This is a genomic window from Streptomyces sp. NPDC028419 (genome assembly GCF_055565515.1).
Genome location: NZ_JBVHUE010000005.1, coordinates 1 through 55875, shown reverse-complemented (window position 1 = coordinate 55875; position 55875 = coordinate 1). Strand labels below are relative to the sequence as shown.

Below are 55875 nucleotides of genomic sequence, written 5' to 3'. Positions count from 1 at the left end.
GCCGGCATCACCACGCCGACCATCTGGTGGGTGGAGGGCATCGCCGAGAACATCTCCTTCGGCTACCGGGGCGAGCGCAACGCCGCCGCGATCGCCGAGGCCGGCAAGAAGACGTACAAGCTCAGCGACCTGTTCGACACCGTCTACAACCAGGACGCCGACGCCGACGTCAACTCGAACCGGGTCTACCGCTGGGGCTTCCTCGCGGTCCGCTACATGCTCCAGGCGCACCCGGCCGACGTCGAGACCGTGCTGGGCAAGTACCGCGCGGGCGACTGGAACGGCGCCCGTACCTTCCTGAAGCAGACCATCGGCACCCGTTACGACGCCGGCTTCGACACCTGGCTCACCACGACGTGCGCGACCGACGACTGCGGCGCCCTTCCGGAGGCCCGGACCACCCCGCTCTGCACGAGCGGCGACGCCCGCCAGTTCGAGCAGAACTGCCGCCGCGACCAGCTCGCGGCCACCGCCGGCAACTACAGCCACCACTTCGTGTACCTGCCGGCCGGCGTCAAGCAGCTGACCATCACGAGCAGCGGGGGCGCCGGCAACGCCGACCTCTACTACAACGGGCCCACCTGGGCGACCACCAGCGGCTACCAGGCGAAGTCCACCCGGGCCGGCAACGACGAGACCCTGACGATCAATGATCCGCCGGCCGGCTGGGTCTACTTCAGCCTCGCCGCCGCGCAGGACTTCAGCGGGGTGAGCGTCTCCACGCAGTCCAAGTGACCGACCGCGCCGCACAGCCGTGCGCCGCCCGGCGGCTTCGGGGTCGTCACCGGATCCCCAAGGATCCGATCCCCCTGCGACCCTCCCCCGTGGGGGCCGCAACCGTCGGGCGGCGCACAGCCGTACCGGGGCTCCGCTTCGCAGCAGCGAAGGCGGTGGAGCTCCGGTGGCAATGCCACGATCTTGCGCCACGCACACCAACCATGTCAACAATAGTTATCACCAGCACGCACCTACACTTGCACTGCCGGAAGCGTGGCCGGGAGATCCCCGGGTAACCGGGACTGGAGCGGCTCCAGTCCGGCAGGAAGGTGGCGGCCATGAGCGACTCCGTGGACGAGCGGGCGGCGCTGCTCGCGGAACGCCTGAACTTCCTCTTCGCCCACATCTACCCGCGCGGCGGCGCCCCGCAGTCGAACGAGTCCGTCGCCCTCGCGACCGGACTGGCGACGGCCGACATCGCCGACCTGCGGGCCGGAGTCCCGCTGGACCGGCCGCCGGGCACCTGCCCGTTCGTGAGCAGGCTGGAACACCTGCTGAGGACCCGGGTGACGGAGTCCGGATCGCCGTACCTGCTCGGCGACGTCGCGAAGGCGTGCGGTAAATCCCGGGTGTGGCTCTACAACCTGCTGGCGGGCAAGAGCAAGCCCACCCTGGAGTCGACGATGGCCATCTGCCGGATGTTCCAGGTGGACCCGTCGTTCTTCACCGACGACCCCTTGCAGGCCCTCGCCCGGCACTTCGGCGTGGCCGCCGGTGCCCCGTTCTTCAGCCTGCCGCCCGACGACGTACGGGTCCGGGACACGAATGCGTCGGTGGAACTCCTGGTGGAGCTCCGCGAGGCGGGCGTACCCGCCGTCATCGGCCGCTACCTCGGCAGTCTGCCCGGGCCCGGCCACGGAGCGGCCGGCTGAGCGCCGTCAACCCAGGTCCTGGTCCCGGTCGGGGGACGTCGCCCACCATTCTCCCAGCGCCACCAGGTTGTCGGTGCCCGTGGCCCGGTAGATCCGGCCGAGCAGACTGGTCAGGCTCCGCTCGCTGGTACCGAGCGTGCGCGCGATCTCCGAACGGGTCTTGTTCTCCCGCAACATGCGGATGAAGTCCCGCATCTGCGGTGTCGTCGCCAGCTCTCCCGCCTCCTGGCGCCGCTCCCCCCGCCACGGCCTGGACCGCTCCCACAGCTGCTCGTAGAACGACACGACGATCGCCACGACGACCGGCTGGGTGATGAAGAAGGCCTCCGTGCGCCCCCCGAACTCCGGCGGCGCCGCGATCAGCACGGCCTTCCTGTCCACGACGATCGTCCTGAGGTAGTCGGGGGCCCGCGTGCGGACCGCGGCGCCCGCGTCCGTCATCGCGGCCACCCACTTGACCTCGGCATCGCGGGCCCGCGCCGTGTGCGGATAGATCGTGCGGTACTCCAGCCCCCGGCGGACGATGGCCAGGTCCCGCTCCAGCGAAGCCTCCAGGCTCCACGCCGGCCGGTCGACGGGGTGCGCGCTCCACAGGCACGCCTCCACCCCCGCGACCATCCGCGTGAGCACGTCGTTCGCCTCCCCCTTGTCGGCGAGCCTTTCGATGCCCCCGACGGGCTGGGCACCCGCCTCCGCGGTGAGGTCCGCCAGCACGTCGGGCACCCGGCTGAGCCTCTGGAGCCGGCCCAGCAGCTCACCTATCTCCGCCTGCACGACCGACCGTTCCACCTGAGCCAGGTCCTGCACCACGTACCGGCCCCGGGAGAAGGGCGAATCGGCGATGAGCCCAGCGGCGAGCAGCTCGGACAGGGCGCGTTCCTGGCGGGCGCGCGCGGCGCCGCTGCCGGGGTCCGACAGCGGTCCTCCGTCCGACAGGCGCAGGAAGACCTCCCGCGCCTCGGCCGACAGGTCCAGCCGATCGAGTCGCCCACCCGCGTCCGTTGCTCGCACGAAGCCTCCCCCTCGGGGCTTTCCGATCCGGGAAGTGCGCCGACCGGAAGCCTCTCCTACTTGATCTCCCCCGCGGGGAACGTACAGGCTACCCAGTGTGATGATCCAGGCACGGGCGCACCGCCCCGTCAGCCCTTCCCCGGCTGACCAGACCCGTGTCGCGGACGGACCCGGACGCGCGCGGCCCCCGCACTCGCCGAGAGTCAGTGCCCGCGCGGCCCTCTCGCCCGCTTCCGCCCCCGCCCCCGTGCCCTGCGACTTACGGTTCGGCTCCCGCCCGGACTAGTCCGTCACCGTCGGCGGTCCGGCGCACAGGGGAACGTCCGCGCGTGGTGCGGCCGATCCGTCGCACGCTTCCGCCGACACGCAGGTCATGTGGGGAGAACGATCCATGCAGGCAGTCCGCCGGACCCTGGGTCTCGTCACGGGCACGGTCAGGGAGATCCGCACCCTGCGCAAGCTGCGCAAGCGCTTCTCCGCCCGGCTCGGGCTGTCCGCCCACCCCACCCTGGAAGAAGTCCGCGACGCGGTCGCCCGCAGCTGCGGCACGCCGATCCGGATCGTCCACCTGCCCCTACGGCACCCCTTCACCGGAGGGCTGCTCCACACCCCCACGGAACTGACCCTCGTGGTCGACAAGAACTCGCCGACCGTCCTGCAGCACTTCGTCATCGCCCACGAGCTCGCGCACGCCTTCCTGGGCCACGACCCGCAGACGGTGGGCCACGAACTGGAATCCGTACTCCTCGCCGGGCTCGCTCCGGCACTCGATCCGCGCATCAGCCGCATGATGCTGGCACGGTCCTACTTCGACGGGCCGCACCCGAACCGGTCGCACGGCGGAGCGCTGCCCGAACGGGAGGCGGAGACCCTCGGCCGACTCATCGTCAGCATGATCACCCACACGAGCGCGGGCCCGGGACCGGGAGCCCCCGCCGCATCGGCGCTGCGCCACAGGGGGACGAGCGGTGTCTGAGGGCGCGGCCAACGTGGTCTACCTGATCATCGTCGTGGTGGCGTCGGGCACCACCCTCGGCAAGTACGCGGCCTGGCGCCGCGAACGGTCCACGGCCCTGCGCCTGATCACCACCTGCTCGGCGGTCGGCGTCGCGGCCTTCCTCGTGGCGACACCGCTCGTGTGGCGCGCCCTCGCCCGTCTCACCGGCTCCGCGAACGTGGCCGAGCCGGTGGTCTTCGCCTGCATCCTCGCCTTCTTCGCCCACACGCACGTGATGTCCCTGATGTGGTGGCCCGCCACCCCCACGGCCCGGCCCTCGACGGCGGCGCCCGGGCGGGGTCGGCTCGCGCGACCGTTGGCCGTCTACTGCGCCGCGGCCGTCGCCATGGTGGCCGGATTCGCCGCGGGCGACCTCGACGACGCGCCCCACCCGCTGGACTTCAACATCGCCTACGGCCAGGACCAGGGAGCCCTGGTGATGTTGGCCGCGTTCCAACTCGGGCTCGCGTACGCCTCGGTGTCCACCGCCGTCCGCTTCCGCCGCAACGCGCACTCCACCCACAGCGATCCACGGCTGCGCCGGGCCCTGCGGCACATCTCCCTCGCGACCTGGTTCATCGCCGGGTACGTCGCCTGCGTCATGCCGGCGACGGTCGCGGGCGCCGTGGGCTCGCACGCCCTGGACCCGCTCCACAGCCTCGGACCCGTCTGCGGCACGGTCGGGGCCCTCGTCATCAACTGGGGCTTCTCCGGGGCGGCGATCTCGCTCTGGCGCGCGGACCGGCGCGACTACCTGGCCCTCACCCCCCTGTGGGAGCTGACGCACCGGGCCGATCCGCGCATCGCCCTGGACGAACGCAACCGGGTCACCGACCTGGGCCTCCTCCACGTACGCGACTGGCACCTGGTGACGCGGACGGCGGACATCCTGAGCGCGATCCGGAGCCTCTACCCGTACTTCGACGACGAACCGGTGGTGCGCGTCCACCTCCTGGCCCGCGCGGGGGGTTGGCCCCTGCAGGACGAGCGGGCCGCCGCGGCCGCCGCCCTGGTCCTGCGCGCGGTCGCCCTCACCGAGAGCGGCGCCGAACGGACCGGCGAAAGCGGCCTGGTCCTGCCCGGCGGGAGTCTCGAACCCGCGGCGCAGCGCGCCCACTTGGTGCGCGTCGCGGGCTACCTCGACCATCGAGACGTGCTGGCGGCGGCCGGGCTCGACGAGGCGACGCGGCCGGTCCCGGCGCCGTAACCGCCCCGCCCCGGCGCCGCCTGGGCGCGCAGGGCCAGGGCCACCCTCCACCAGAACCGCGGGGTCTTCAGGTCCGCCGGCCGCCTGCGCATGTTCACCACGTCGAGGAACCGCTCGTGCACCCAGGCGTCCGTCACCGAGGCCCGGGCCATCAGCTCCGACATCCGGCGCGCGAGCGCGTATCCCGCGGGGTAGGGGCCCCGGACGTGCGGCTGGGCGAGGTCGGCGAGCGTGGAGACCTCCCAGGCCGCGTCGACCACCACCTCGACGTGGTCGAAGTACCCGCGGGCGGGGGCGTGGAGGTCCGCTCCCCCGCGCAGGTGGGCCGCGAGGCAGGAGGCGTGGAGCAGGGCGCTGGTCATGCCCTGCCCGTAGACCGGGTTGAAGGACGCCACCGCGTCCCCGACGACGAAGAGCCCGCCGGGCAGCCGCCGCACCTCCCACCACGTGCGGCGGAAGGAGTGGCCCATGCGGTACGTCCGGACCTCGCCGACCCGCTCGCAGGTGTCGGCGACCACTCCGAAGGGCTCGGCCATCTCGCGCATCCGCCGGAGGAACTCCGTGCCGTCGCGCGTCGGACGCCTGTCCGCGTAGGCCGCGATCACGGCCATCCACAGGTCGCCCTCCACCGCCGCCATGGCACCGGTGTCGGCCTGCTCGTCCGTCGGGGACGGCAGCTGATGGGCCACGACCACCCCGGGAAGTTCGTTCCCCCTGCGGAAGAGCGCGGTGGCGTACCCCAGATCGATCTGCATCCGGTCGACCGGCGGGGCCTCCCAGCCCGCCTCGGTCAACCACGCGGAGAGCCGGCTCGACCGGCCCGTCGCGTCCACCACGGCATCCGCCGTGAGCGTCTGTTCCGGCTCCGGTCCCGGTCCCGCGGCGCGCAGCCGGACGGCGGTGATCCGTCCGCCACGGGTGACGAGCCCGACGGCCCTGGCGGTCACCACGCCGACGTGGTCGTCCGCGAGGGTGCGCCGGCGGGCGTGGTCCTCCAGTAACGCGCGGCTCACGCCGATCAGTTCGTTGCCGGGCACGTCGACCTTGCGCACCCGGTCCGCGAACATCCGGATCTCGTCACCCGACCCCAGGACGGCGCCGTCGGCCAGCAGCGCCGCGGAGAGCCCGGGCCACCAGCGGTCCGCTTGGAGCCGACCCATGTCGAGCAGGGCGTGGAGCTGACCGCTCTGCGGCACACCCGCCCGGGCGCCACCCGCGCCCGGTGCGTCGGGTTCGACGATCGTGACCCGATGCCCCTCGCCGCGCACCGCCCGCGCGGCCGCGAGGCCCGCGATGCTTCCCCCCAGGACGACCACGTGCTTCACGCGCTTCCCCTCCATCGGCTCGCCACACCCCGGGAGCAGCCTAGACAATGGCGGGGGTGCGCATCGCGGCGAGGAAGGTCAGGGCTTGGGCGGTGCGGGAGCCCGGGGTGGCGGTGTAGACGAGGAGGCTCTGGTCGGCGGCGCCGCGCACGTCCAGGACCTGGTAGTCCAGGCTGAGTTCACCCGCGAGGGGGTGGCGGAACTCCTTGCGGCCGCGGTGCTGGGCACGGACGCGGTGGCTGGACCACCAGTGGCGGAAGTCCTCGTCCGCCAACGACAGCTCTTCCACGAGGCCGGCCAGGGCTCGGTCCTGTGGGTAGCGGCCGGCGTCCATGCGGAGGTGGGCGACGCACTCCTTCGCCACGGTCTCCCAATCGGCGTAGAGCCCGCGGACGTGCGGGTCGAGGAAGCTCAGCCGCACGTGGTTGCGGTGCGCCGGCGCGACGTTCCCGAAGTCCGTGATGAGCGCGGCCGCGAGGGGGTTCCACGCCAGGACGTCCATGCGCCGCCCCAGGACGAGGGCGGGCACCGCGGTCATGCTGTGCAGCAGGGTCCGGGTGCCGGTGGACACCTGCTGAGCTCCGGCTCCCGGCGTGTGCGACCGCGGGGCGGTGCCGTCGGCTCCGCTCGCGCAGCGCAGCAGGTACGCCTCCTCGTCGGCGTGCAGCCGGAGGGCGCGTGCGAGGGCCAGGAGGATCTCCGGCGAGGCCGTTTTCGCCCTGCCCTGCTCCAACCGCACCACGTAGTCGACGCTGACGCCCGCCATCATGGCGAGCTCCTCGCGCCGCAGGCCCGGCACCCGGCGGTGGCCGGACGTCCGGATCCCGGCCTCTTCGACGCTCATCCGGGCGCGACAGGCGCGCAGGTAGTCACCCAGCTCCGTCACGGGGGTGCTCCGTCCTCTCGTCGTCGACTCCCTCGGGCCTCCTCAGGCTAGGGCCGGGGCGTCGTCGCGGTCGGTCGAGAGGGCCAGGTGTCGCCACGCGGCGGACTCGGCCCGCAGCTCCGCGATCTTGCGGTCCAGCTCCGCGACGCAGTCGCTGCCCAACTGGGCCCGTAGCGGCGGGACATCGGCGTCGGCCAGGACGAGGACGGCCGCGGCGCCCTTCACGGGGTCGCCGGGCTGGGTGTGGTTGAGCCCGGGAACCATGGCGCGTACCGCTCCCGAGGTGGCGGCGTAGTCGTCGATGACGGCGCCCTCGGTGTGCAGGCTGCCCGCATCGAGGAAGTCGGTACGGAAGTAGCCCGGCTCGACGAGCGTCACCCCGATGCCCAGCGGGGCCAGTTCGGCGTGCATCGCCTCGGAGATGCCCTCCACGGCGAACTTGGTCGAGCAGTAGATCCCGAAGCCCGCGGAGCTGCTGAAGCCGCCCAGCGAGCTGAGGTTGAGCACCCGCCCCGAGCGCTGGCGGCGCAGCACGGGCAGCACGGCACGGCTGACGTTGAGCAGCCCGAAGACGTTCGTGTCGTAGACCGCGCGGACGGCCTTGTCCGAGGCCTCCTCCACGGCTCCCAGCAGACCCCGTCCGGCATTGTTGACCAGGACGTCGATCGTGCCGTAGGTCTCGACGGCCACGGACGCCGCCGTACGGGCCCCGGCCTCGTCGGTGACGTCGAGCGCGAGCGGGAGCAGGCGGCCCCCGTACCCGGGCAGTGCGGACGCGACGGCTTCGGGATGGCGGGCGGTGGCGACGACGTCGTCACCGCGGTCGAGGGCCTGGCGTGCGATCTCCAGGCCGAAGCCGCGGGAAGCGCCGGTGATGAACCACGTGGTCATGCGTACTCCTCGGAACCGAGAACGGTGTGTTGCTGGCGGTGCTGTTCATGCTCGGCGCCGGTGAGGAGTTCATCCAGGGAAGGATGTGCATAGGAAGACCTGCGGCCGGTCAGTGGCCCAGGGCTCGTTTGAGGTGGGCCTTGTCCATGGAGGAGCGGCCCTCGATGTTGCGCTGCTTGGCCTCGTTGTAGAGCTGTTCCTTCGTGGGCCCCTTGGCGCCGCTGTGGGAGCGCTGGCCGCCCCGCTTGGCGGACGACATGTCCTGGATCGAGGAGCGGCTCGCGGTCTTCGATTCGCCGGCGCGGGCCCGTTCCTTGTTGACGGTGCGGGCGGCGATCTCTTCCGCGCGCTCGGTGGACTCGCCGCGCTCGCGTGCGGACTCCTTGATGTGTTCGTACTGGCGTTCCCGCTTCGGGGAGGACCCTCGGGGCATGACCGGCTCCCTTCCTCGGCGCCCGGCTCGCTACCGGGCCGTGCGGCGCCTACCCCGCCCGGAACGGCTCATTCGTGCGGCTCGGCTCAGTGCAGGATGCTGACCGCGCGGGCGATCACCAGGAGCGAGGTCAGCAGGGCCGCCACGCTCTCGACGGCCATCATGAGCTTCGCCCGGGAGGACAGCGGCATGGTGTCCGTCGGGCTGAAGGCGGTGGAGTTCGTGACGGACACGTACAGGTAGTCGACGAGCGTGGGCACCCAGTCCGACGCCTTGCTCGCTCCGTCCGCGACCTCGCCGACGGCGTCGTCGTTCTCGTCCTGGGAGAACCGGAAGTCCGCCAAGGGCAGTTCGGAGCGGGGCAGTTGGGTTCTGCTCACCGGGCCGCCCCGGTCGAGTTCCCAATAGCCGAGTCCGAAGACGATGATGTTCGTCAGCCAGACCTGGAGGGCCGCGATCAGCAGCGAGCGGCCGTCCTCGACCTTGGCGTGCACCAGCTGGTCGACGAGCAGGCCGAGGGCCACCAGGTTGCTCGCCGCGATGAGGAACACCAGGGACAGGGACAGCACGCGGAACGTCCTGGTCTGGCGGGTCAGGCGTCTCGGATTGATGGCGATCAGCGGCACCAGGAGGAGCACTTCCAGGGCCGGGAGCACGTACCGGGGAGCGACCAGCAGCTGCTGCGGCAGGGCCAGGTACAAGCCGATCGCCGCCAGGGTCGCCGCGACCGCCGGGAGCCGGGCCTCGCCGCGGCGTTCGTGGCGGGGATGGTGCGTGGGGGCGCTCGCTCGGCTGCGCGTCATCGTGGGGCCGCCTCTCGGTCTCCCGAACGGGGCACGTGCGGATGTCGGCCCGTGATCTCCGTCTACCCGACCCGCGGTGTTCCATGGCTGCCGGCCGGCGCCCGGTCACCCGGTCGGCGGCGACGGGCGATCAGTGCGGGTGTACGGCGAGACCGTAGTCCGGCAGTGCGATGTCCCCCGCCTTGGCGAACTGCGCGGCGAGCAGGTTCCGCATCGGCCACCGGTTCATCGACCGCATCGAGAGGTCGCGCATGCGGATGCCGAGGCGGCTCGACGGCGCGTACCCGGCGGCCCCGCCGGGAGGCAGCTGCTGCGCCTGGTCGACGTACGGGCGCATCACCTCGTCGTAGCGGCGGAAGGCGACGAGGTGGTCCCCCGCGGCCGCGGCCAGTTCACCGGCCAGTACGTACGCGCCGACCAGGGCGAGGCTGGTTCCGAGGCCGGTCAGCGGGGTCGCGCAGTATCCGGCGTCGCCGAGCAGGGCCACGCGGCCGCGCGACCAGCTGTCGAGGTGCACCTGGCCCATGGAATCGAAGAAGAAGTCCGGGGCGGTGCGCATCGACCGCAGCAGGGCGGGGGTCTTCCAACCGACCCCGGCGAAGCGCCGGGCCACGAGATCCTGCTGGGCGGCGACGTCACGGCGGTCGTAGGAGAGCGCCGGCGAGCGGAAGCTGAAGCCCGCCTTGATCTCGCCGGGCAGACGACCGGGGCGGACGGAGACGACCAGGCCGCCGGGCGCGTTGTGCATCAGGAACCAGCCGTCGAGGTCCGTGTGGTTCAGGTCCGGGCCGTCGAAGGCGGTGAACCAGGCCGTGTGGACGCCGATGGGGCGGACGAAGTCCCGCTCCGGGCCGAAGGCCAGCGCGCGCACCACGGAGTGCGGCCCGTCGGCGCCGATGACCAGCGCGAACCGGCGTGGCGCGGCGCGCTCGAAGGTGACGGTGACCCCGTCTCCGCGACCGTTCCCGCCCCCGCCCGCTGCCTGATCGATGCCCGTGATGGTGTCGTCGAAGAGGTACTCCGTGTCCGCCGCCGTGGCCTCGTACAGGAGGCGGGCCAGGTCGCCGCGGAGGATCTCGATCTCGGAGACGATCCCCTCACCGCCGAAGCTGTCGGCGGGGACCTTCGCGGTGCTGCGGCCGGTGGCGTCGACCAAGGCGAGACCGCGTTCGTCCACGCTCTCGGCCCTGGCCCGGTCCATCAGGCCCATCCGCTCGATCACGGTGCGGCCGGCGCCGCGCAGATCCACGGTCTGCCCGCCGGGGCGGGGCGCCGGGGTGCGCTCCACGATGGTGACCGCGAAGCCCGCCTTGCGTAGCCAGTACGCCAGTGCGGGACCCGCGATGCCAGCGCCGGAGATGAGTACCTCGTTGTTCGTCATGCCAGGAATGTACGCCGTACGCGCGGTAGTGCACAAGCGGTAAATCCCCGTCAGGTAAGGTGAGTTGGGCCGCACTGCACTAGTGCGGAGAGGCGGGAGGCCACTCACGGCCGCCGCTCGGCCGGCGTCACAGGCTAGGATGGCGCGCATCGAGGTGCACTAGTGCGGAGGAGTATCGGTGAGCGAACGGGCGGTACCGCGCTACAGCCAGATCGTCGGCGAGCTGCGGCGGCGGATCGAGGCCGGGGAACTGGCGCCCGGCGATCGCGTGCCGTCGACCCGCGAGATCACCCGGCAGTGGGGCGTCGCGATGGCGACCGCGAGCAAGGTGCTCTCCGAACTGCGCCGGGACGGTGCGGTCCGCGTCGTCCCGGGGGTGGGGACCGTCGTGGCGGCCCCGGCCGACCCGCCGCGGGCCGGCCGCCCCACGGCCCCCGCCCGTCCCGCACCCCCCGCGCCCCCCGTGCGCCCTGACGGGACGCCCGACGCCGCCGCCTCGCTCCAGACGGGGCTCACACTGCGCCGGATCGTCGGCGCCGCCGTCGCGATCGCGGGCGCGGAGGGACTGGCAGCGGTCTCGATGCGCCGGGTCGCCTCCGACCTCGGGGTGGCGACCATGTCGCTGTACCGGCACGTGGCGGACAAGGACGACCTGCTCACGCGGATGATGGACGCCGTCATGGCGGAACTCCCGCTGCCCGTCGATCGGCCGGAGGGCTGGCGGGAGGCGATCGAGCTGGCGGCCCGCCAGCTCTGGGACCTCTTCCGCCGCCACCCCTGGCTCGCACCGGCCCTCTCGGTGACGCGCCCGCAGGTGATCGTCTCGGGCCTGTCGTACAGCGAGTGGATGCTCGCGACCCTGCACGCGCACGGGCTCGACCTGCAGTCCGCCTTCACCGCACACCTCACGCTCTTGAACTACGCCCGTGGCATCGCGGCCAACCTGGAGTCGGAGCGGGAGGCGGAGGCCGACAGCGGGCTCGACAGCGAGCAGTGGATGGACACCCAGGAGCCCGCGCTCCTGGCGGCCATGGGCAGCGGCCGCTTCCCCGCACTCGCCCACCTCGCCACGGTCGGGTACGACTTCGACCTCGACGCCCTCTTCGAGTTCGGCCTCCAGCGCCTCCTGGACGGCCTCGCCACCCTCCTCGCCGAGGCGGGCTCGGACACCCTCGGAGGGGACGCGTCGCGAGCGTCGCGACCGACCTAACGGACCACGCGGTAACGGAGCTGGACGACTCCCGAGGGGAAGGTCCGGGTATCGGCGAGTTCGAGGTCGACCCGGCGCTCGGCGCGGGGGAAGAAGGGGACCCCGCCGCCCACCAGCACCGGGTGGATCCGCGCCCGGTACTCGTCGATCAGGCCCGCCTCGGCCACCGCGGCGGCGAGGGCGGCACCGCCGATCGCGATCTCGCCCTCCCCCGGCTCGGCCCGCAACCGCTCGATCTCCTCCACCGGGCCGCCGGAGGCCAGCCGCGCACGGCCGCGCACCGCCGTCAGGGTCGTGGAGAACACCACCTTGGGGAGCGGGTTCCAGAGCCCGGCCCACTCCCTCATGGTGTCGTCCAGCGACGGATCCTGCTCGGCGGTCTCCCAGTACAGCATCGTCTCGTACAGCCGTCGGCCCATCAGGTGGCAACCGACCGCTCGGAACTCGTGCGTGATGAACCGGAAGAGCTCCTCGTCGGGATCCGTCCAGTCGAAGCCGCCGTCCGGCCCGACGATGTATCCGTCGAGCGAGACGCCCATGGAATAGGTCACCTTGCGCACCAGCAGTCCTCCTCGACGACGGGCCCGACCGTACGGCCGCCGGCCCCCGTCCTGGGGGCCGACCCGGCTCACCAGAATTGTCGGAGGTTGAAGCTCCGCAGGGACACGTGACTCGCGGGCTCGGTCGTGCTCCTGGCGTAGAGCAGCGGCATCGCCGTACCCGCCGATCCGTACGCGGCGTTCCACGCGAGCCATTGGTACGCGTCCCAGCCGCGCTCCATGCCGATGCCCACGCCGTCCCTGCTCAGCGTGGTCATGGCCAGCCGGTAGTGGAAGGCGACGTCGTAGCGGGCCTTGACCTCCAGCGGCCGGCGTTGGTGCCGGTCGAACCAGCGCAGCGCCGATGCGCCGCGCTCGCTCGGGTCCTCGGAGTCCGCGTGGATCGCCAGCAGTTCGTCGAGGTCGTACGGATCGTTCCGCATGAACCGCCGCATCGTCCCCTTCGCGGCCTCGACGGCCGCGTCCAGCGTCCCGCCCTCGCTCCACCGCGGTTCAGCGGGCGCGCCCGACCAGTCCGGGCCGAAGACCTCCGTCATGTCCCGCTCGACCGTCTCGCTGAAGGGATCCAGCGGGGTGAAGCGGAACTCCGTGTCCGAGAGGGCGTTGTGGCGCGCCAGCAGCGCCTGCACGTCGTCCGCGTGCTGGTCGAGCGTGCGGAGCAGCTGCTCCGTCCTGCCGTCGCGGGCGTAGCTCATGAAGACGAGGGAGTGCACCGTGCCGGCGGCCCGGCCGGTCGCCGTCTGCTGGGACACGTTGACCGTGCGTGCCTTCGCGTGCGAGTTGTCGAGGAGCGCGGCGACGAAGGCCACCATGCGGCTCGATCCCCCGGGGTCGACGTGCTCGGGCAGCCGGGGGTCGCCCACGCCGGCACGGTGCGCGCACAGCCCGATCTCCACGGCCAGGGCCGGCCTGTCCCGCAACAGCTCCGAGAGGAAGCGCGCGCCGTCCAGGTAGCGGTTCGCCTCCGGGTTGAAGGTCTCGCCCTGCCGGCTGAACCGGAACCCGGCGACCATGGTGGGGACCAGCGCCAGCATGCGCGGGACGGTCAGGGCGCTGCGGTCGGCCCGCGGCAGCCGGTCCAGCAGCTCCCTCGCCTTGATGATCTCCTGGCGCACGGCGACCTGGCCGCTGCACGCGTAGATCGTCGCCGCGATCGCGGCCTCCCAGCGGCTCGGCCGCTTGAGGGCCAGCGGATGGATCTCCGCCATCGCGTCCGGGGAGGGCAGCGGTACGTCGTCGACCGACTCGGCGTCCTGGCGCAGGGCGCACAGCTGCGCCAGCTCGCGCACGGAGATCTTCGCGCCGTTGTAGCGGCTCAGTGCCTGCGACCTCGAGTAGTCCCAGAACACCATCTCTTCTGCCATCACTCGTCTCTTCCTGCTTCTCTTCCTGCTTCTCTTCCTGCTTCTCTTCCGGTACCCCGGCCCGTGCCTCTGTCGGTGTCGCTGTCGCTGCCCGTGTCACTGCCCGTGTCACTGCCCTCGGGGAGGACCGGGCCGGCGGCGCGGCGTACGCCGGCCAGTGCGCCGGCGGCGGCCAGCGCGGCGACGGCCAGCAGCGCCCACGGCCACCGGGGGCCCAGGGCCAGCGCCCCCGTCAGGGCCAGCGGGGCGATCGCGGCGCCGATCCCCCAGGACAGCTGGTGCAGGCCGAGGTGCCGGCCGGGCGTCGCGCCCGGGGCCATCCGGACGGCCACGACGTCACTGGTCGGGGCGTGCATCAGTTCCGCCGCGGTGAACACCAGCACCGCGAGCGCGAGGAGGGGCAGCGCGGCCGACCGCGGCAGCCCGCTCGCCGCACCGAACAGCACGGCTGCCACGGACCACACCAGAGCCGCCCGTTGAAGGGTGCGCAGGTGCTCGCGCCGCTCCAGGTACCGCACCGCCAGCGACTGGCCCGCCATGACCAGCAGGGTGTTCAGCGCGAACACCGCGCCCACGGCCCAGGCGGGTTGGTGGAGGTGCTGGACGACGTAGAGCGGTACGAGCACCGGCAGCGCCGTACAGACGAGCACGAGCACCGTGTTGGCCGCCACCATGGCGAGGTAGGCGCCCGCGGGCCGGGGGCCGGCCGCACGGTTGCCCGGCGCGGCCGGCACCGGATCGGCCGTCGGGCGCCGGTCGGTGGCCGGCAGCAGCGCGATGAGGACGGTGGCGAGGACGTAGCTGGCCGCGTTCGCCGCGAGGACCAGCCGCAGGCCGGTCAGGCCGTGCCCGGCCAGGAAACCGGCCGCGAGCCCGCCGACGGCCATCCCGGCGTTGCGCAGGGTGCGTTCGAGGCCGTACCAACGCATCAGCTCGCCCGGGTGGCAGCGGCGGGCGAGGAAGGCCCTGTTGGCGGGCCAGAACAGGTTGTCGCCCAGCGCCGCGAGGGTGGCCGCGACCAGCAGTGTCGTCGGGGAGCCGGTCGCGAGGTAGACGCAGAAGGCCGTCGCGCGCAGCACGTGGGCCGCCTGGACCAGGGGCAGCGGGCCCCACCGGTCGATCAGCGGACCCGACAGCGGCCCGGCGGCCAGCGCGGCGGCGCCGGCCACCGTCAGCAGCGTTCCGGCGGTGGCCGCCGTCATCCGGTCCTGCCACGTCAGGTAGAGCAGCAGGAAGGGCAGGGCCAGGCCGCTGCCGGTGCTGTCGATCGCCACGGCGGCGAGCAGGCGCCGCTGACCGTCCAGCCGGGGCAGGCCGAGCGCCGCACCGAGCCGGCCCGGCCGCGGCGGCGCGGACGGTGTCGCGCTCACCGCGGGCCGACCTCCGGGGTCCTCACGAGGTGACCTCCGGGAGGCTCACAGCTCCGCCATGGCGTTGCCGAGGTAGTTGGGCAGTCGGGACAGCTGCCCCCAGAGCTCGTCGAGGTCCACGGGGTAGCTCTCCCGGTAGCGCCGCGTCACGGCCTCCACCTCCGCCCAGGTGGTCGGCATCCTGCCGTCGTTGTAGCGGGGCGCCAACTGGTCGTACAGGGTGGTGCCGGGACGCAGGAAGAGCTGGTTGAGGCCGAAGTAGCCGGGCAGGTCCGTCGCCCATTGCAGCAGCTCGCCGTTCTCGCAGGCGGGATCGTCGGGCAGGCCGATGAGGACGAACGCGAAGGGTGTGACCCCCGCGTCCTGGAGCTTGCGCACCGCCGCGTTGGTCACCCCGGGCTTGATCCGCTTGCCGACCGGGGTGTCGGCGATGCCCGGGGACTCGGCGCCGAGCCACATGCCCTTGCAGCCGGCCCGCGCCCACTCCTCCACGTCCGTGCGCAGCACGACCTCGGCCCGGCTCTGACCCGTCCAGCCGATGTCCTGCCCGGTCAGGCCGCGGCACAGGTCCCGGTAGTAGGTGGGGTGGAGCCCGAAGACGTAGTCGAGGAAGAAGATGAAGTCCACGTCGCGTTCGCGCATCGCGGCGATCTCCGCGAGGGTGCGCTCCACGGGCTGCGGGCGCATGCGGGTGCCGAACGGCAGGTGGCAGAAGGTACAGCCGTAGGTGCAGCCGCGCACCCCGAGCACGATGCCGCACGAGCCGCGGCGCACCTGGCCGTCCGTGAACACCTCGGCGGTGTAGGAGCTCATGTCGAACAGGTCGTACGCCGGCAGCGGCCACTGCTCGGGGGCGAGCTGCGGGTAGCTGTCCACCAGCGGCATCACGGGCAGGGAGGGTCGGCCCGCGATCAGGTCGCGCACCGCCTGGATGGCGGCGGAGTCGGTCTCGCCGCGGGCGACGAGGTCGACGCCCAACTCGCGGCGCGTGGCGTCCGGGAGTTGGGTGGCGTGCGGCCCGCAGGCGAGCAGGGTCGCCCGCGGCCACTGCCGACGCGCCTGCTCCGCCATCTCCTTGACCGGGTCCAGCACGAGCGGGTAGCACTGCGCGCGGTCGGCGATGGCGGTGATCACGACCACGACGTCGGGGGCGTCGTCGGTGTCCGGCGGGGAATCGGTGAGGCGGTTGTCCCAGACGGACACGCGCACGCCCTCGGCGCGCAGCACCGCGCAGGCGTTGGCCACGTCGAGCGGCAACTGAAGGAATTCACGGTCGAATTCGTCGTCGGGGATGGCGAAGAGGACATGGGTCACGAGGGGCTCCCGGGCAGGTTCATGGGCGCGTGGGGGCAGGGGCGGACGGCGCGGGGGTCCCCACGGGCGTGGAGGTACGGGACGTACGGTCGGGGAACCGCGCCGGACCGGGATGCGGGAGGCCGAGCGCACCCGGGCCGCCCCGGCACGGCGACCTTACGAAGACCGCCGGGCGCTGCCACAGCCCCTACGACCCCTACGACCCCCTATCGCGCGCCCGGACGGCCGGCGCCACGGCCGTACGGGGACGCACGGGGCCGGGGTGCGCCCGGCCCGTCGCCCGGCCCCTCCCCCGGCCACCGTGCCCGCTGCCGCGCCGTCCTGGTGCGCGGTAGGGGGTCGTAGGGGTCGTAGGGGCTGGGGCGCCGGCCGGAGACCTCCATAGGCTCCCGATGTGCCGGAGGGGCCCCGTGCCGAGCGACCCGGGAAGGCCCGCTCGGCCCCCGGCCCCGCCCCACGGGCCGTCGCCGCGCCGCGGATCCCGCCCCCCGCTCCCGAACCCACCGCCCCGGGAGGCGGCGCCGGCCGCTCCCCGCCGGCGTGCCGGACGCCCCGGACCGCCGGCCAGCTCCACGACGAGAAGAGGTTGGAACGATGACGTTGACCGAAGGAGAGTCCAGGGGTGTCGCGCTGGAGGACGTCGCCGTCCCGTGCCCGGACACCGGACGGTACGAGGTCCTCGACGGTCGCATGACGCCCCATGACGTCGACGCGACCGTCCGCTCGGTGCTGCGCGGCGAGGGCGTCCCACTCAGGGAGCCGGAGCCCGGGGCGCCGACTCCCGGGCAACCGGCCGCCGGGGGGCTGCTGTTCGACCTGGACGGCACCTCCGTACGGCTGCGCAGTCGCCCGCTCGCCGATGCCGGCCCGGACACCCTCGACGCCGTCGCGCCCCCGGCCGCCCGCACCCAGGTGCTGCTGTCGGCCGACGGACCGCTCTCCGAGCGGGCCGGGGCCGTCTTCGACCGCATCGTCGGGGCGCTGACCCTGCGCGGCAACTGCTACACGCCCGCGGAGGTCGAGACCATCGTGGCCGGCATGCCGCTGGTGGCCCGCTACTCCACCGGGGAACCGGCCTTCCGCGACTGGGCGTTGATCTTCCGCGACCACTACGTGGAGAACAGCGTCGGCTTCCTGTTGGGCATGGAGCGGGCCGGGATCGACCCGCAGTGGATCTTCGCGCTCTCCAAGGGCGACCGGACCCTGCACCGCGACCGCGTGCACGCCTGGTTCCTGCACCGCGGCTACCGGAGCGACACCCTGGACAACTCGGTCATCAACGGCTCGGCCGACACCTCGGCGCGCGCCTACGCCCTCGCGGTCAACGAGCAGGTGGACGACTTCGTGCGCAGCGCGCACGCGGCGGGCCGCAAGGTGTTGGTGATCGACGACGGCGGTCTGCTCGCGCAGGGTTACGGGGCCGAGGGCGTCCTGGAGGACGGCATCGACGGCGCCGTGGAGCTGACCGTGAGCGGGTTGAAGCGGATCGCGGGCGCGCCCGGCGAACTGACCATCCCGGTGCTCAACATGGCGCGTTCGCGGCTGAAGAGCATGCTCGGCTACAACGAGATAGCCGACTCGTGCGTGCGCCGGCTGCGTGCGATCCTGCCGGGCGAGAAGTTCATCGGCCGGCACGTGCTGCTGTTGGGCTACGGCACGCTCGGGGGCCGCGTGGCGCACGCGCTGCGCGCGCTGGGATGCCGGGTGGCGGTGGTGGACACGGACGTGCTGGCGCTGATCACGGCCGCGGAGCACGGGTACGAGACGTACCGCAGCACGGGCGAGGCGCTCGGCGCCCACGCGCCCTTCCTGATCATCGGCAACACCGGTGAACTCGCCCTCACCCACGACGACCTGCCGCTGCTGCCCGACGGGGTCTACCTCGCGGGGTTCGCCACGAAGGACTTCAGCCTGCTCAGCGAGGGGTTCGAGGGGCTGCGCTCCACGCCGGTCCCCCAGGTCGGCGTCCGCCACACCCTGCCCGGCGGCACCACGGCCACCCTGCTGGGGGACGGCCGCTCGCTCAACCTCTTCGAGTACGAGGGCATCGCGAACCGCGGTTACGACGCCTACCGCGCCGGCACCCTGATCGCGGCGAAGCTGCTGTGCCGCGAGGCGGGCGCGCTCGCCCCCGGCATCCACCTGGAGCCCGTGGACCGGGAGATCGACGAGGCCGGGCTGTTCGGCGCCTACTACGAGGAGTACCTGGCCTCCGGCACCCGCCACCGCGGCCCCGCGAACGCTCAGGCCGTACCGGTCGCACCTGCCGCACCTGTCCCGGTGGTCCGGTGAAGGCCCGCACGTCCGGGACCCGCGTCTGCGTGGTCGGGTACGGGGCCGCCGGCCGCTTGCACCAACGGCTGCTGAGCGAGCTGGGGTTCGACGTCAGCGTGGCCGATCCCGCACCGGGCGCTGTGCCGCCCGCGGTTCCCGTCTTCGACTCGGTCGAGGCGGCCGCCCGCCGTCCGGTCGACGTCTGGTCCGTGTGCTCGCCGACCGCCACCCACGTGGCGACGGTCGCGCAGGTGCTCGCCGTGGACCCGGCGGCCCGACTGCTGGTCGAGAAGCCGCTGTGCCGCGCGTGGGAGATCCCCGAGCTGACCTCCCTGTTGGACGCCCACCCCGAGGCCCGGCTGGTGGTCATGGACCAGTACCAGCACTCCCGGGCGATGGCCCTGCTGCGGAGCATGCGCCAGGAGCTGGCGCCCGGGCAGGCGCTGCGCGCGGTCCGCGTGGGCTTCGGCAAGGACCGGCGGGCCGACATCGCCGCGGGCCGGTTCGTCGACCGCGACTACGGCGTCTTCGGCTACGAGTGGCTGCACATGCTGGCGCTGGTCCGCGGCGCGCTGTCGCCGCAGACCTACGACCGCTACATGGGCACCGAGCCGCGGGCGTGCGTCCTGGACGTGGCGATCGACCCCGAGTTGACCAGTACCGCCGCGCACGAGCGGGCCGTGGCCGACGGCGTGGACATCGAGTTGTACTCCACCATCGTCGGCCCCGACCCCTCCGGGCAGGTCGAGGTACCCGCTTGGTTCGACCTGCCCGTCGCGGCCGACGAGAGCAGGCAGCGCCACGTCGACGTGCTGGCCGGGCCGGTGCGCTTCGGCCTGGACCTGGACCCGGTGACCCTGCCCCGGGGCACCCGGCTGCCGCGCAACACCCACCGGCTCACCGCGCAGGGGCCGGGGCTGCGGCGCGAGTGGCTGATCCACGACTCCCCGCTGGACAACGCCCTGCGGTGGGCGGTGGCGACGCTGCTGTCCCCCGCCGGCCCGCCCGGTCTCGACCTGCGGGGCGCGGCGCGCATCGGCCTGTTGGCCGAGGCGGCCCACCCCGAGCGGCCCGTCGCAGGCTCCCGGAGCACGCACCCCGGTCTGCGACCGCCCTCCGTCCACACCTGAGCGGCGGCCGGGCCCCTGCACCTGGCACCGCCCGGACGAGCAGGGGCCCCGGCCGAGCACGACGACCACGAGCGCCGTCCCCCGGCGCTCCCGGCACCACCGTCACCACCCTCACCACCCGCACCACCCTCACCACCCGCACTACCCGGGCCGACCCCACGGCCCCGACTGGAGGAGAGATCCCTTGCTCACGTTCGGAGTGATCGGCTGCGGGTCGATCGGCGGCTTCCTGGCCCGGTTGCTGACGCGCGAGGACGCGGAGCTGGCCGGCCGGGCGCGGCTGGCGGCGGTCGTCGGCCGGGACCCGGTGCGGGCCGCGGCGCTCGCGGCCGAGGTGGGCTGCGCGGCGACCGACGTGGCCGGACTGCTCGCCCGGCGGGACGTGGACGCCGTACTCGTGTGCACTCCGAGCGGAACCCATGCGGAGCTGGCCGAGGCGGCCCTGCGCGCGGGCAAGCACGTACTGGTGGAGAAGCCGGTGGACGTGACGCCGGAGGCCGCCGACCGGCTGATCGCGGTGGCCCGGGAGACGGGGCGGACGCTCGGCGTGGTGTCCCAACACCGCTTCGACCCCGCCGCCCGGCTGGCCCGTACCGCGATCGAATCGGGCCGGTTGGGCCGGGTGACCTCGGTCATGACCGAGCTGTCCTGGTGGCGCGGACCCTCGTACTACGCCTCCGGCACCTGGCGCGGCACGCGGGCCCTGGACGGCGGCGGAGCGCTGATGAACCAGGCGATCCACGCGGTGGACCTGGTGCAGTGGTTGGCCGGGCCGGTGGTGGAGGTGGCGGCGCACACCGCTCGGCTGGCCCATCCCGGAATCGAGGTGGAGGACGTGGCGACGGCGAGCCTGCGCTTCGCGAACGGCGCGCTGGGCACCTTGCTCGCCTCCACGGCGGCCTACCCGGGGCGCACCGCCCGGACCGCGGTGAACGGCGACCGGGGCTCCGTGGTCATCGACGACGACAAGCTCGCCTACCTGCACCTCGCCGCGGAGGGCGAGGAAGCGCCCGCCTACGGGGCGTTCGGCGCCGCCGACCAATCCGCCGCCTACGCGGCGGAGTTGGCGGGCGACGACGCCCGGGACGCCTCGGGCCTGCTGTACCAGCCGCACCGGGACCAGCTCCTGGACTTCTGCGGGGCCGTGCGCGAGGGGCGGCCGCCGCTCGTGGACGGGGCGGGTGGGCGCCAGGCGGTGGCCGTGGTGACGGCGATCTACGCTTCGGCCAGGACCGGTCTTCCGCAGCGAGTGGACCGTGCTGTTCCGGCCAATGATGGGCGCATACAGAAGAGTCCGTGAAGGCGGGAGCGCTTGAGCGCACGCGTCCGAATCCGTTCCTTTGTCAGGACAATGGCGGAATATCGATCCCTGCTCCCCGACGCCCCACCGGTCCCGACGTAGACTCGATCACCGCTGGGCCGGAGGCCGCCTGCCCTGCCGGTCGGGTCCGTTCCGTTCCGTGCTGTTCCTCGCATGAGAACGGGGCGGTGGGATGCGAATGGAAAGCTACGGGATTTTGTCCTATGCCGATGAGATCATCGAACGGGCCGAACAGCGCGGTGGCGTCATCCTCCTGGAAGGGGGCCCGGGAACAGGGAAAACGTTCCTGCTGGACAGGGTGAAAGAACGCGCCGTCGCCTCCGGTTCGGTATGCCTGCACGCCACCGGCTTTCGCGATGAGCGCACGGTCCCCTTTTCCTTCCTGGAACAATTCGTGCACGGATCCGGAATTCCCGGTGCCGTCCGTGCGGCCGTGCACCGACTGGTCGAAGGGGCGGCGCTCGCCGACGCGCCCGGCGCGTCACCCAGCGCCTCGATCGGTACGACGCCCGGCACGTCCCCCGGCTCGTCGACCGCCGACCAGCCCGGAGCCCTACCCGCGCACGTCGTGCAGGAACTGATCTGCGCACTGGTCGCGGCCACCGGGCCCGCCGGCGGCTTCGTCCTCGTCGACGACGCCCACCACGTGGACCCGGCCTCGCAGTCCTGTCTGCTCCACCTGGCCCGTCGGGCCCGGGCGCACCGCATCACCTTGGTGATGGCCTATCCGCGCACCTCCCGCGACGGCATCCGCGACCACCTCGAATTCGTCGGGCTCTGCGACGCCCGGCTGATCGAGGCCGCCACCTTGCGCGAGGAGGAGGTCGAACGGCTGCTGGAGCACGGGGCCGGCGCCAGCGTGTCCCGCGAGTTGGCCGGGGCGGTCCACCGGATCAGCGGCGGCAACCCGGCGCTGGCCACCGCGCTGGTCCGGGACCTGCACCCGGACGGAGCCGCCGGTCCGCCGTCATCGATCCACGTCGGGGCCGCCTTCCGCACCGCCTACGCCGCCGCGCTGGTCCGCCACCCCCGGCTCGCGGAGACCGTCCAGGCCCTCGCCGTGCTCGGTGACGACGCCGATCCCTTACGGGCCGCGCGCCTGCTGGAGCGTCACCCCGGGGAGATCGAGCAGCACGTCGCGGAGCTCGAACGCGCGGGCCTGCTGGGAAGCGACGGCTTCCGCCACCCCGCCGTCCCCGAAGCCGCCTTGAGCATGCTCGGCGCCGAACTGCCGGGCCTGCACGGGCGGGCCGCCGCGCTGCTGTTCGGCGAGGGCGCCCCGGCGCCCTCCGTCGCCCACCACCTCCTCGCCGCGGACGAGCGGCCCGACCCGTCCCAGGTACGGGTGTTGCGGCTCGCCTGGCAGCAACACCTCATGGCCGGCCGGGCGGACCGGGCACTGGCCTGTCTACGCCTGGCCGACCGGGCCGAGCTCGGCCACGCGCAGCGCAGCAGGGTGATCGCCTCGCTGATCGGCACGCAGTGCTACGTCAATCCGCTGGCCGCGGAGCCCGATGTGCACCGGCTGTTGGCCGCGGCGCGCGCCGGGCACGCGGACTGCGGCGCGCTGCGGCTCCTGGTCCTCTGGTTCCTCTGGTTCGGCTGCCGCGACCGGGCGCGGGAGCTGATGGACCGCCTGGTCGAGACCTGCGGGCCGACCCACGTGCACGAGGAGGTGCGGGAGTTCCGCGCGCTGATCGGGTGCCTGTGGCCGGAGCTGCTCGACGATCCGGTGGTGCACGCCCACGGCGGCCTCGGCCTGCCGCGCCCACCCGGGGCCACACCGTCCGGGGGCATGTCGTCCGGGGGCACGCCGTCCGGGGGCGACGGCCACGACGCTGCCGAGCAGCGGTTCGTACCGGCGGCCATCAACCCCCGTTGGCTGCGCGAGCTGGATCTCGCGGCCCTGCTGGAGCTGACCCGCAAGGGCGAGATGACCCTGGCCGACCACCTCTGCGAGGAGCAGTGGAGCCGGCTGACCCCGGACGAACTCCCCGCCCGCAAGGCACTCCTGAGCGGTCTGCGCGCACACCTGCGGTGGCACCTGGGAGACCTGCGCACGGCTGCGCGGAGCGCCGCGCAGGCGCTGGAGCTACTGCCCGACCGCAGTTGGGGCGTCGCCGTCGGGATGCCGCTGTCGGTCCTGATCGCCGCGCACACCCTCATGGGTGATCCGAACCAGGCGATGCGCTATCTGGAGCGTCCGGTCCCCGACGAGATGTGGGAATCGTCCTTCGGCCCGATGTACCGGCTGGCCCGCGGTTGCTACCTGCTGGAATCGGGCCGTCCGCACGCGGCGTTGAACGACTTCACGGCCTGCGCCCCGGCGGACGGAGCCCGGCAGGGCAACCCCTTCGGTCCCCTGGGCTGGCGCGCCCACGCCGCCCGGGCCCACCTGGCCCTCGACGACCCCGAGCAGGCCCGCCGGCTGGCCGTGGCGGAGATCGTGCAGGGCGACCGGCCGACCGACGCCCGCGGTCGCGCGTTGGAGGTCCTGGCCGCGGTCGACGATCCCGGGCGGCGCAGGGCCCGGCTGGAGGAGGCGGAGCGGATCCTGCGCGCGACCGGCAACCGGCTCTCGCTCGCCCGGGTGCTCGCCCAACTCAGCCACGTGGACCTGGCGGACGGCGTCACGCACACGGCGCGGGCCCGCTGGAACGAGGCACAGTGCCTGGCCGCCGCATCCGGTGCCCCCCACCGGATCCAGGACCTCGCACCCCCGCTGGACGCTCCCCCGGCCCCGGCCGCCACCCCGGCCGGACCGCCCGCCCTCGCCGTGGGAGGCGGGCCCACGACCGGGCCCACGACCGGACCCGGGGCCGCTCCGACGCCGACGGACACGGCGGCCGTCGGCCTGACGGAGGCCGAACGCCAGGTGGCCTCCCTGGCCGCGGCGGGCAGGTCGAACCGACAGATCGGCAGCCAGCTGTACATCACGGTGAGCACGGTGGAACAACACCTGACCCGTGTGTACCGCAAACTCGCCGTCCGGCGCCGCTCGGAACTGACCGGAGTACTGGGGGTCCGGGTGCCGTCGTAACACCGGGAAGCGCGCGAGCACGCTGCGGTGCGGTGCCGACTGCCGGCTGCCGGCTGCCGGTCAGGCCGGGTGCAGCACCGCCGCGGCGATCTCACGCACGCGGTCCAGCGTGATCCCCGTGCGCTGTTCGAGGGCGAGCGGGTGGTCGGTGGGCTCCAGCTGGATGAAGGGCCGTTCGCCGAGGGGTCGGGTGTGGGCGTTGGTCTTCAGGTCGGTGGTGCCCTCGGAGTACATCGCGAGCTCGGTGCTGAGCCAACCGAAGTACGGCTTCTCGCTCTCGCGGCCCGGCGCGTTCCACATCTCCTGGGCCCGGGCGAAGTTGTCCCTGCTCAGCGAGACCCAGACGCCCCAGGAGAAGACGTCCTGACTGTCGATCACGGGTATCTCGATCAGGCCCTTGACGAAGAAGTGCTGCCCCTTGATCACGCATTGGTCGGCGGACAACATGCTGTCCGGATCATCCTCGAAGCCGACGTCCCAGACATCGGGGGCCGTCGTCGAGTAGCTCATGGGGAGCTCGGCGTGGTGGGCACCGCAGCAGGAGCACGTGAAACCGGGGTCGTTGGGCATGGCGTGAGTTTAGCGATGACCCGCACCCGTGCCTCCCGGGTGGCTCCCGGGAGGCACGGGTGCGGCGGCGCTCACGCCGAGGGCGGGGCGTCGAGTTCGGCGAGCAGGGCGCGGACGCGCTGCTCGATCGCGTCCCGGATCGGTCGTACGGCCGCCACGCCCTGCCCGGCGGGGTCGGTCAGGGTCCAGTCCAGGTAGCGCTTGCCGGGGAAGTACGGGCAGGCGTCTCCGCAGCCCATGGTGATGACCACGTCGGAGGACCGCACCGCATCCGCCGTCAGGACCTTCGGGGTCTCGGCGGATATGTCGATGCCCGCTTCGGCCATGGCTTCGACGACGGCCGGGTTCACGGTGTCGGCGGGGGCGGAGCCGGCGGAGCGGACCTGGACGCGGTCCCCGGCGAGGTGGGTGAGGAAGGCAGCGGCCATCTGGGAACGACCGGCGTTGTGGACGCAGACGAACAGTACGGAGGGGACGGACGGGAGGGACGGGACGGTGGGGGTGCTCATGGGGTCAGTGCGCCTTCTTCGGCTGGGCGGGCGGCGGGGAGGGCGTTGCTCGTCGGCGTGGGGGCCATGCGGCCGAAGCAGGCGGCGACGAGGCCGAGGCCGAGGACGCCTCCGAGCAGTTGGGCGGCGATGAACGGGGCGAGGGAGGCGGGGGCGATCCCGGCGAAGGTGTCGGTGAACGCCCGGCCGATGGTGACGGCGGGGTTGGCGAAGGAGGTGGAGGAGGTGAACCAGTACGCCGCCCCGATGTAGGAGGCGACGAGGGCCGGCGCCAGATGCGCGCGCCCGGTGCGGGCCAGGCCGAAGACGAGCCAGACCAGACCGGCGGTGGCCACCACCTCGCCCAGCCACAGGTGCTCCGCCCAGCGGTCGTGGGAGGCGAGGGCCAGGACCGGCTGGGCGAACATCGCGTCGGCGAGCAGCGCGCCGCCGATCGCCCCGGCGATCTGGGCCGGGACGTAGGCCGCGGCCTCGCGCAGGGTGAGTCCGTCGGGGCCGTGGCGGCCGGTGAACCAGGCGGCCAGCGTGACGACCGGGTTGAAGTGCGCCCCGGAGACGGGCCCGAGGAAGGCGATCAGCACGCCGAGGCCGAGGACGGTCGCCAGGGAATTGGCGAGCAGCTGCACCCCGACGTCCCGGGTCAGCTGTGTGGCCTGGATGCCGGAGCCCACGACCACCGCGACGAGCGCCGCGCTACCGGCGGCCTCGACCGCCACCCGGCGGGCCAGCGGCGCGATGGGGCTCACGTGCCGGCCTTCGCGGGCGCGGCGGGGATCTGGAGCAGGGACGACAGCTGGGCCAGGGCCCGGGGGACCACCCAGTAGTACACCCAGGTTCCGCGGCGCTCGGAGCCGACGAGCCCGGCCTCGCGCAGCACCTTCAGGTGGTGGGAGATCGTCGGCTGGGAGACGTCGAACGGGCCGGTCAGGTCGCACACGCACGCCTCGCCGCCCTCGTACGAGGCGATCAGCGACAGCAGGCGCAGTCGGATCGGGTCCGACAGCGCCTTGAACATCCGCGCGAGATCGGCCGCGGCCTCCTCGCCCAGGGGCTCGCGGACCATGGGCGTGCAGCACGCCACCTCGTCCTGCCCGAGCACCGGCAGGCCAGCTTGTTTAGACATGGCTCTATGTTGACAGCCATCTAATCCGGTGGCAACCTCTCCTGTATCGATAGATGTCGATACAGTGACTCCCGGAAGGGGAGACCGCCATGTCCCGAGTCCAGCTCGCCCTGCGCGTCGCCGACCTGGAAGGCTCGATCGCCTTCTACTCCAAGCTCTTCGACGCCGAACCGACCAAGCTCCGGCCCGGCTACGCCAACTTCGCCATCGCCGAACCGCCGCTCAAGCTCGTCCTGATCGAGGGTGAGGCGGACGAACCCACCCGCCTGGACCACCTCGGCGTCGAGGTCGCCACCACCGGGGACGTCACCGCAGCCACGACCCGCCTGAAGGAGGCGGGGCTGGCCACCTTCGAGGAGAACGACACCTCGTGCTGTTACGCGCTCCAGGACAAGGTCTGGGTGACCGGCCCCGGCAAGGAGCCGTGGGAGGTCTACGTCGTCAAGGCCGACGCGAGCACGCTGGGCAAGAGCGTCGACAGCGCCCCGCAGACGTGCTGCGACACCTCGGCGGAGCAGCCGGACACCGCCTCCCCCACCCCGACCGAGGCCGCGGTCGCCTGCGCTTGCGGAAGCTGAGCGGCCCAGTCCTGGGCGGGGGCGGGGGTGGGGGCGGGCGGCTAGGAGCTGGGGAGCAGGGCGGCGACGAGGGCGGCGAATTCCTCCGGGTCGAGGATGCGGATGCCCAGTTCTTCGGCCTTGGCGCGCTTGGAGCCGGCCTTCTCGCCCGCCACCACGAGGGTGGTGCGCTTGGACACCGACGACGACGCCTTTCCGCCGGCCCGCTCGATCAGCTCGTTCATCTCGTTCCGGGACAGGACCGCGAGGGGGCCGGTCATGGAGCCGGTCACCACGACGGCCTGGCCGGCCAGTGGGCCGCCCGCCGGGGCGTCCGCGTCCTCGCCGTCGCTCGCGCGGGTCGCCTCGCCCGCGTCGGTCGCGGCCGACGTCGCGGGCCGCTGCGGCTCGGTGATCTGCGTGCCGACCCGTTGGGCCTGGAGTCTGTCGAGGAGCGGAGCGAGTTCGACGAGTTCGGCCGCGATGACGCGGGCCTTCTCGGCGCCGATGCCGTCGACGCCGGCCAGCGTGTCCGCGTCGGCGGCGCGGATCGCGGCCATCGAGCCGAAGTACGCGGCGATCCGGCGGGACATCGTGCGTCCGGTGCCGCGGACACCGAGGGCGCAGAACACGCGGCTCAGCGCGGCCCCGCGGGCGGTCTCGATCGCGGCCAGGAGGTTGGCGGCGCTGGTCTCGCCCATCCGCTCCAGCCCGAGGAGCTGCTCGTGGGTCAACGTGAACAGGTCGGCGACGTCCTTGACCAGACCGGCCTCCACCAGCTGGATCGCACGCGTGCCGCCGAGGCCCTCGATGTCGAGCTGGTCCCGGCCGGCCGCGTAGATCACCGAGGCCACGGCCTGGCAGCCGCGCCCGCGCACGCAGCGCCACCGCTGCTCGGAGGCGTCGATCGCGTCCCCGCAGCGCGGACAGGCCTCGGGGAAGAGGATCGGGCTCTCGGCGCCGGTGCGCTCGTCGACCAGGGGTGCTTCGACCCGGGGGATCACGTCGCCGGCGCGGTACACGAACACCTGGTCGCCGATCATGAGCCCGCGGCGGGTGATGTCGGACGGGTTGTGGAGCGTGGCGTAGGTGACCGTCACCCCGTCGATGACCACGGGCTCCAGGACCGCGCGCGGGGCGATGATCCCGGTCCGGCCGACGTTCCACTCCACCGCCAGCAGGCGCGTCACCTTGTGTTCGGCCGCCAGTTTCCGGGCCACCGCCCACCTCGGGGCGCGCGAGCCGTTGCCTGCCCGCAGCTGGTCCTCGGCCGTGTCGGCCTTGACGACGACGCCGTCGATCCCGAAGGGCAGCTCGCCGCGCAGCCCCGCGATCGTGTCGATGCGTTCCTGCACCTGCTCCACGGTCTCGCACCGCATCGGGGCGGCGGCCGTGCTGGCGGCCGTGTTCGCGCCGAGCGAGGCCAACCTCTCCAGCAGGGCGACGTGACCGAGTCCGTCCAGGCCGATCGCGCTGTAGGCGAAGAAGGTCAACTCGATCCGGTAGGGCCGGTCCTTGGCCCGCAGCGTGCCGGCGGCCCCGCTGCGCGGGTGCGCGAAGGGCGTGGCCTCGTGGGCGAGCCGGATCCGGTTGGCCTCCTCGAACTGCGCGGTCGTCAGCAGCACCTCGCCGCGCAGCTCGACGTCGATCGGCTCGGTGAGGACCGGCGGCATCCCGAGGACGGCGTCGGCGGCGTGGGTGATGTCCTCGCCGGCCAGGCCGTCGCCGCGGGTGAGGACCTGGACGAGCCGCCCCGCCCGGTACCGGGCGGCCACCGCGAGGCCGTCCAGCTTCGGCTCCACGCACCATCCGGCCACCGGGTGTCCGAGGCGCCGTTCCAGCCCCGCGGCCCACTCGGCGAGCTCGTCGGCGTCGAAGACGTTGTCCAGGGAGAGCATCGGCACCGAGTGCGGCACGTCACCCTGTACGGCCCCGCCCGCGACCTTCCCGGTCGGCGACTCGGCGAGCACCTCGTCCGGGTGGGCGTCCTCGTAGGCCGCGATGGCGCGCAGCAGCCCGTCGTACTCGTCGTCACCGAGCGGGGTGGTCCCGTCGCCGTAGTACGCGGCCGACGCCGCCACGGCGGTGGTCACGGCCTGTGCGTAGGCGGCGGGTGAGCGCAGGGTGCTGTTTTCGGTCATGGAGGTCATCATGGTGCCACCCACTGACAACGCCCCGTTCTGACCTGCGGCGCGGTGTCCGGCGGCGGTCCTTAAGGTGGGTACCGTCGTCCGGTCACGGACGGCGATCGGATCGTCCGTACAACCCAGGGGAACCACCATGACTGAATTGAACTCGCTGCGGGCAAGCCTTGCGTCGGGTGGGCACGAGTTCGCCGACACCTTGTCCTTCGTCGCCGCGCACTACGCGTACCAGCCCCAGGCGTTCCGCAACGGGGAGCTGACGAATGCCGCGGGTGAGAACGAAGGGTCCTGCAAGACCCTGGGACTGGCCCTGCTGGAAGGGTTGAGCGACGAAGAGGCGCTGCTGGCATTCGGTGAGCACTACCGCAGCGTGCTGGCGACGCCGAACGGCACCGATCACAGCAACATCCGCAACCTCATGGCCCACGGCCTGGCAGGAGTGAGCTTCGCCGGGGAGCCGCTGACCCGCAAGGGCTGAAGCCACGCCCCCCGGGTCACCGGAGCGCCCGAGTACGGACGTACTCGGGCGCTCCGACGCCCTCGGGTCGCCGCCCCGCGCGACCGCCATGGGGTTCAGGACCGGGTTCAGGACCGGGTTCGGGTTCCGGTTCGGGTTCCGGTTCGGGCCTGTTTGCGGTAGCCGTCCAGAACGTCCTGGCGGAGCAGGAAGCCGAAGCCGGCGGATTCCAGGCGCAGGGCCAACTGGGCCTCGTCGATGGCGAGTTCGGCCGCCGTATCCGCCATGTGCCAGTCGTGCGCGGCGAGCTTGCTCAGCAGGTGACCGCGGCGGACCTGGCTCTCCGACAGGCGGAACGTCTTGAGGTAGGAGATCCTGCCCGCGTCGTCGGTGATGGCCTCGCCGATGTGGTTCTCCTGCTTGGGACGGAATTCCGGCAGGAAGCGGGAGAGGGTGAAGCGGCCCATCCGGTAGACCGTCTGCCAGTCGTAGGCGTGGTCGAGCAGGCCGGCGGCCATGGTCGTGTCGTGGAAGTGCGCCCAGCCGCGCTCCTGTTCGGCGACCGCCGCGCGCAGGTGGGCCAGGGAGCGGATGCCGGCGTCCGGGATGTGGGCCCGGAAGTCCCGGACCGGTGGCATCAACGTGGCGTAGTGGTGGATCAGTTCGCCGTACAGGTCCTGCAGGAGCGTCGCGTGGAGCGCACGGTAGTCGTCGGGATGCGGGACCACGAACGCGGCCGCGAGGGCGTCGGCGACGTACACCAGCACGCCGCACTGGTCGGGGTGGATCTCGAAGACGCGCAGCGCGTCGCCGAGTCCGCGCACTTCGGCGCCCACGTAGGCCTCCTCGACGCGCGGGGAGAGCCCTTGGCTGATCGCGCGCTGCGACCACTCCTCCCAGGCGATCGAGGGGCCGCCGAAGTGCAGCGCCAGATAGCCTTCGAGCGCCAGGTGCATGGGGAGGAAGCGCAGTCGGTCCTTGGCCTGACGGCGGGCCATGCGACGGTGGAAGCGCAGGCTCATCGTGGCGGCCGGGGGCACGTCGCCGCCGGCGGCGAACTGGGTTCCGTAGGCGGCCGCGGGCGTGCCGTCCCCCGTCCACGTGGCGACGAACCCGTGCGGGACGTAGGAGACGTAGGCACCGCGGGGGCCGACCTCGACGTGACCGGGCCCGTCACCGTAGAGCCGCGCGTGCAGGCGGAGGTCGTGGACGGGCTCGTCGCGGACGAGGGGTACGAGACGCACCGCGCCCCAGACCTGTGCGGGGCGGGCGGTCAGACCGCTCAGCTCCAGCGGGGGCGGCTCCGGGGTGGTCGGGTCGGGATCGGTCCGGTCGTGCGTGGTCATCGCGGCCGCTCCTCGTCGGGGTCGCCCATCAGCAGGGCCGCACGGGTGTCCATGTACGTGGTCAACTCGGCCAGGCCGGTCCGACCTTCGGCGAATTGGGCGAGTTCCACCAGTGCGGGAAGGTCCTCGGCGTCACGGATGCCCGTGGTGGGCACCGTCGGCGAGAGTCGACGCACGTCGAAGGCCGCCGCGTCGTAGACCGGGTTGAGGTGCACGATGCTGGTGCGGCGTTCGGGGTCGAGCCGGGTGCGCCAGATGCGCAGCACCTCGGCGGCCAGGCCGGGAGGAGCGTTGTCCCATCCGTCGGAGACGATGACCAGCCTGGACGGGGCGGTGTCCAGCGCGTCGAGGATCCGCCGGCCCACCGGGGTCGGTCCGTACGGGTACGTCAGCAGGGCGTCGGTGCGCCCGGACGTCCACAGCGCGCGGTAGTCGTCGGCGAGGGCCGCGAGGAGGTAGTGGCAGGCCAGGGTCACGGCCAGCGGTCGGCGGCGCTTGTGGGCGGAGCCGGAGGTGGAAAAGCTGTCGTCCAGGACGGCGGTGACCTCGCCCCAACTCCCCCGGTGCACCCCGGCCACCCGATCGGCGGCCGCTTCCAGGGCGCGGGTCAGCTCGGCGCGCCGGCGCGCCCGGTCCTGGACCGGCAGCGACAGGACGTAGGTCGCCAACCGGGTCAGCGGCATCCTGGACAGGTCCGCCCGGACCGCCGGGGCCCCGGCCTTGCGCGCGGACTCCTGCAGTCGCAGGGTCTCCAGCCGGGTCATCCGCGGGGCTATCCGCTCCAGGAAAACGTCCCGGGGGATGCGGTGCTTGGCGGCGAAGCCCTCGGCCGTCGTATAGGGCAGCTCGTACAGCGCGGCCTGCTCGTAGTGCGCGCGGCGCCAGGTCTCCAGGAGGGGGGTCGTGTACTGCTTGCGGGTCAGCGGCGCGAAGACGAAGGTCCCCAACTCTTCGGTGGCGGGCGCCAGGTGTGCGTGGCGAAGGGCCCGCTTGAGGGCGCTGCGGTACTTCACGGCGTCGAAGGCCGGGTCGGGGCGGGCGGACAGCCAGTCGCGCATGATCGCGCGGGTGCGCCGGTTGTTCACACCGGCCCGGCGCAGGGCGTCGAACAGGCCGTACACGCGCTGTGGCGGCAGCGTCGCCAGCCGGCACGCGATCAGCCGTCCCTCGCTGCGGCGTTGGTCGGCGGTGGCCTCGGCGGCGGTCTCCAACAACCGCCGGACGATCAGGGCCACGTTGTGGTCGTTGATGTCGAGCGCGAGGACACCGGCGTACAGGTCGCGGTAGTTGCCCAGGATGTACGCGTGGAGGAAGTCCAGGGACAGCAGTTGCTCGCCCGCGTCGCTGTGGAACTCGCGCTGACCGGTGGAGGTGATCGCCGCATTGACGAAGAGCAGCACGTCTTCGGCAGCGACGAGGTCCCCGTACGAATCCATCCGCTTCATTTCCCGTAGGTGACTGCGCAGGTGTGGGCGCCGGCCGGGGAATGGGGGCACGAGCTGCGAATCATTGCTTCAGAGGCAGGTTCCGGAAGTCGCACCGGAGTCCCGCGGCCGGCCCATGGACCGTAACAGACCGGTACACGGGCCTTCCATCGACTTCTGCCGACGTCAGCCGACTCCGACACTCAGCAGGGCCGAAGCGCACTGCTCGGCCAGGTCCTCCGCGTGCGGGGGCAGCGGTTGACCGGCGCGCAGGTGGCGGCGCACCACGGACAACGGCAGGTCGATCAGGGCCAGGGTGACGCGTTCGTGGTCCTGGGGCCCTGCCGCGCCGAGGACTTCGGCGAGGAGGTGGAGGGATTCGTACACGCGCTGGTTGCCCAGGTCCGCGCGCTCCTTGTGCTCCTCGGACCAGTCCGCCCGGCCGAACTCCGCGGCGCCGTAGAGCAGGAGCGACGCTTCGCCCGGGTGGGCGCGGCTCCAGGAGACGACGTGTCGGGCCGCCGCGCGGGCGGCTCCGTGGGGATCGGGGGCGCTGCCGAGCGCGACGAAGTACCCCTCTTGGAAACGCTCCACGGCGCGCAGCCACACCTCTGCGAGCAGTGCCGCGCGGCCGGGGAAGCGGTGGTAGACGGATCCGCTCGGCGCGCCGATCGCCTGGGCGACGGCGGTCATCGTCACGCCCGTCGGTCCGGCGGAGGCGGCCAGTCGGACGGCGGCGTCGAGGATCTGGTCGGTGTCGAAGCGGGGTGGTCTCGCCATGAATCAGAGAGTACCCTCCACAGTATTGGAGGCAACTCTCTAATAATCGGCTGGAGAGGTGGAGGACGCATGGGCGTCTACAACGTTCACGAGCGCATACTGGCCGCCGAGGCGGGCGACGTCGGCACGCTCATCGACAGCCTGTCCGGCGGCGCGGCGGACCGACTGTGGCCACATCCGGACTGGCCCGCCATGACGTTCGACCGTCCGCTGGCGGTCGGCGCGACCGGCGGCCACGGCCCGGTCCGCTACACGGTCACCGCGTACGTGCCCGGGACCTGGGTCCGCTTCGCCTTCAGCGGACCGCGCGGATTCAACGGCTTCCACGAGTTCGCGGTGCTGCCCGTCGACGGCGGGCGCACGGCGCTGCGGCACACCCTTGCGATGCGGGTCAGCGGGCCGGCTCGACTGACCTGGCCGGCGGCCTACCGATGGATGCACGACGCCTGCCTGGAGGACGGCTTGGACCGCGCCGAACTCGCCTGCACGGGCACGGTGGCCCGTCCGGCCCGCTGGACTCCGTACGTACGCCTGCTCCGCGCGCTCGCGCGCTAGGCCCTGTCGTCAAAGTGCCGTCTGCCTCGCGACGCCTGGCACGCACTCTCGCCGCACCGGGCGAAAGCCAAGTACGTCCAGTACGCGGGCTTCCGCCCGGCACGGCGAGAGCACGCACCAGACGCCGCGGGGCCGCCCTTCGGGCGACGACGGCACTTTGACGACAGGACCTAGGGCGGCGTTCCCGCCGGCCTGGTCGACGTGTTCTTCGGGGGTCACGGCGTGTCGCCCTCCCAGCGGAACGGGCCGCCGGGGTCCGCTTCGGACGGGCTGTAGAGAGTCCGGCCACCGGGTCCGTACAGCCCGCGATCGGTGATCAGGAGCACCCCCTCCGCCCACTCCCGCAGGGACAGGCCGCTCACATCGAGGAGCTGACCGTCCAGGGGGCCGCCCGCCAGCCTCACGTACACGCGGCCCGGGGTCGGCCGGACCACGTGACCCTCGTCGCCGCAGTACACCCGGCCGTCATCCGACGCGCTCATCCCGCCACCTCCGCGATCTTCGAGGCCGAGCCTACGAGGTGCGGAGCAAGATCAACAGTCCAGCCGCACGCACGTCCGCGCGCTCGCGCCCGGCGCGGGGTCGCCGGGCCGGAACCGGCTCGCTTCCGGTCAGGCGCCGGGCACGTCCTGTCGGTGCCGATCGGACGGCACGGCCGTGAGGTGGTAGGTGGTGTCCACCCAGAACCCGCCCCCCTTCGTCTCCGCCTTGACGGACAGGACGTAGTCGCCCGCGAGGAGGGGGTCGATCGTGCCCCACAGGCCCCAGGCGACCTGCGGCCCGACGGACCAGAAGCGCTTCGAGGTCGCCTCGCGGACGGGCAGCGGGATGCCGTTCAACTGGGCCTCGGCACCCGAGGTGGCGAGGCGCAGCGGCCGCGCGGAGAAGCCGAGTGCCAGGCGCCGCGTGTTCAACACCGGGAAGAACAGGGGCCGATCGGTCGGTACCGTGCACCGCCGCACCACGCGGCCGCCGTACGTGCCCGCGAGGAACCAGACGTCCGACGGCTGGCTCCACCCCGCGTGCTCACCGGTGGCGTCCTCCACGGGGCTCCGCCCGCTGGGGGCCGAGTCGGCCCACTTCCACCAACGCGCCGCCAGTTCCCGCGCATCCGCTCCGGCCACAGTCGCCTCCCCCGCCCACATGCCCGCTGACCAGCCGATGCGCATGTTATCGCGCATGTGGGCGAACCCCCGATGGCCATTCGAAGGCCGTTCGAAGGTCGTTCGTGCCGTTCGGATCCAACTCCGCCTCGACAGGGCCAGGTTCGTAGTTTCAGCCAGTACGGACTCCTGCCGCCCAGCGGGAAGACTCCGAAGGGAGGGCCGCGGCTCGTCATGAGAGCCGACGCCACAAATCGAGGGGAACCGCCACGATGAGTGGTCAGCTGTACGACGGAATCGGTGAAGCGTTCGAAGGCTTCAAGACCCTGCCCGTCATTCGTTACGCCGAGGTACCGGGCTTCCTCGCCCTGATCGGTGACGTCACCGGCAAGTCCGTATTGGACGTCGCCTGCGGGACCGGTTTCTACAGCCGCGAGCTCAAGCGACGCGGGGCGTCCCGCGTCCTCGGATTCGACATCTCCGGCGCGATGATCGACGCGGCCAACGCCCTGGAGCGGTCCGAGCCCCTCGGGATCGACTACGAGGTCGCGGACACGGCCGCCCTGCGGGACTTCGAGCAGCCCTTCGACATCGCCGTGGCGGTGCAGGCGTTCAACTACGCGAGCGACGTCGCCGAGATCGAGCGGATGATGCACCGCGTCCGGGGCAGCCTCGTCGCCGGCGGCGCGTTCTATCTGTTCGCCCAGAACCCGGACTTCGATTTCGACGGGCCTTCACTGGCCAAGTACGGGTTCCTGTGCGAGTCGACCGGCCGGGACAACGAGATCGGCCGCGGGATCCGGCTCACGGCCCTGCTGGACCCGCCGGTCTCCTTCGAGGCCACCACGCCGTCGCGGGAGACGTACGAGACGACGCTGAAGGCGGCCGGATTCACCGGGATCGAGTGGGTGACGCTGGACGTCTCCGACGCCGGTGTCCGGGAGTTCGGCGAGGAGTTCTGGGCGGACTACGCCGGGAACAAGCCGCTCATCATGATCCGCTGCACCGCCTGATCCTCCGGGCCCACCCGGTCCCCCCGGTCCGTTCGACGTCGCCCGGCACCCACGGTGCCGGGCGACGTCGGCGTTCCGCCGGGTGCGGGGGATCCGGGCATGTCGGCTTGACCGATGGTCCCGCGGCGACGTAGCTTCAGCGCACCCATTCGTGAGCACATGGCAGGAGGCGACGTCCGATGTCCACCATCTCCGGCGCGCACCGCCTCGCTCACGAGACCGCCTGGGCTCCGGGCCGTCTCGCACACGGCTGCTGAGCAGCCCCCTCGCGGCGCGCCCTCTTGCGGCCCCGCCCCCTCTGCTTCTCCCCTTCACCGCCTTCGCTCCCCGCCGGCCGCGGCACGCCTTCGCGTGCGGATGCGCGCGCCGGGCTCTTGAGCTGCGCCGCCCGAGAAAGAAAGCTCCCGACATGGCGATCAGGACCAGCAGGACCAGCAGGACGACGACCGCGCCCCGAACGGGGAACACCCCGTGGTAGCCGCGCGGATCACGGTCAACGGGCAGGAGATGCCGATCGCACCGGCCGCGCCCCACACCACGGCGCTGGACTTCCTGCGCGAGCGCGGCCTCACCGGCACCAAGGAGGGGTGCGCGGAGGGCGAGTGCGGGGCCTGTTCGGTGCTGGTGGCCCGCCCCGGGGTGCACAAGCCCACCGACTGGGTGGCCGTCAACGCCTGCCTGGTCCCGGTGGCCGCGCTGGACGGCCAGGAGGTCATCACCTCCGAGGGCCTCGCCGTCACCGGTGCGGCCGGCGCGCCGCCCGTACTGCACCCCGTGCAGGAGGAGATGGCCCTGCGCGGCGGCTCCCAATGCGGTTACTGCACACCGGGGTTCGTCTGCAGCATGGCGGCCGAGTACTACCGGCCCGACCGCTGCCCCGCCGCCGACGGCGACACGCACGCCGATCCCGAGCACGGTCCGAACGGATTCGACCTGCACGCGCTGAGCGGGAACCTGTGCCGCTGCACCGGCTACCGGCCGATCCGCGACGCCGCCTTCGCCGTCGGCGCGCCCGCTCCGGACGATGCGCTGGGACGGCGTCGCGAACTGGCTCCGCCGGCACCGGTCGCCACCCGGTACACCCGCGAGGAAAGCTCCTTCCTGCGTCCGGGCACGCTGGCCGACGCCCTGCGGATGCTGGGCGAGCGCCCCGACGCGGTGGTCGTCGCGGGCAGCACCGACTGGGGCGTGGAGGTCAACATCCGTGCGCGCCGGGCGCCTTGCGTGGTCGCCGTCGACCGGCTGCCCGAACTGCGGGAACTGCGTTTCGAATCCGACCACATCGAGATCGGCGCGGCCCTGACGCTCACCGAGATCGAGCGCCGGCTCGACGGCCGCGTCCCGCTCCTGGCCCAACTGTTCCCGCAGTTCGCCTCCCGGCTCATCCGCAACGGTGCGACGCTCGGCGGCAATCTGGGTACGGGCTCCCCCATCGGTGACAGCCCGCCGGCGCTTCTCGCGCTGGAGGCGTCGGTGGTGCTCGCCGGCGCCGCCGGGGAGCGCGTCGTACCGCTGGCGGACTACTTCACCGGCTACCGGCAGAGCGTCCGCCGCCCCGACGAGCTGATCCGCTCCGTGCGGGTCCCGCTGCCGCTGTCGCCGGTCACGGCCTTCCACAAGATCGCCAAGCGGCGCTTCGACGACATCTCCAGCGTCGCCGTCGCCTTCGCCCTCGACATCGAGGACGGGATCGTGCGCACGGCGCGGGTCGGCCTGGGCGGCGTGGCCGCCACCCCGATCCGCGCCCTCGCCACCGAGGCCGCCCTGGAGGGCCGGCCGTGGGCGGCGCGGACCGTCGAGGCCGCGGCCCGGGTGCTCCGGGGCGAGGGCACGCCGATGGACGATCACCGCGCCAGCGCCGACTACCGCTCCGCGATGCTCGGCCAGAGCCTGTTGAAGCTGTACGCGCGAACCACCGAGGCGGTGCCGTCATGAGCCGGTTGTCCGAACGTCCCGAGATGCCCGCCGTCGGCCTTTCCGTGCCGCACGAGAGCGCCGCCCTGCACGTCACCGGCGCCGCGCTCTACACCGACGACCTGGTCGCCCGTACCAAGGACGTGCTCCACGCCCACCCCGTCCAGGTCATGAAGGCCCGCGGCAGGATCACCGGGCTGCGCACCGGGCCGGCGCTCGCCGTGCCGGGCGTGGTCCGCGTCCTGACCGTCGCCGACGTACCGGGCGTCAACGACGCCGGGATGAAGCACGACGAACCGCTCTTCCCCGACGAGGTCATGTTCCACGGCCACGCGGTGGCCTGGGTGCTCGGCGAGACCCTGGAAGCGGCCCGGCTCGGGGCGGCGGCCGTCGAGGTGGACCTCGACGAGCAGCCGTCCTTGATCACGCTCCAGGACGCGATCGCGGCCGGCAGCTTCCACGGCGCCCGGCCCGAGATGGTGACCGGGGACGTCGAGGCCGGTTTCGAGGACTCCGCGCACGTGTTCACCGGTGAGTTGCAGTTCTCCGACCAGGAGCACTTCTACCTGGAGACGCACGCGGCGCTGGCGCTGATCGACGAGAACGGGCAGGTGTTCGTCCAGAGCAGCACCCAACACCCGTCGGAGACCCAGGAGATCGTCGCGCACGTCCTCGGTCTGCACAGCCACGAGGTGACCGTGCAGTGCCTGCGGATGGGCGGCGGCTTCGGCGGCAAGGAGATGCAGCCGCACGGCTTCGCGGCGATCGCCGCGCTCGGTGCCCGGCTGACCGGTCGGCCCGTGCGGGTGCGGCTCAACCGCACCCAGGACCTGACCATGTCGGGCAAGCGGCACGGCTTCCACGCCTCGTGGAAGATCGGCTTCGACGCCGAGGGCCGCATCCAGGCCCTGGACGCCACCTTGACGGCCGACGGCGGCTGGAGCCTGGACCTCTCCGAGCCGGTCGTGGCGCGCGCGCTGTGCCACATCGACAACACCTACTGGATCCCCAACGCCCGCGTCCGCGGCCGCATCGCCAAGACCAACAAGGTCTCCAACACCGCCTTCCGCGGCTTCGGCGGCCCGCAGGGCATGTTGGTGATCGAGGACGTCATGGGCCGGTGCGCGCCGCTGCTCGGCCTGGACCCGATGGAGCTGCGGGAGCGCAACTTCTACCGGCAGGGCCATGCGACGCCGTACGGACAGCCGGTCAGCCACCCCGAACGCATCACCACCGTCTGGCGGGAGGTCCAGGAGGACGCCGACCTCGCCGGGCGCCGGCGCGGGATCGCGGCCTTCAACGCCGCGCACCCGCACACCAAGAGGGCGATCGCGCTGACGGGGATCAAGTTCGGGATCTCCTTCAACCTGACCGCCTTCAACCAGGCGGGCGCCCTGGTGCTGATCTACAAGGACGGTTCGGTCCTGATCAACCACGGCGGCACCGAGATGGGACAGGGCCTGCACACGAAGATGCTGCAGGTGGCCGCGACCACGCTCGGCATCCCGCTGCACAAGGTGCGGCTGGCGCCCACGCGGACCGACAAGGTGCCCAACACCTCGGCCACCGCCGCCAGTGCCGGGGCGGACCTCAACGGTGCGGCGGTCAAGAACGCCTGCGAGCAGTTGCGCGGGCGGCTGCTCCAGGTGGCCGCCACCCAGCTCGGTGCGAACGCCGCGGACGTGCGCATCGTCGGGGGCGTCGCACGCGTCCTCGGCAGCGACGGGGAGGTGGCCTGGGACGACCTGGTGCGCACGGCGTACTTCCAGCGGGTCCAGTTGTCGGCGGCCGGTTTCTACCGGACCGAAGGGCTGCACTGGGACGCGAAGAGCTTCCACGGCTCCCCCTTCAAGTACTTCTCCTACGGCGCGGCCGCTGCCGAGGTGGAGGTGGACGGCTTCACCGGCGCGTACCGGATCCGGCGGGTGGACATCGTGCACGACGTCGGCGACAGCCTGTCACCGCTGATCGACATCGGGCAGGTCGAAGGCGGTTTCGTCCAGGGCGCCGGCTGGTTGACCCTCGAAGACCTGCGCTGGGACAACGGTGACGGGCCGAACCGCGGCCGGTTGTTGACCCAGGCCGCGAGCACCTACAAGCTGCCGAGCTTCTCGGAGATGCCGACGGAGTTCAACGTCAGGCTGTTGGAGAACGCCACCGAGGAGGGCGCTGTCTACGGGTCCAAGGCGGTGGGCGAGCCTCCGCTGATGCTGGCCTTCTCGGTCCGGGAGGCGCTGCGGCAGGCGGCCGCCGCCTTCGGGCCGGCCGGGACCAGCGTGGAGCTGGCCTCGCCCGCCACGCCGGAAGCCGTGTACTGGGCCGTCGAATCGGCCCGGGCGGGCGGCGCGCAGAGCCGTAGCGCGTTGCTCCTGGACGAGGGTGTTCCGCGCCATGCCTGACATGTCCTGGGTCGCCGCGGTCGTGGGGTTGCGGGCCCGCCGGGAGCCCGGCGTACTGGTGACCGTCGCGACCGTGCGCGGCCACGCCCCGCGCGGGGCCGGCGCCAAGCTCGTCGTCGGCGGGAGCGAGACCTGGGGGTCGATCGGCGGCGGCAACATCGAGGCCGTCGCGATCGACCGGGCCCGCGAGCTGATCGGGGTGCCCGAAGCGGACTCCGAGCTGATCGAGTTCGCCCTCAACGACAAGGTCACCGGCCGGCACGGTGTGCAGTGCTGCGGCGGAGCGGTGAGCGTCCTGCTCGAACCGCTGCCGGTGGTCCAGGCCGTGGCGATCTTCGGCGTGGGGCACGTGGGACTGGAGTTGGCGCGGATCCTGGCCCGGCACAGCCTCGATCTGCACCTGGTCGACTCCCGCCCCGACGTGCTCGCCGAGGGACGGCTCGGCGTGCTCGCGGACGCGGTGGCCCAGGTCAGCGTCCACCACGCGCCGCTGCTCCCGGAGGAGGTGCTCGCCGAGCTGCCGCCCGGCACGCACGTCCTGATCATGACGCACGACCACGCCGAGGACGCCGCTCTCTGCGACGCGGCCCTGCGCACGCCCGGTCTCGGCTCGATCGGCCTGATCGGCTCGGCCGCGAAGTGGGCGCGGTTCCGACACCGGCTGTCCACGGAGGGCGGCCACGACGCCGCCACCATCGATCTGATCAAGAGCCCGATCGGAACGGCCGGCATCACCGGCAAGGAGCCCGCCACGATCGCGGTCAGCGTCGCGGCGGACCTGCTCCGGACCTTCGAACGGACCGCGCCCGCCCCCGAGTGAGACGCGTCGCTCAGCAGTGGATCCGCGGCAGGATCCGGTCGAGCCGGCGGGGCAGCCACCAGTTCCCCCGCCCATCAGGAACATGGCGGACGGCACCAGCACGAGCCGTACCACGGTCGCGTCCAGCACCACGCTGACGGCCGGGCCGAGGGCGAGGCGGCCGAGGCGGTCCGGATCGGCCCGGAGCGGGACCGGGCCTCGCCTGCGTGCGGAGGACACACGACACCTCCAAAAAATGGCAGGACTGACGCCAATGGCACGGACGACCATGGAGGGAAAGTGTCAGGACTGACAATTGACAGGGGTGACGTGATTGCTAGGCTCCTGCCATGCGCATCGAACCCTCCGCCGGGGCAGGGACAGGGACAGGCGGCACTACGGAGACAGGAACAACGGCGACGGGAACCGACGCGGGGCTGCGGCGCCGCAAGAAGGAGCTGACCCGCACCAGGCTCCGGGAGGGGGCCGCCGCGCTCTTCGCAGCGCGCGGTTTCGCGGGGACCACGGTCGCGGACATCGCCGCGTGCGCGAACGTCTCGGAGCGGACCTTCTTCCGCTACTTCGACAGCAAGGAGGCCCTCCTGCTGCCGGACATGAACCTGCTGTTCCAGCACGTCGAGGCGGCCCTCGCCACCCGTCCGCACGGGGAGGACCCGCTGAGCGCGATCTGCGGCGCGCTGCTCACCGCGGCGCAGCCGTTCGCCGCCTCCACCCTCACGGCCCTGACCCATCCCGTCGAGGGGGCGGAGTCGCTGATCGCGGCCCGGCTCGTCGAGGCCTTCGCCGCCTTCGAGGACCGGCTCGCCCTCCTCGTCGAGCAGCGACTCCCCCGGGACGCGCCCGACGCGGACCTGCGGGCCGCGGTGATCGCGGGGGCGGCCATGTCCTCGCTGCGCGCCGTCCTGCGCACCCAGCGCCGCCGCCGGCAGGCGGGCACCGTCACCGATGCCGCCCCCGCGCACCTCCTGGTCCGCTCCTTCGACATCCTGCACCAGATCGGAACCACCGCGTCGTGAAGTCCAGCCGCCCCATGCTCCGCCGCCCCGTCCCCGTGCTCATAGGCGTCGGCCTGACGCTGACGGCCGCCGGCGCCGTCACGGACCTCACCGTCGAGCACGTCGCCCGCGAGCGCATCGAGCGGGCGGCCACCTGCCGGCTCTCGCCCGCGGGCTCGGTCACGGCCGACCTGCTGGACCCGCTCGCCGGCCTGCGTTCGCTCACCGGCGACCTGGGCACCGTACGCGTCGAAGCGCGCGGCGTGCAGCACGCCGACACCGAGATGGACGTCCGGGCCGATCTGCACGACGTCACCACCGACGGGACGATCAGCGGCGGGACGGCGACGGCGAGCGTCCCGTACGCCGCCCTGCAGAAGCGGCTGGCCGATGCGGCGCCGGGCATGACGGTCGGCGGCGACGGCAGCGGCCTGACCCTGACCGGGCGCGCCGGGACCGGGGCCCTGAGCCTGCCCGTGACCGTCCACGCCGGTGTCACCGCCGCGGCCGACAGCCTGACCGTCACCCCGACCACCGTGACGGTGCTGGGCCGCACCATGCCGATCGCCGCACTGGCGGGCCTCCCCGGCGCGTCCTCCTTCACCGAGGAACTCGCCCCGCGCACGGTCCACGTCGACGACCTCCCCGAAGGCGCCCGCCTGACCGACGCCCACGCCGACACCTCCGGCCTGACCGTCTCCCTCTCCCTCTCCCGCACCACGACCACGACCCCCGGCGGGAAGTGCGCCGACGACAGGGCCTAGGGCGGAGTGAGCTCGGCGATGATCTGGGTGCCCAGTGCGTAGGCCGGTACGCCCGAGGTGATCAGGGCCGTTTCGGCGACACCGATGAGGTCGGTGAGGGTGGCGCCCGCGTGCAGGGCGCCTTGGGCGTGCAGGCGTGCGGGGTGGTCCCGGCCCAGGGACAACAGTTGGCCGAAGTGCACGAGTTGCTGGACCCGCGCCCCCAACGGGTTCTCGGTCAGGACGATGTGCCGTAGCGCGGCGAGGGCCTCTTCGGTGGGGAGCCGGTCGAACTGCCGCGCCAGGCGCAGCCGTTCCTCCACGCCGCTCGGTACGGACCCGAGCGTGGACACGTAGCGCTCCCGGACGGCATCGGTGCGCGGGGCGGGTGCGTCGTCGTCCGTCATGACGAGACCCGTGCGATCGAGGCGCGCACCGCCTCCACGGCGCCCTCGGGGAAATCGACGGCCCCGCCGATCGCGGCCGCGGCGAGCTCCGCCTCGGCGCTCTCCTCGATCGCCACGACGAGGTGGGCGGTGGCCGCCGGATCCGGGCCGAAGACGAGCAAGCCGTGGTTGGCCAGCAGGGCCGCGGCCGTCGTCGGGCGGCGCTCCAGGACCTCGGCGATGCCGCGCACCGACACGTCCGACCCCCGGGGGCCCCAGGGAACCACCGGGACCTCCTCGGCCTGCCCGAACCTCAACATCGGCTCCGTACGGCAGGGCAGCGGCCGGTGGGCCACCGCGAAGGCCGTCGCGGCGGGCGAGTGCGTGTGGATCACCGACCCCACGCGCGGGCGGGCCGCGTAGACGGCGCTGTGCATGGTGATGATCTCGGCGCTCACGGAGCGCAGTTCGCCCTCCAGCACCCGCCCGTCGAGGCCGATCGTCGCCAACTGCTCGGGCCTCAGCCCCCGGACGAAGCCCGGCGTCAGCAGGAACCGCTCCTCGTCGATGCGGGCACTCAGGTTCGCGTGCCCGGAGTGGGACATCACTCCCGCTTCGAAGAGCGTCCGGGCGGCTTCGACGAGCTGCTCGGCCCGTTCCTCCACTCCCTGTACGTCCGTCATGGCGACCTCTTTCGGCTCCGATGTCGGCGGCCGCTCGTGCGACGCCGTCCACGTGCCGCCCACTCTTCAACGTGAACTAAGGTTCAAGTCAAGCGGCGTGGAACGGAGTGGGGCACGTGGTGGACCCGCGCATGACGATCGGCCGGCTCGCCGAGGTCACCGGGGTGCCGGCTTCGGCCATCCGGTACTGGGAACGCCACGGTCTGCTCCCGCAGCCCGAGCGCCGGAGCGGGCAGCGGCGCTACCCGCCGGAGGCGGCGCAGCGGATCGTGCTGCTGCGCAAGTGTCAGCGGGCGGGGTTGACCCTGGTCGAGATCCGCGCGTTCCAGGAGGAGCGGGAGGCGCGTCGAGCCATGCTCCGCGACAAGATCGTCGAGATCGAGCAGCGCATGGTCGACCTCGACCACGCCCACCAACTCCTGAGCCACGCCCTCCTGTGCGGTGAGGAGGACATCGTCGGGTGCCCGAAGTTCCGCGAGCAGATGGCGGAGTGGGGCGTGCCGGAGCCCGGGGGCGACGCCCCTCGGCCGGTTCACCTCGGGTGAGGCGGCGCAGCGCAGGACGGGCGCGGCTCCAGATGGGGGAAGAGGTCGCGCCACTGGTCCTGGGGGACGCTGCCGGGATGCCTGGTGCACATCCGCCGGCAGACCTGGTCCGGGTCGAGCTCCAGCAGGTAGGTGGAGGCGTCCATCAAGTGACCCGAAGCCGCGATCTTCACTGCCGCATAGGGCTGTTCGGGGATGAGTTGCGTTCCCCGTACCGCCGGACCGAGCGTGGCGAAGGGCTGGGCGCCCCAGCGGCCGTCCTCGTCCACTTGCCACAGCTGGAAGGGCTCTCGTACTCGCGGGGGAGGTAGGGGTCGCTGATGTCCCAGAACTGGAGGAGCCCGCTGCCCAGCGCGGTGACCAGATGGTGTCCGCCCGCGCCGTAGTGGCCGCCGCTCGCGGCGGGGAGCCGCTTGGCCTTGCGCGGGTGGGCGAGGTCGGAGAGGTCCCACAGCTGCAGGCTGCCGCCGCTGAGCTCGCTCAGCAGGACGCGTTCGGAACGGTAGTACGCCGCACCGCGCATCAGGCCGGCTTCGGGGATCACGGCGCCTTCCCTGGGGTGGGACGGGTCCGAGAGGTCCCAGAGTTGAAGGTCATCGCCCTTCAGCGTGGCCAGGGTCGTGGCGTTCAGAAACCAGAGGATGCCCTTGTTCGGCTGGAGCGGTACCTGCATCTCCGAACGGCGTACGGGGTGGAGCGCGTCCTGCAGGTCCCACACCTCGACACGTCCCGTGTTCTGGCTCCCGATGGCGAGGAGGGCGGCCTTGGGGCGTTTCGGCAGGAAGTAGCGGGCTTCCCAGGAGTCGGGGACCCGGAAGCGCTGGCGCGGAGCGTCGGCGTGGCGGACGTCCCACACGTGGGTCTCGTCGGTCCGCCCGGTCGGGAAGGCGCGGGTGATGAGCAGGGAGCCGTCGTCGCTGAAGGGGCTGGTGCCGGGGTCGGGGCTGGCGATCTCGCCCTTCAGCATCCTGGCATCGGGGCGGGCGGGCCAGATCCTCACTTCCCCCTGGAAGTCGCCCGCGGCGAAGGCGGCGCCGTCCGGGCTGTAGGCCACCGACTGCACGTTTTCGCCGGCCTTGGATTCCTCCTCGCCGCTGCAGATCTCCTTGTCCGGTACGGCCGTCTCCACAGCGGAACAGGTCACGACACGCCCCTTCTGCGTCGTTCAGGGCTGCGGCGATCCGCAGGGCGATGGCGCCCGAGTCCTGCGCGCTCAGCCCGCGGACGTTCTCGGAACTCACCGTGATCTGCGTGGTGTCGGGCAGGGTGACGGTGACGGTCTGGTTGCCGCGCCGGTTCTGGAGCCAGGCGATGAGGGCGGCGCCCAGGGCCGCCGTCACGCCGCCCGGGGCGAGCAGGAGGGGGATCAGCTCGCCGACCGCTCCCATCTCGCCCGCGCCCGGCTCCGCGGACCGGGTACGGCCGAGCTGGTCGCGCAGCTCGGGATGGCGCTGCAGCCAACGACGCAGGTCCGCGAGCGCGGCGGCTGACTCCGGCCGGCTGCCGGTGTCGTCCGGGGCCGATGAGGTAACCGATGATGAGGTAGCCGATAACGCGAGCTCCATGCCGCCCCTCCGCCCCTGGGAACAACCGTCCACCCCGGGGCGAGGCTACAGCGGGAATTCTCCGTTCACGTCCCTATGGGAGGTGTGGCCCAAACGCGCTCCCCGACCGCCCCCACCCCCGCCCCGGCAGGACTCGGCGAGCCTGCCGGGGCGAGCCGGACGACGGGTCAGCGAACCTCGGTGACCCGGTGCTCCGTGCGCGCGCCACAGTTGGAGTTGTACACCTGCACGTGCACGTTGCTGATGCCCCCGCCCCAGTCGACGCAGTGGCCCTTGCCGTACACGTAGGCCGGGCCCGCGTACGACGTGTACCGGCCGAAGTCCTCGCCCCGCTCCGAGGTATCGGTGACTTCGATCCAGAGGGCCATGTCCACGGCCGCACCGGGGTTGTTGCGGATCGTCGCGACGCAGTTCTTGCCGTTCGAGGCGTTGTACGTCAGGTAGACGGTGCCCAGCGAGCCGATGGCGGCCGAGTTCACGGTCTTGTAGGCACTTCCGCAGACCTTCTGCGGCGTGGTGTTGGGCGCGGCGCTGGCGGGCACCGCCATCGCGGTCGTGGCCCCCAGGGCCAGGGCGGCGAACGCGGTGGTCGTAAGGACGGAACGGGTGACTCTCATGTTTCCCCCTGCTCGTCGGTGGAGTTGGTCACTCCTGCATGCTGTGACATGCCCGACGGCGCAACGGTTGCGCATCTGCCCCGAAAAAATACGACGGCTCGGCCCGAGCGGGTCAGTGGGAATCCTTCGTCTCGTCCTCGGCCGGGCCGGGAGGTGCCGTGCTGTCGGCCTGGGCGGCGGCTCGTTCCGCGCGGAGTTCTTCGGCGACCTCGTAGGCCCGGCCCGGGTCGTAGACGGTGACCGAAGTCCCGGGGCTGTACATCGCGTGTGCCCGGGGGGTGTACCGATGGCCTTCGACGCCGCGCCGGGCGGCCATGGCGTCGACCTCGCCGACGGGTACCCGCCACAGCGCGGCGGTGTAGGACCCGCTCCACCACTCGTCCGGACGCAGGAAGTCCCGCCTGACGTCCGTCCGACGCTCCACCGCCACCTGGACCGGCGCGAGTTGCTCGGTCAACCAGGCGGTCAGCGCCTGCGCGTCGGCCCGGGAGAGCGGAGCCGTCGTCGCCGGTTCACAGTCCACCGTCCCGCCGCGGGTGTGCAACACCACCTTGATCGACTGTCGCTGCCCCAGACTGAGTCGCTCGACGACGACGACTCGCCGCAGATCGTCCATCGCCATGGTCGACGAACGCAGGAAGCGGGCGATCACGACCTGGGCCGGAGCCCCCAGGGGGCGGAGCTCGACCCACCGCACCGTCAGGGAGACCGTCACGGCCAACATGGCCACGGCGAGCAGGATCACCGCAGCGGCCGTGAGCGCCAGTAGGACCCAGAAACCGCCCCAGGCGAGTGAGCTCCCCGAGAGCACGGCGGCCACCGAGGCGCCCAGCAGAAGCGGGGCCGCGACCACCGACGGGACCGTGATGCTCGCGCCGAGCGCGATGGCCAGCTCGCGGGCCCGGCGGGGCACGAACAACAGCCGCCATCCGGCCGTCACGGGTGACACCACTCCCGCCAGCGGGCCGGGATGCCGAGTTTCCATGGCTCAAAGGTAGGACCCCGCACAGGAGTTGGTAAGGCTACGGACACACGCGACCCGGGTCAGGCACGAGCGGCGCAGCGGGGCCGCGCCTCACCTCTCGCGGCGGCCCGGCACCCACGCCGGCACCAGCGCGGCGAGCCGCCCGCCCCGGCCGGTGCGCCTCGGGGGCGAGGAGGCCGGGGTCGGTGCGGGCGGCTCGTACCGGGTCGCGGGGTGCGGGGACCAGGTGACGTCCCGCACGCACTCGCCCGGAACGCCGAGGACCTCCACGAGCGCGGCGAGTGCGCCTTCGCCGTCACGTGCTCGGCGGTCTAGCCATACGGTGACCCCATCGCCCCCGTCGGTGAACTGGCTCAGGGCGAGGAAGTGTCCAGCGAGGCGGAAGGTGGCGACGTCCACCTGGCCCAGGTCCTCCCAGCTCTGTTCCACCGTCAGCACGAGCCGCTCCACGTAGGCCGCGAACGGCGGCGGAAGCACGCCGATCGGCCGGTACGCCAGGACCATCGACTCCCACATGCCGTACTGCAGCGCGGGATTCGGGTTGCCCCCTTGGTATTGCGGCGCAGGCCGCCAATCCGGTTCCGGTCCGGGGACCACGACGGGCTCCCACATGGGCCCGTCGTTCCCCGCGGACACGCCTTCGCCCATGGTCGCCCTCTCCTGAAGCCCCTGCAACTGATCTACTGAGCCTACGGGCATGCCTACGTGGACCACCGCGGCGGCGGCTTCTGGGCGGCGGGGCGGGTGTTCAGCCGATGACGGCCTGGGCGTCGATCTCGACCAGCATCGGCTCCTGCGGGAGTTCCACGAAGATGGTCGTCCGGCAGGGCTTGACGCCGCCCGGCTTGATGTTCTCGTCGATGAACGCCGCGTAGACCTCGTTCATGAGCGGGAAATCGGCCCGCTTGGTGAGGTAGACGCGGAACATGACGACGTCCTCGATGGTCGCGCCGCCCGCCTCGACGATGGCCTTGACGTTCTCCAGGGTGCGCCGGGTCTGGGCCTTCACGTCCCCGTGGTAGAGGTACTCGCCGGTCGCGGGGTCCTGCGGGCCCTGGCCGGACACCTGGAGGATGGGGCCCTTGCGCACGCCCTGGGAGAACATCCAGGCGGGGGCGGGGGCGCCGTCGGTGCGGACTTCGGTCTTCTCGGCGGTGCCGTTGGTGGTGTCGTTGGTGGTGTCGTTGCTCATGGGGTCTCCTTGTGACGGTCGGGTGATGGGTGGGGTCAGGAGTCGGCCGGGGGCGGGGAGCCCGCGTCGGCCGAGATGGCACGCGTGGCCGCCAGGAGCTCGGGGAGCAGCCCCAGGACCTGTTCGTACGGCAGCACCACGTCCGGTACCGAGATGGAGGCCGCCGCGACGGCGCGCCCGGAGGCGTCACGGATCGGGGCGGCGATGCAGTTGATGAACGACTCGTGCTCGGCGTGGTCCTCGGCCCACCCCTGGGCGGCGACCTTGTCGAGCTCCTCCAGGAGCGCCTCGGGGGTGGTGATCGTGTTCGGGGTGTGGACGGTGAACTCGACGCCCTCGACCACGCGGCGCCGTTCGGCCTCCGGGAGGTCGGCGAGGAGCACCTTGGCGACGGCCGTGTTGTGCAGGGCCGCGCGCAGCCCGATCCGGGAGTACATGCGCACGGGGTGCCGGGAGTCGTACTTGTCGATGTAGACCACCTCGCCGCCCTCGTACGCGGCCAGGTGCACGGTCTGCCCGGTGTCCGCGTTGAGCCGGGCCAGGTGCGGGGCGGCCGTGCGGCGGATGCCGTGCTGTTCCAGGGCCAGGCTGGACAGGGCGAACAGGCCCGCGCCCAGGTGGTAGCGGTAGCCCGCGTCCCGGTACACGAACCGCGCCTCCTCCAGGCTCTGGAGCAGTCGCAGCGCGGTGGTCTTGTGCACGTCGAGGACCTGGGCGAGCTGTTCGAGGGAGCGCTCGCCCTCGCCCAGCTCGGTGAGGAGGCGCAGGGCACGGGTGACGGTCTGGCTCATGGGTGGTGGCGCTCCGGGTCGGGTCTATGGAGTGGTCGACAGGGGTGACACGATGCCACCCGCCGTGACCGAGGTCGCGGCCCACCGCTGCGGCGACGCGCCGAGGAGGTCGTTCAGGACCGGCGCCGGGGCCGGTACTCCGTGGTCCTCGTGCGCGGTGAGCGCGGCGGCCGCGCTGAGGTGGCCGAGCCGCAACCGGCTGCGCTGGTCGAGGCCGCGCAGCGTACCGGCGAGGTACCCGGCGGCGAAGGCGTCGCCCGCCCCGGTGGCCTCCACCACCTCCACGGTCAGTGCCGGTTCGGTGACGGTCAGGCCGTCCCGGGTCAGGGCGGTGACGGCGTTCCCGGAATCCTTGACGACGAGGGTGGCGGGCGAGGGGAACAGGGCCCGCAGCGCCTGCGGGTCGCCGGTGCCGAAGGCGGCCTCCGCCTCGTCCGCGCCGAGGAGCACGAGGTCGGCCGCGTCCAGCAGGGCGCGCAGGACCCCGGGGTCGCGGCCGTGCCACAGGGCGGGGCGCCAGTTGAGGTCGAAGCTGACGAGGGTGCCGGGACGCCGGTGTTCGGGGGCCAGGAGGGCCCGTACCAGGTCGAGGCAACTGTCGGAGAGCGCGGCCGTGATGCCGCTGAGGTGCAACAGCCGGGCCGCCTTCAGCAACCGCGCGGCGGCGGGGTCCGTGAGCAGCTCCGGGCCGAGGGCGGAGGCCGCCGAGCCGGTGCGGTAGTAGTGCAGGCGGCTGCTGCCCGCGCCCAGGTCGCCGCGGTGTCCGGAGCCGCCGGTCTCCTTGAGGTAGAGGCCGGTCGGGCGGTGCGGGTCGACCGCGACGGCGCTGGTGTCCACGCCGCGGGCGGCGACCTCGGCGGTGAGCCGGCGGCCGAAGCCGTCGTCGCCGACGCGGCTGATCCAGGCGCTCGGTATGCCGAGGGAGGCCAGCGCGCAGGCCACGTTGGACTCGGCGCCGCCCACGGACGGCCGGAAGGCGCCGACGGTGTCGAGCGGGCCGGGGCCGTCGGCCAGCAGGACAGCCATCGACTCCCCCAGGCAGACGGCCTGCACCGGTTCGGCCGTACGGGGTGCGGGTGCGGTGTCCTGCCGGTTCATCGGTCGCTGCTCCCTGGTTCGCGTGTCTGCTGCTCGGGGTGTGCCCGTCGCTTCCGCCTCCCGGCACCCGGGGGCCTTTTGGACGTTGCCATCCGTTCCGACGGAATGCTAGAACCATAACAGCAACATACGCAACGAGCGTTGCACATGTTGCAACGCTCGCTGAGGATTCCGTGCCCGGAGCCGCTACCGGCCCGCACCCGCAATACCGGCAACACCGGCAACACCTGAAATACCCGCACCAGTCGCACCGGAGGATCACCGTGGATCACCAGAGCTACGCACGCCATACCGACGGCCCCGGGATCGACCACGCCGCCTTGTCCGCGCTGGCGGACGAGCCGCTCGACTGGCGCTTCAAGGCACTGCCCGCTGCGGCGCGGGGCCTGACGGTCGGCCAGTACCTCGCGACCGGCCCCGCCCTCCACGACCTCGGCACACCGCTGCTGACCCTCGATGCCGGCGCCCTCGCGCACAACACGCGCACCATGGCCGATTGGTGCCGCCGCGCCGGGGTGGTCCTCGCCCCGCACGGCAAGACCACGATGGCCCCCGCCCTGTGGCGCACCCAGCTCGACGCCGGGTGCCACGGAATCACCCTCGCCAACCTGCCGCAGCTGCGGGTGGCCCGCGCCTTCGGCGTCTCGCGGTTGATGCTGGCCAACACCCTCCTGGACCCGGCCGGACTGACCTGGCTCGCGGGCGAGCTCGACCGCGACGCCGAGTTCGCCTTCACCTCGTGGGTCGATTCCGTCGCCTCCGTGGAGCTGATGGACGAGGCCCTGCGGGCCGCGGGGGCCCGCCGCCCGGTGGAGGTCCTCGTCGAACTCGGCGCCGCGGGCGGCCGGACCGGGGCCCGCGACCTGGACACGGCCGAGCGGATCGCCGCCGCCGTGGTGGCGGCCCCGACCCTGCGCCTGGCGGGCACCGCCGGGTACGAGGGGGCGCTGGCCCACGAGGCCACCGAGGGCGGGCTGGCCGTCGTACGCGGCTACCTGCGCGCGCTCGCCGCGCTGCACCGGCGGCTGGCCGAGGCGTACGAGACCTCCGCGCCGGTGGTCACCGCGGGCGGCAGCGCCTACTTCGACACCGTCGCCGAGGAACTCGTACCGCTCGCCGAGCAGGTGCCGGGCACCGTGGTGATCGTCCGCGCCGGCGCCTACCTCGCCCACGACGACGGTTTCTACCGGACCATCTCCCCCCTCTCGCGCGACGTCGACGAAACGCCGCTGCGCTCCGCGATGCACGGCTGGAGCCGGGTCGTCTCCCGGCCCGAGCCGCAGCTCGCCCTGCTCGACGGCGGCAAGCGCGACTTCCCCTTCGACGAGGGGCTGCCCGAACCGCAGGCGGTGCGCGGCGTCGGCCCCCTCGGCTCCGGCCGGATCACGGCCCTCAACGACCAGCACGCCTTCCTGCGCGACGCCGGGGACCCGGCCCCGGTGGGCGCGGTCCTGCGGCTGGGGCTCTCACACCCCTGCACCGCCTTCGACAAGTGGTCCCTGATCCCCGTGCTCGACGACGCCCACGCGGAACATCCGCGCGTGGTGGAGTTCGTCAGGACGTTCTTCTGATGGCCGACCTGCTCTTCCGGGGCGCCACCGTCGTCGACGGCAGCGGCGCCGAACGCTTCCTGGCCGACGTCACGGTCACGGACGGGACCATCGAGGAAGTGAGCGCCCCCGGTGCGGGGTCGGGGCGCCGGAGCGCGCGCGAGGTCGTCGACGCCGACGGACTCGTCCTGGCTCCCGGCTTCATCGACATGCACGCCCACTCCGACCTGCGACTGCTGCTCGAACCCGAGCACCCCTCCCGGGTCACCCAGGGCATCACCTGCGAGGTCCTGGGACAGGACGGGCTGTCCTACGCGCCCGTCGACGACACCACACTGCCGGCGCTGCGTCGCCAGATCGCCGGCTGGAACGGGAACCCCGACGACGGATCGGACTTCGCGTGGGACTGGCGCACCGTCGGCGAGTACCTCGACCGGATCGACCGGGGCGCCGGGGTCAACGCCTGCTACCTGGTGCCGCACGGCTCCGTACGGATGCTCGCGATGGGTTGGGACAACCGCCCGCCCAGCCAGGTCGAGCTCGACCGGATGCGCGAGATCCTCGCCCAGGGAATGCGCGAGGGCGCGGTCGGCATGTCGAGCGGCCTCACCTACACCCCCGGCATGTACGCCGACACCGCCGAGCTGGTCGCGCTCTGCGAGGTGGTGGCCTCGTACGGCGGCTACCACGCGCCGCACCAACGCTCCTACGGATCCGGGGCCTTGGAGGGCTACGCCGAGATGGTGGAGATCGCCCGCCGGTCCGGCTGCGCGCTGCACCTCACCCACGCCACGATGAACTTCGGCGTGAACGAGGGCCGGGCGGGCGAACTGCTCGCCCTGGTCGACGCGGCGCTCGCCGAGGGCGTGGACCTGACCCTCGACAGCTATCCCTACCTCCCCGGCTCCACCACGCTCTCCGCCCTGCTGCCCAGTTGGGCCGCCGAGGGCGGACCGGACGCCACCTTGGCCCGGCTCGACTCCCCCGACGACCGCGAGCGGATCCGGGGGGACGTGGAGGAGCGCGGGAGCGACGGCTGCCACGGCGTGGTCACCGATTGGGCCACGATCCAGATCTCCGGGGTGCAACAGCGGCGTCTCGCACCCCTGGTGGGCCGGACCGTGGCCGAGATCGCCGCGGAGCGGGGCCGCACCGGCACCGAGGTCTTCTTCGACCTGCTGCGCGAGGACGCCCTGGCCACCACGATCCTCCAACACGTGGGCCACGAGGAGAACGTGCGGGCCATCATGCGCCACCCCGCGCACACCGTCGGCAGCGACGGCCTGCTGACCGGGGCCCGCCCGCACCCCCGGGCGTGGGGCACCTTCCCCCGCTACCTCGCCCGCTACAGCCGCGAGCTGGGCGTGCTCAGCCTGGAGCAGACCATCACCCGGATGACCGGCCGCCCGGCCCGCCGCCTGGGCCTGGTCCGGCGCGGCCTCGTACGTCCCGGCCACCACGCCGACCTGGTCCTCCTGGACCCGGACGCCGTCCAGGACACCGCGACCTTCGAACACCCCCGGCGGCCCGCCGCCGGCATCCCCTACGTCTACGTCAACGGCACGGCGGTCGTCCACGACGGCGCCGCCACCGGTGCGCTGCCCGGCCGGGCACTGCGCCGCACCCCCCGAGGAACAGAGGCAGCCCAATGACATCCCCCGCGACCGGCTCCACGTCCGCTCCTCCCGCCGCCGCCCGCGCGGCCCTGGTGGCCACGCTCACCGCGGACCCGGTGATCGCCGTCGTCCGGGCACCCCGCATACCCGACGCCGCCGCGCTGTGCGAGGCGCTGGCGGCCGGGGGGATCCGCACGGTCGAACTCACCTTCACCACCCCGGGGGTGGGCGCCCACATCGCGCGGGCCGCCGCCGCGGGCCACCGGGTCGGAGTCGGCACCGTACTCACCGCGGACCAGGCGCGCGAAGCCATGGCGGCCGGTGCCTCCTTCCTCGTCACCCCGGGGCTGCGGCCGCTGGTCGCGGCCGTCGCGGCCGAGGCGGGCGTGCCGGTGGTGATGGGCGCGCTGACGCCCACCGAGGTGGCCGACGCGCTGGACCTGGGCGCGGCCGCCGTGAAGATCTTCCCCGCGAAGACCTTCGGGCCCGGCTACTTCAAGGACCTGCACGGCCCCTACCCGGGCGTGCCGCTGGTCGCGTCGGGCGGCGTCAACGCCACCAACGCGGGCGCGTTCCTCGCGAACGGGGCGCTCGGCGTCTGCGCGGGCACCGACGTCGTGCCCCCCGCGGCGGTCGAGGCCGGGGACTGGGCGGACATCACGCGGCGCGCCGCCGCGTTCACGGGGGCCCTGGCCGGGGCGGGGGTCCGGGCGTGATCCACTGGCTCCAGCACGAGACGGCCGGGCTCCTGGTCCTGTCCGCGATATCCATCGCCTTCCTCCTCCTGCTGATCATCAAGTTCAAGCTCGAACCCTTCATCTCCCTCGTGGTCACCGGGCTGTTGTTGGCGCTCGCGGCCGGCCTGCCCGTCCACGCCATCGTCGGGTCGGCGCTCAGCAGCAAGGAGTCGCTGATCGAAGGCGGCTTCGGCGGGATCCTGGGCCACATCGCCCTGATCGTCGGCCTGGGCTCCCTGCTCGGCTCGCTCCTGGAGGCTTCCGGCGGCGCCGAGGTCCTCACCCAACGGCTGCTGCGCGCCTTCGGTGAGAAGCGCGCGGGTCTGGCGATGGGCCTGACCGGCCTGATCTTCGGCATCCCGGTCTTCTTCGACATCGGCATCTTCGTCCTCGCGCCGCTCGTCTACGTGGTGGCCAAGCGCAGCGGCAAGTCGATGCTGCTGTACGCCCTTCCGCTGCTGGCGGGCCTGTCGATGACCCACGCGTTCCTGCCGCCGCACCCGGGGCCGGTCGCGCTCGCCGGGTTCCTCGGCATCGATCTCGGCTGGTTGATCGTCATGGGGCTGGCCTGCGGACTGCCCGCGTTCTTCGTGGCCGGCGTGCTGTGGCCGAAGTGGATCGGCAACCGGATCATGATCGAGGTGCCGGAGGAGTTCAGCGCCCCGCAGGAGGACTCCGCGGCCGCGGACGGCGCGGCGGCGGACGGCGGCCGCGGGCCGGTGTCGCTGGGCAAGGTGGCGCTGGTCATCTGCGTGCCGCTGGTGCTGATCCTCGGGGCCACCTTCGGGACGGTCTTCCTCGACAAGGACGCCGGCGTACTGCCCTTCCTGACCTTCGTCGGGAACCCGGCCGTGGCGCTCACCCTGGCGTGCCTGGTCGCCATCAAACTCCTGGGCACCGACCGGGGCATGACCAAGCATCAGCTCTCGGAACTCGGCGCGGCGGCGCTGCGCCCGGTCGGCATGATCCTGCTGGTGGTCGGCGCGGGCGCCTTCTTCGGCGCCGTCATCTCGGCCACCGGTGTCGGCAAGGCACTGGCCGGGACGCTGTCCACGGCCGGGCTCCCGCTGATCGTCCTGGCGTACGTGATCTCCTGCGGCCTGCGCGTCGCCCAGGGCTCGGCCACGGTCGCCATCGTGACCACGGGCGGCATCATCGCCCCCTTGGTCAAGGACGCCGACTACAGCCAGCCCGCCCTGGCCCTGATCGCGGTCTCGATCGCGGCCGGCTCGATCATCGCCTCGCACGTCAACGACGGCGGGTTCTGGATCATCTCCAAGTACTTCAACACCTCGGTGAAGGACACCCTGAGGTCCTGGACCGTGCTGGAGACGATCCTGTCGGTGACCGGCTTCGCGGCGGCCGTCGGGCTCAGCCTGGTGGTCTGACGGTACGAAGTCCCGGGGGGGGGGGGGGGGGGGGGGGGGGGGGGGGGGGTGGGGGGAGGGGGGGGGGGGAGGGGGGGGGGGAGGGGGGGGGGCACAGACCCCCC

The 55875-nt window shown here is 72.7% G+C and carries 54 protein-coding genes and 1 pseudogene (1 of these 55 only partly in view); 23 read left to right on the top strand and 32 right to left on the bottom strand.

Translation table 11 applies throughout. The features are described 5' to 3' along the window. Together ACZ4UB_RS08060 and ACZ4UB_RS08055 are read left to right on the top strand one after the other, a co-directional pair. Positions 1–735 carry the 3' end of a M9 family metallopeptidase gene (locus ACZ4UB_RS08060; protein WP_468069013.1) on the top strand. Its footprint begins 1599 nt before the window's first position, so only the last 735 of its 2334 coding nucleotides appear in the window; its start codon lies off the left edge, out of view; it ends in the stop codon at positions 733–735. A gap of 320 nt (positions 736–1055) precedes the next feature. Then, positions 1056–1649 (top strand): helix-turn-helix domain-containing protein, encoded by a 594-nt coding sequence (locus ACZ4UB_RS08055; RefSeq protein ID WP_468069011.1) that lies wholly within the window; start codon positions 1056–1058, stop codon positions 1647–1649. Between the two features lie 6 nt (positions 1650–1655). Here the strand turns inward: ACZ4UB_RS08055 and ACZ4UB_RS08050 are convergent, their stop codons facing one another. Then, a complete protein-coding gene (locus tag ACZ4UB_RS08050) occupies positions 1656–2660 on the bottom strand; it encodes a hypothetical protein (RefSeq protein WP_468069010.1) in 1005 nt (334 codons plus the stop codon). A gap of 391 nt (positions 2661–3051) precedes the next feature. Here ACZ4UB_RS08050 and ACZ4UB_RS08045 point away from each other — a divergent pair, with 391 nt between their 5' ends. After that, entirely contained in the window at positions 3052–3636 is a 585-nt protein-coding gene (locus ACZ4UB_RS08045; protein ID WP_468069009.1) for an ImmA/IrrE family metallo-endopeptidase, read from the top strand. Then, complete coding sequence (locus ACZ4UB_RS08040; RefSeq protein WP_468069007.1) at positions 3629–4864, top strand: DUF6545 domain-containing protein; 1236 nt, start codon at positions 3629–3631, stop codon at positions 4862–4864. Before ACZ4UB_RS08045 ends, ACZ4UB_RS08040 begins: the two co-directional genes overlap by 8 nt. Here ACZ4UB_RS08040 and ACZ4UB_RS08035 read toward each other — a convergent pair. The 6 genes from ACZ4UB_RS08035 to ACZ4UB_RS08010 all read right to left on the bottom strand — a co-directional run bounded on the left by ACZ4UB_RS08035 (position 4792) and on the right by ACZ4UB_RS08010 (position 10583). Continuing rightward, positions 4792–6189, bottom strand: a complete 1398-nt coding sequence (locus tag ACZ4UB_RS08035; protein ID WP_468069005.1) for an FAD-dependent oxidoreductase — start codon at positions 6187–6189, stop codon at positions 4792–4794. The genes ACZ4UB_RS08040 and ACZ4UB_RS08035 overlap by 73 nt on opposite strands. Before the next feature lie 40 nt (positions 6190–6229). Continuing rightward, on the bottom strand, positions 6230–7075 hold the full coding sequence (locus ACZ4UB_RS08030; RefSeq protein ID WP_468069003.1) for an MmyB family transcriptional regulator: 846 nt from the start codon (positions 7073–7075) through the stop codon (positions 6230–6232). 42 nt (positions 7076–7117) lie between these two features. Then, a complete protein-coding gene (locus ACZ4UB_RS08025; RefSeq protein ID WP_468069002.1) occupies positions 7118–7966 on the bottom strand; it encodes an SDR family NAD(P)-dependent oxidoreductase in 849 nt (282 codons plus the stop codon). Between the two features lie 109 nt (positions 7967–8075). Beyond that, positions 8076–8399 (bottom strand): plasmid stabilization protein, encoded by a 324-nt coding sequence (locus ACZ4UB_RS08020; RefSeq protein ID WP_468069001.1) that lies wholly within the window; start codon positions 8397–8399, stop codon positions 8076–8078. A gap of 86 nt (positions 8400–8485) precedes the next feature. After that, the gene (locus tag ACZ4UB_RS08015; RefSeq protein WP_468069000.1) at positions 8486–9202 is read right to left on the bottom strand and encodes a hypothetical protein; all 717 of its coding nucleotides are present in this window, start codon (positions 9200–9202) and stop codon (positions 8486–8488) included. A gap of 130 nt (positions 9203–9332) precedes the next feature. Then, the gene (locus ACZ4UB_RS08010) at positions 9333–10583 is read right to left on the bottom strand and encodes an FAD-dependent monooxygenase (protein ID WP_468068999.1); all 1251 of its coding nucleotides are present in this window, start codon (positions 10581–10583) and stop codon (positions 9333–9335) included. 178 nt (positions 10584–10761) lie between these two features. On the opposite strand from ACZ4UB_RS08010, the gene ACZ4UB_RS08005 reads away from it, so the two are divergent. Further along, a complete protein-coding gene (locus tag ACZ4UB_RS08005; protein WP_468068998.1) occupies positions 10762–11793 on the top strand; it encodes a TetR/AcrR family transcriptional regulator C-terminal domain-containing protein in 1032 nt (343 codons plus the stop codon). On the opposite strand, the gene ACZ4UB_RS08000 is transcribed toward ACZ4UB_RS08005, so the two are convergent. From ACZ4UB_RS08000 to ACZ4UB_RS07985, 4 genes are all read right to left on the bottom strand, one after another. Next, positions 11790–12353, bottom strand: a complete 564-nt coding sequence (locus ACZ4UB_RS08000; RefSeq protein WP_468068997.1) for a dihydrofolate reductase family protein — start codon at positions 12351–12353, stop codon at positions 11790–11792. The genes ACZ4UB_RS08005 and ACZ4UB_RS08000 overlap by 4 nt on opposite strands. Before the next feature lie 68 nt (positions 12354–12421). Further along, positions 12422–13717, bottom strand: coding sequence for a hypothetical protein (locus tag ACZ4UB_RS07995; protein WP_468068996.1), 1296 nt, complete (start codon positions 13715–13717; stop codon positions 12422–12424). Continuing rightward, positions 13717–15087 (bottom strand): MFS transporter, encoded by a 1371-nt coding sequence (locus ACZ4UB_RS07990; protein WP_468068995.1) that lies wholly within the window; start codon positions 15085–15087, stop codon positions 13717–13719. The genes ACZ4UB_RS07995 and ACZ4UB_RS07990 overlap by 1 nt, the downstream gene beginning before the upstream one ends. Positions 15088–15132: 45 nt before the next feature. Then, positions 15133–16401, bottom strand: a complete 1269-nt coding sequence (locus tag ACZ4UB_RS07985) for a B12-binding domain-containing radical SAM protein (RefSeq protein WP_468068994.1) — start codon at positions 16399–16401, stop codon at positions 15133–15135. Positions 16402–16995: 594 nt separating this feature from the next. Between ACZ4UB_RS07985 and ACZ4UB_RS07980 the strand changes: the two genes are divergently transcribed. From ACZ4UB_RS07980 to ACZ4UB_RS07965, 4 genes are all read left to right on the top strand, one after another. Beyond that, positions 16996–18693, top strand: coding sequence for a Rossmann-fold NAD(P)-binding domain-containing protein (locus tag ACZ4UB_RS07980; RefSeq protein ID WP_468068993.1), 1698 nt, complete (start codon positions 16996–16998; stop codon positions 18691–18693). Further along, the gene (locus ACZ4UB_RS07975; protein ID WP_468068992.1) at positions 18690–19805 is read left to right on the top strand and encodes a Gfo/Idh/MocA family oxidoreductase; all 1116 of its coding nucleotides are present in this window, start codon (positions 18690–18692) and stop codon (positions 19803–19805) included. Before ACZ4UB_RS07980 ends, ACZ4UB_RS07975 begins: the two co-directional genes overlap by 4 nt. A 184-nt stretch (positions 19806–19989) precedes the next feature. Beyond that, on the top strand, positions 19990–21105 hold the full coding sequence (locus ACZ4UB_RS07970; protein ID WP_468068990.1) for a Gfo/Idh/MocA family protein: 1116 nt from the start codon (positions 19990–19992) through the stop codon (positions 21103–21105). Between the two features lie 193 nt (positions 21106–21298). Continuing rightward, a complete protein-coding gene (locus ACZ4UB_RS07965) occupies positions 21299–24166 on the top strand; it encodes a helix-turn-helix transcriptional regulator (RefSeq protein ID WP_468068989.1) in 2868 nt (955 codons plus the stop codon). 60 nt (positions 24167–24226) lie between these two features. Here ACZ4UB_RS07965 and ACZ4UB_RS07960 read toward each other — a convergent pair whose 3' ends face one another. From ACZ4UB_RS07960 to ACZ4UB_RS07945, 4 genes are all read right to left on the bottom strand, one after another. Next, entirely contained in the window at positions 24227–24676 is a 450-nt protein-coding gene (locus ACZ4UB_RS07960; protein WP_468069247.1) for a DUF2199 domain-containing protein, read from the bottom strand. Between the two features lie 131 nt (positions 24677–24807). After that, a complete protein-coding gene (locus ACZ4UB_RS07955) occupies positions 24808–25245 on the bottom strand; it encodes an arsenate reductase ArsC (protein ID WP_468068988.1) in 438 nt (145 codons plus the stop codon). Further along, positions 25242–25991: an aquaporin gene (locus ACZ4UB_RS07950; RefSeq protein ID WP_468068987.1), complete on the bottom strand. Its 750-nt coding sequence runs from the start codon at positions 25989–25991 to the stop codon at positions 25242–25244. The genes ACZ4UB_RS07955 and ACZ4UB_RS07950 overlap by 4 nt, the downstream gene beginning before the upstream one ends. Next, positions 25988–26368, bottom strand: coding sequence for an ArsR/SmtB family transcription factor (locus tag ACZ4UB_RS07945; protein WP_468068986.1), 381 nt, complete (start codon positions 26366–26368; stop codon positions 25988–25990). Before ACZ4UB_RS07945 ends, ACZ4UB_RS07950 begins: the two co-directional genes overlap by 4 nt. An 89-nt stretch (positions 26369–26457) precedes the next feature. Here ACZ4UB_RS07945 and ACZ4UB_RS07940 point away from each other — a divergent pair, with 89 nt between their 5' ends. Continuing rightward, positions 26458–26946 carry an ArsI/CadI family heavy metal resistance metalloenzyme gene (locus tag ACZ4UB_RS07940; protein ID WP_468068985.1) on the top strand — a complete coding sequence of 163 codons (489 nt, stop codon included), beginning with the start codon at positions 26458–26460 and terminating at the stop codon, positions 26944–26946. Positions 26947–26987: 41 nt separating this feature from the next. Here ACZ4UB_RS07940 and ligA read toward each other — a convergent pair whose 3' ends face one another. Beyond that, positions 26988–29075 (bottom strand): NAD-dependent DNA ligase LigA, encoded by a 2088-nt coding sequence (gene ligA, locus ACZ4UB_RS07935; RefSeq protein ID WP_468069246.1) that lies wholly within the window; start codon positions 29073–29075, stop codon positions 26988–26990. Positions 29076–29205: 130 nt separating this feature from the next. Between ligA and ACZ4UB_RS07930 the strand changes: the two genes are divergently transcribed. Continuing rightward, a complete protein-coding gene (locus ACZ4UB_RS07930; RefSeq protein ID WP_468068984.1) occupies positions 29206–29547 on the top strand; it encodes a HopJ type III effector protein in 342 nt (113 codons plus the stop codon). Positions 29548–29654: 107 nt separating this feature from the next. Here the strand turns inward: ACZ4UB_RS07930 and ACZ4UB_RS07925 are convergent, their stop codons facing one another. The 3 genes from ACZ4UB_RS07925 to ACZ4UB_RS07915 all read right to left on the bottom strand — a co-directional run bounded on the left by ACZ4UB_RS07925 (position 29655) and on the right by ACZ4UB_RS07915 (position 33076). Then, positions 29655–30872: an ARPP-2 domain-containing protein gene (locus tag ACZ4UB_RS07925; protein ID WP_468068983.1), complete on the bottom strand. Its 1218-nt coding sequence runs from the start codon at positions 30870–30872 to the stop codon at positions 29655–29657. After that, the gene (locus ACZ4UB_RS07920; RefSeq protein WP_468069245.1) at positions 30869–32308 is read right to left on the bottom strand and encodes a hypothetical protein; all 1440 of its coding nucleotides are present in this window, start codon (positions 32306–32308) and stop codon (positions 30869–30871) included. Before ACZ4UB_RS07920 ends, ACZ4UB_RS07925 begins: the two co-directional genes overlap by 4 nt. Positions 32309–32482: 174 nt before the next feature. After that, the gene (locus ACZ4UB_RS07915; protein WP_468068982.1) at positions 32483–33076 is read right to left on the bottom strand and encodes a TetR/AcrR family transcriptional regulator; all 594 of its coding nucleotides are present in this window, start codon (positions 33074–33076) and stop codon (positions 32483–32485) included. Positions 33077–33145: 69 nt separating this feature from the next. Between ACZ4UB_RS07915 and ACZ4UB_RS07910 the strand changes: the two genes are divergently transcribed. Next, on the top strand, positions 33146–33631 hold the full coding sequence (locus tag ACZ4UB_RS07910) for an SRPBCC family protein (protein ID WP_468068981.1): 486 nt from the start codon (positions 33146–33148) through the stop codon (positions 33629–33631). A 215-nt stretch (positions 33632–33846) separates the two neighbouring features. Here ACZ4UB_RS07910 and ACZ4UB_RS07905 read toward each other — a convergent pair whose 3' ends face one another. Together ACZ4UB_RS07905 and ACZ4UB_RS07900 are read right to left on the bottom strand one after the other, a co-directional pair. Beyond that, positions 33847–34113 carry a hypothetical protein gene (locus tag ACZ4UB_RS07905; RefSeq protein WP_399257788.1) on the bottom strand — a complete coding sequence of 89 codons (267 nt, stop codon included), beginning with the start codon at positions 34111–34113 and terminating at the stop codon, positions 33847–33849. Positions 34114–34242: 129 nt separating this feature from the next. Beyond that, complete coding sequence (locus tag ACZ4UB_RS07900) at positions 34243–34812, bottom strand: hypothetical protein (RefSeq protein WP_468068980.1); 570 nt, start codon at positions 34810–34812, stop codon at positions 34243–34245. Between the two features lie 194 nt (positions 34813–35006). Between ACZ4UB_RS07900 and ACZ4UB_RS07895 the strand changes: the two genes are divergently transcribed. The 6 genes from ACZ4UB_RS07895 (at position 35007) to ACZ4UB_RS07870 (ending at position 42639) form a co-directional block, all read left to right on the top strand. Then, positions 35007–35747, top strand: a complete 741-nt coding sequence (locus ACZ4UB_RS07895; protein WP_468068979.1) for a class I SAM-dependent methyltransferase — start codon at positions 35007–35009, stop codon at positions 35745–35747. Between the two features lie 471 nt (positions 35748–36218). Beyond that, a complete protein-coding gene (locus tag ACZ4UB_RS07890; protein ID WP_468068978.1) occupies positions 36219–37682 on the top strand; it encodes a xanthine dehydrogenase small subunit in 1464 nt (487 codons plus the stop codon). Next, the gene (xdhB, locus tag ACZ4UB_RS07885) at positions 37679–40060 is read left to right on the top strand and encodes a xanthine dehydrogenase molybdopterin binding subunit (RefSeq protein ID WP_468068977.1); all 2382 of its coding nucleotides are present in this window, start codon (positions 37679–37681) and stop codon (positions 40058–40060) included. The genes ACZ4UB_RS07890 and xdhB overlap by 4 nt, the downstream gene beginning before the upstream one ends. A gap of 1 nt (position 40061) precedes the next feature. Further along, complete coding sequence (gene xdhC, locus ACZ4UB_RS07880) at positions 40062–40880, top strand: xanthine dehydrogenase accessory protein XdhC (RefSeq protein WP_468069244.1); 819 nt, start codon at positions 40062–40064, stop codon at positions 40878–40880. 329 nt (positions 40881–41209) lie between these two features. Continuing rightward, positions 41210–41896: a TetR/AcrR family transcriptional regulator gene (locus tag ACZ4UB_RS07875; RefSeq protein WP_468068976.1), complete on the top strand. Its 687-nt coding sequence runs from the start codon at positions 41210–41212 to the stop codon at positions 41894–41896. Next, the gene (locus ACZ4UB_RS07870) at positions 41893–42639 is read left to right on the top strand and encodes an LmeA family phospholipid-binding protein (RefSeq protein ID WP_468068975.1); all 747 of its coding nucleotides are present in this window, start codon (positions 41893–41895) and stop codon (positions 42637–42639) included. The genes ACZ4UB_RS07875 and ACZ4UB_RS07870 overlap by 4 nt, the downstream gene beginning before the upstream one ends. Here the strand turns inward: ACZ4UB_RS07870 and ACZ4UB_RS07865 are convergent. Continuing rightward, positions 42636–43025, bottom strand: a complete 390-nt coding sequence (locus ACZ4UB_RS07865) for a carboxymuconolactone decarboxylase family protein (RefSeq protein ID WP_468068973.1) — start codon at positions 43023–43025, stop codon at positions 42636–42638. The genes ACZ4UB_RS07870 and ACZ4UB_RS07865 overlap by 4 nt on opposite strands. Beyond that, positions 43022–43687, bottom strand: coding sequence for a class II aldolase/adducin family protein (locus ACZ4UB_RS07860; RefSeq protein WP_468068971.1), 666 nt, complete (start codon positions 43685–43687; stop codon positions 43022–43024). The genes ACZ4UB_RS07865 and ACZ4UB_RS07860 overlap by 4 nt, the downstream gene beginning before the upstream one ends. A 116-nt stretch (positions 43688–43803) precedes the next feature. Between ACZ4UB_RS07860 and ACZ4UB_RS07855 the strand changes: the two genes are divergently transcribed. Continuing rightward, positions 43804–44232, top strand: coding sequence for a MerR family transcriptional regulator (locus ACZ4UB_RS07855; protein ID WP_468068970.1), 429 nt, complete (start codon positions 43804–43806; stop codon positions 44230–44232). Here the strand turns inward: ACZ4UB_RS07855 and ACZ4UB_RS07850 are convergent. The 9 genes and pseudogenes from ACZ4UB_RS07850 to ACZ4UB_RS07810 form a co-directional block, all read right to left on the bottom strand. Next, the gene (locus ACZ4UB_RS07850; protein WP_468068968.1) at positions 44220–44378 is read right to left on the bottom strand and encodes a hypothetical protein; all 159 of its coding nucleotides are present in this window, start codon (positions 44376–44378) and stop codon (positions 44220–44222) included. The genes ACZ4UB_RS07855 and ACZ4UB_RS07850 overlap by 13 nt on opposite strands. Positions 44379–44401: 23 nt before the next feature. Next, a complete protein-coding gene (locus ACZ4UB_RS07845; RefSeq protein WP_468069258.1) occupies positions 44402–45376 on the bottom strand; it encodes a WD40 repeat domain-containing protein in 975 nt (324 codons plus the stop codon). 52 nt (positions 45377–45428) lie between these two features. Next, a pseudogene (locus ACZ4UB_RS07840) lies at positions 45429–45797 on the bottom strand (effector-associated constant component EACC1); the annotation flags it as partial. A gap of 167 nt (positions 45798–45964) precedes the next feature. Continuing rightward, positions 45965–46414 (bottom strand): spore-associated protein, encoded by a 450-nt coding sequence (locus ACZ4UB_RS07835; protein WP_468068967.1) that lies wholly within the window; start codon positions 46412–46414, stop codon positions 45965–45967. 112 nt (positions 46415–46526) lie between these two features. After that, a complete protein-coding gene (locus ACZ4UB_RS07830) occupies positions 46527–47399 on the bottom strand; it encodes a hypothetical protein (RefSeq protein WP_468068966.1) in 873 nt (290 codons plus the stop codon). A 90-nt stretch (positions 47400–47489) separates the two neighbouring features. After that, entirely contained in the window at positions 47490–48047 is a 558-nt protein-coding gene (locus tag ACZ4UB_RS07825) for a hypothetical protein (RefSeq protein WP_468068965.1), read from the bottom strand. Positions 48048–48147: 100 nt separating this feature from the next. Next, on the bottom strand, positions 48148–48591 hold the full coding sequence (locus ACZ4UB_RS07820; RefSeq protein WP_468068963.1) for a RidA family protein: 444 nt from the start codon (positions 48589–48591) through the stop codon (positions 48148–48150). A 35-nt stretch (positions 48592–48626) separates the two neighbouring features. Beyond that, positions 48627–49382 (bottom strand): IclR family transcriptional regulator, encoded by a 756-nt coding sequence (locus ACZ4UB_RS07815; RefSeq protein WP_468068961.1) that lies wholly within the window; start codon positions 49380–49382, stop codon positions 48627–48629. A gap of 24 nt (positions 49383–49406) precedes the next feature. Next, positions 49407–50480, bottom strand: coding sequence for a sugar kinase (locus ACZ4UB_RS07810; protein ID WP_468068960.1), 1074 nt, complete (start codon positions 50478–50480; stop codon positions 49407–49409). Positions 50481–50743: 263 nt separating this feature from the next. Between ACZ4UB_RS07810 and ACZ4UB_RS07805 the strand changes: the two genes are divergently transcribed. From ACZ4UB_RS07805 to ACZ4UB_RS07790, 4 genes are read left to right on the top strand one after another with little or no spacing between them, the layout of a single operon-like run. Continuing rightward, the gene (locus tag ACZ4UB_RS07805) at positions 50744–52051 is read left to right on the top strand and encodes a type III PLP-dependent enzyme domain-containing protein (protein ID WP_468068959.1); all 1308 of its coding nucleotides are present in this window, start codon (positions 50744–50746) and stop codon (positions 52049–52051) included. Continuing rightward, complete coding sequence (locus ACZ4UB_RS07800; RefSeq protein WP_468068958.1) at positions 52051–53682, top strand: N-acyl-D-amino-acid deacylase family protein; 1632 nt, start codon at positions 52051–52053, stop codon at positions 53680–53682. Before ACZ4UB_RS07805 ends, ACZ4UB_RS07800 begins: the two co-directional genes overlap by 1 nt. Then, on the top strand, positions 53679–54362 hold the full coding sequence (locus ACZ4UB_RS07795; RefSeq protein WP_468068956.1) for a bifunctional 4-hydroxy-2-oxoglutarate aldolase/2-dehydro-3-deoxy-phosphogluconate aldolase: 684 nt from the start codon (positions 53679–53681) through the stop codon (positions 54360–54362). Before ACZ4UB_RS07800 ends, ACZ4UB_RS07795 begins: the two co-directional genes overlap by 4 nt. Then, on the top strand, positions 54359–55771 hold the full coding sequence (locus ACZ4UB_RS07790) for a GntP family permease (protein ID WP_468068955.1): 1413 nt from the start codon (positions 54359–54361) through the stop codon (positions 55769–55771). Before ACZ4UB_RS07795 ends, ACZ4UB_RS07790 begins: the two co-directional genes overlap by 4 nt. Positions 55772–55875: the final 104 nt, after the last annotated feature.

What these genes read in the sequence shown, in the direction of transcription:
- ACZ4UB_RS08055 (WP_468069011.1), top strand. Translation starts at nt 1,056, where the DNA reads ATGAGCGACTCCGTGGACGAGCGGGCGGCGCTGCTCGCGGAACGCCTG.
- ACZ4UB_RS08045 (WP_468069009.1), top strand. Translation starts at nt 3,052, where the DNA reads ATGCAGGCAGTCCGCCGGACCCTGGGTCTCGTCACGGGCACGGTCAGG.
- ACZ4UB_RS08025 (WP_468069002.1), bottom strand. Translation starts at nt 7,966, where the DNA reads ATGACCACGTGGTTCATCACCGGCGCTTCCCGCGGCTTCGGCCTGGAG.
- ACZ4UB_RS08020 (WP_468069001.1), bottom strand. Translation starts at nt 8,399, where the DNA reads ATGCCCCGAGGGTCCTCCCCGAAGCGGGAACGCCAGTACGAACACATC.
- ACZ4UB_RS08015 (WP_468069000.1), bottom strand. Translation starts at nt 9,202, where the DNA reads ATGACGCGCAGCCGAGCGAGCGCCCCCACGCACCATCCCCGCCACGAA.
- ACZ4UB_RS08010 (WP_468068999.1), bottom strand. Translation starts at nt 10,583, where the DNA reads ATGACGAACAACGAGGTACTCATCTCCGGCGCTGGCATCGCGGGTCCC.
- ACZ4UB_RS07995 (WP_468068996.1), bottom strand. Translation starts at nt 13,717, where the DNA reads ATGGCAGAAGAGATGGTGTTCTGGGACTACTCGAGGTCGCAGGCACTG.
- ACZ4UB_RS07980 (WP_468068993.1), top strand. Translation starts at nt 16,996, where the DNA reads ATGACGTTGACCGAAGGAGAGTCCAGGGGTGTCGCGCTGGAGGACGTC.
- ACZ4UB_RS07965 (WP_468068989.1), top strand. Translation starts at nt 21,299, where the DNA reads ATGCGAATGGAAAGCTACGGGATTTTGTCCTATGCCGATGAGATCATC.
- ACZ4UB_RS07960 (WP_468069247.1), bottom strand. Translation starts at nt 24,676, where the DNA reads ATGAGCTACTCGACGACGGCCCCCGATGTCTGGGACGTCGGCTTCGAG.
- ACZ4UB_RS07955 (WP_468068988.1), bottom strand. Translation starts at nt 25,245, where the DNA reads ATGAGCACCCCCACCGTCCCGTCCCTCCCGTCCGTCCCCTCCGTACTG.
- ACZ4UB_RS07945 (WP_468068986.1), bottom strand. Translation starts at nt 26,368, where the DNA reads ATGTCTAAACAAGCTGGCCTGCCGGTGCTCGGGCAGGACGAGGTGGCG.
- ACZ4UB_RS07940 (WP_468068985.1), top strand. Translation starts at nt 26,458, where the DNA reads ATGTCCCGAGTCCAGCTCGCCCTGCGCGTCGCCGACCTGGAAGGCTCG.
- ligA (WP_468069246.1), bottom strand. Translation starts at nt 29,075, where the DNA reads ATGACCTCCATGACCGAAAACAGCACCCTGCGCTCACCCGCCGCCTAC.
- ACZ4UB_RS07930 (WP_468068984.1), top strand. Translation starts at nt 29,206, where the DNA reads ATGACTGAATTGAACTCGCTGCGGGCAAGCCTTGCGTCGGGTGGGCAC.
- ACZ4UB_RS07925 (WP_468068983.1), bottom strand. Translation starts at nt 30,872, where the DNA reads ATGACCACGCACGACCGGACCGATCCCGACCCGACCACCCCGGAGCCG.
- ACZ4UB_RS07920 (WP_468069245.1), bottom strand. Translation starts at nt 32,308, where the DNA reads ATGGATTCGTACGGGGACCTCGTCGCTGCCGAAGACGTGCTGCTCTTC.
- ACZ4UB_RS07915 (WP_468068982.1), bottom strand. Translation starts at nt 33,076, where the DNA reads ATGGCGAGACCACCCCGCTTCGACACCGACCAGATCCTCGACGCCGCC.
- ACZ4UB_RS07910 (WP_468068981.1), top strand. Translation starts at nt 33,146, where the DNA reads ATGGGCGTCTACAACGTTCACGAGCGCATACTGGCCGCCGAGGCGGGC.
- ACZ4UB_RS07905 (WP_399257788.1), bottom strand. Translation starts at nt 34,113, where the DNA reads ATGAGCGCGTCGGATGACGGCCGGGTGTACTGCGGCGACGAGGGTCAC.
- ACZ4UB_RS07900 (WP_468068980.1), bottom strand. Translation starts at nt 34,812, where the DNA reads ATGCGCGATAACATGCGCATCGGCTGGTCAGCGGGCATGTGGGCGGGG.
- ACZ4UB_RS07895 (WP_468068979.1), top strand. Translation starts at nt 35,007, where the DNA reads ATGAGTGGTCAGCTGTACGACGGAATCGGTGAAGCGTTCGAAGGCTTC.
- xdhB (WP_468068977.1), top strand. Translation starts at nt 37,679, where the DNA reads ATGAGCCGGTTGTCCGAACGTCCCGAGATGCCCGCCGTCGGCCTTTCC.
- xdhC (WP_468069244.1), top strand. Translation starts at nt 40,062, where the DNA reads ATGTCCTGGGTCGCCGCGGTCGTGGGGTTGCGGGCCCGCCGGGAGCCC.
- ACZ4UB_RS07875 (WP_468068976.1), top strand. Translation starts at nt 41,210, where the DNA reads ATGCGCATCGAACCCTCCGCCGGGGCAGGGACAGGGACAGGCGGCACT.
- ACZ4UB_RS07865 (WP_468068973.1), bottom strand. Translation starts at nt 43,025, where the DNA reads ATGACGGACGACGACGCACCCGCCCCGCGCACCGATGCCGTCCGGGAG.
- ACZ4UB_RS07860 (WP_468068971.1), bottom strand. Translation starts at nt 43,687, where the DNA reads ATGACGGACGTACAGGGAGTGGAGGAACGGGCCGAGCAGCTCGTCGAA.
- ACZ4UB_RS07850 (WP_468068968.1), bottom strand. Translation starts at nt 44,378, where the DNA reads ATGGACGCCTCCACCTACCTGCTGGAGCTCGACCCGGACCAGGTCTGC.
- ACZ4UB_RS07835 (WP_468068967.1), bottom strand. Translation starts at nt 46,414, where the DNA reads ATGAGAGTCACCCGTTCCGTCCTTACGACCACCGCGTTCGCCGCCCTG.
- ACZ4UB_RS07830 (WP_468068966.1), bottom strand. Translation starts at nt 47,399, where the DNA reads ATGGAAACTCGGCATCCCGGCCCGCTGGCGGGAGTGGTGTCACCCGTG.
- ACZ4UB_RS07825 (WP_468068965.1), bottom strand. Translation starts at nt 48,047, where the DNA reads ATGGGCGAAGGCGTGTCCGCGGGGAACGACGGGCCCATGTGGGAGCCC.
- ACZ4UB_RS07820 (WP_468068963.1), bottom strand. Translation starts at nt 48,591, where the DNA reads ATGAGCAACGACACCACCAACGACACCACCAACGGCACCGCCGAGAAG.
- ACZ4UB_RS07815 (WP_468068961.1), bottom strand. Translation starts at nt 49,382, where the DNA reads ATGAGCCAGACCGTCACCCGTGCCCTGCGCCTCCTCACCGAGCTGGGC.
- ACZ4UB_RS07810 (WP_468068960.1), bottom strand. Translation starts at nt 50,480, where the DNA reads ATGAACCGGCAGGACACCGCACCCGCACCCCGTACGGCCGAACCGGTG.
- ACZ4UB_RS07800 (WP_468068958.1), top strand. Translation starts at nt 52,051, where the DNA reads ATGGCCGACCTGCTCTTCCGGGGCGCCACCGTCGTCGACGGCAGCGGC.
- ACZ4UB_RS07795 (WP_468068956.1), top strand. Translation starts at nt 53,679, where the DNA reads ATGACATCCCCCGCGACCGGCTCCACGTCCGCTCCTCCCGCCGCCGCC.